At 42.8% G+C, this 57,671-nt stretch carries 47 protein-coding genes, 2 tRNA genes and 6 pseudogenes (2 of these 55 running past the window's edge); 7 read left to right on the forward strand and 48 right to left on the reverse strand.

What is annotated here, in order from left to right:
* The 3 genes from nspC to OF158_RS17215 all read left to right on the forward strand — a co-directional run.
* Positions 1 to 715, forward strand: partial view of a carboxynorspermidine decarboxylase gene (gene nspC / locus OF158_RS17205; RefSeq protein ID WP_014096653.1) — the 3' portion only. It extends 413 nt beyond the left edge of the window; the window shows 715 of its 1,128 coding nt (coding positions 414-1,128); the start codon falls outside the window, past its left edge; it ends in the stop codon at positions 713 to 715.
* Positions 716 to 990: 275 nt separating this feature from the next.
* On the forward strand, positions 991 to 2,067 hold the full coding sequence (locus tag OF158_RS17210) for an N-acetyltransferase DgcN family protein (RefSeq protein ID WP_014096652.1): 1,077 nt from the start codon (positions 991 to 993) through the stop codon (positions 2,065 to 2,067).
* Positions 2,067 to 3,227, forward strand: a complete 1,161-nt coding sequence (locus OF158_RS17215) for an alanine/ornithine racemase family PLP-dependent enzyme (RefSeq protein ID WP_014096651.1) — start codon at positions 2,067 to 2,069, stop codon at positions 3,225 to 3,227. The genes OF158_RS17210 and OF158_RS17215 overlap by 1 nt, the downstream gene beginning before the upstream one ends.
* 34 nt (positions 3,228 to 3,261) lie before the next feature.
* On the opposite strand, the gene OF158_RS17220 is transcribed toward OF158_RS17215, so the two are convergent.
* Genes OF158_RS17220 through OF158_RS17235 form a run of 4 tightly spaced genes read right to left on the reverse strand, consistent with a single transcriptional unit; the run spans position 3,262 to position 6,191 of the window.
* Complete coding sequence (locus OF158_RS17220; protein ID WP_014096650.1) at positions 3,262 to 4,104, reverse strand: transporter substrate-binding domain-containing protein; 843 nt, start codon at positions 4,102 to 4,104, stop codon at positions 3,262 to 3,264.
* 27 nt (positions 4,105 to 4,131) lie between these two features.
* Positions 4,132 to 4,869, reverse strand: coding sequence for an amino acid ABC transporter ATP-binding protein (locus OF158_RS17225; protein WP_014096649.1), 738 nt, complete (start codon positions 4,867 to 4,869; stop codon positions 4,132 to 4,134).
* Positions 4,862 to 5,551: an amino acid ABC transporter permease gene (locus OF158_RS17230; RefSeq protein ID WP_014096648.1), complete on the reverse strand. Its 690-nt coding sequence runs from the start codon at positions 5,549 to 5,551 to the stop codon at positions 4,862 to 4,864. The genes OF158_RS17225 and OF158_RS17230 overlap by 8 nt, the downstream gene beginning before the upstream one ends.
* On the reverse strand, positions 5,532 to 6,191 hold the full coding sequence (locus OF158_RS17235; protein ID WP_026683527.1) for an amino acid ABC transporter permease: 660 nt from the start codon (positions 6,189 to 6,191) through the stop codon (positions 5,532 to 5,534). Before OF158_RS17235 ends, OF158_RS17230 begins: the two co-directional genes overlap by 20 nt.
* 410 nt (positions 6,192 to 6,601) lie before the next feature.
* On the opposite strand from OF158_RS17235, the gene OF158_RS17240 reads away from it, so the two are divergent.
* Positions 6,602 to 7,825 (forward strand): IS110 family RNA-guided transposase, encoded by a 1,224-nt coding sequence (locus OF158_RS17240; protein ID WP_013858393.1) that lies wholly within the window; start codon positions 6,602 to 6,604, stop codon positions 7,823 to 7,825.
* Positions 7,826 to 8,570: 745 nt separating this feature from the next.
* On the opposite strand, the gene OF158_RS17245 is transcribed toward OF158_RS17240, so the two are convergent.
* From OF158_RS17245 to OF158_RS17280, 8 genes and pseudogenes are all read right to left on the reverse strand, one after another.
* A complete protein-coding gene (locus OF158_RS17245; protein ID WP_035183112.1) occupies positions 8,571 to 10,073 on the reverse strand; it encodes a malate:quinone oxidoreductase in 1,503 nt (500 codons plus the stop codon).
* A gap of 245 nt (positions 10,074 to 10,318) precedes the next feature.
* Positions 10,319 to 13,567, reverse strand: coding sequence for a type I restriction endonuclease subunit R (locus OF158_RS17250; protein ID WP_035183110.1), 3,249 nt, complete (start codon positions 13,565 to 13,567; stop codon positions 10,319 to 10,321).
* 40 nt (positions 13,568 to 13,607) lie between these two features.
* The gene (locus OF158_RS17255) at positions 13,608 to 14,918 is read right to left on the reverse strand and encodes a restriction endonuclease subunit S (RefSeq protein ID WP_035183109.1); all 1,311 of its coding nucleotides are present in this window, start codon (positions 14,916 to 14,918) and stop codon (positions 13,608 to 13,610) included.
* Positions 14,908 to 16,344 (reverse strand): annotated as a pseudogene (locus OF158_RS17260) (type I restriction-modification system subunit M); the annotation flags it as partial. The pseudogene OF158_RS17260 and the gene OF158_RS17255, both read right to left, overlap by 11 nt.
* 192 nt (positions 16,345 to 16,536) lie before the next feature.
* Positions 16,537 to 17,847 carry a transposase family protein gene (locus OF158_RS17265; protein ID WP_043052509.1) on the reverse strand — a complete coding sequence of 437 codons (1,311 nt, stop codon included), beginning with the start codon at positions 17,845 to 17,847 and terminating at the stop codon, positions 16,537 to 16,539.
* A gap of 172 nt (positions 17,848 to 18,019) precedes the next feature.
* Positions 18,020 to 18,142: an SAM-dependent DNA methyltransferase gene (locus tag OF158_RS17270; RefSeq protein WP_174719646.1), complete on the reverse strand. Its 123-nt coding sequence runs from the start codon at positions 18,140 to 18,142 to the stop codon at positions 18,020 to 18,022.
* Between the two features lie 19 nt (positions 18,143 to 18,161).
* Entirely contained in the window at positions 18,162 to 18,755 is a 594-nt protein-coding gene (locus OF158_RS17275) for a helix-turn-helix domain-containing protein (protein ID WP_035185248.1), read from the reverse strand.
* 649 nt (positions 18,756 to 19,404) lie between these two features.
* Complete coding sequence (locus OF158_RS17280; RefSeq protein ID WP_048339784.1) at positions 19,405 to 20,820, reverse strand: ISLre2 family transposase; 1,416 nt, start codon at positions 20,818 to 20,820, stop codon at positions 19,405 to 19,407.
* 46 nt (positions 20,821 to 20,866) lie between these two features.
* Here OF158_RS17280 and OF158_RS17285 point away from each other — a divergent pair, with 46 nt between their 5' ends.
* Positions 20,867 to 22,168, forward strand: coding sequence for an IS110 family RNA-guided transposase (locus OF158_RS17285; protein WP_048339789.1), 1,302 nt, complete (start codon positions 20,867 to 20,869; stop codon positions 22,166 to 22,168).
* Between the two features lie 618 nt (positions 22,169 to 22,786).
* Positions 22,787 to 23,646, forward strand: a pseudogene (locus tag OF158_RS17675) (transposase).
* A gap of 109 nt (positions 23,647 to 23,755) precedes the next feature.
* On the opposite strand, the gene OF158_RS17295 reads toward OF158_RS17675, so the two are convergent.
* The 10 genes and pseudogenes from OF158_RS17295 to OF158_RS17340 form a co-directional block, all read right to left on the reverse strand.
* The gene (locus OF158_RS17295) at positions 23,756 to 24,472 is read right to left on the reverse strand and encodes a DUF8548 family protein (RefSeq protein ID WP_035185135.1); all 717 of its coding nucleotides are present in this window, start codon (positions 24,470 to 24,472) and stop codon (positions 23,756 to 23,758) included.
* A 273-nt stretch (positions 24,473 to 24,745) separates the two neighbouring features.
* Positions 24,746 to 25,546, reverse strand: coding sequence for an ExeA family protein (locus tag OF158_RS17300; protein WP_014096192.1), 801 nt, complete (start codon positions 25,544 to 25,546; stop codon positions 24,746 to 24,748).
* Positions 25,539 to 26,891: a DDE-type integrase/transposase/recombinase gene (locus OF158_RS17305; protein ID WP_014096191.1), complete on the reverse strand. Its 1,353-nt coding sequence runs from the start codon at positions 26,889 to 26,891 to the stop codon at positions 25,539 to 25,541. The genes OF158_RS17300 and OF158_RS17305 overlap by 8 nt, the downstream gene beginning before the upstream one ends.
* A 42-nt stretch (positions 26,892 to 26,933) precedes the next feature.
* Complete coding sequence (locus OF158_RS17310) at positions 26,934 to 27,452, reverse strand: DUF6431 domain-containing protein (RefSeq protein ID WP_225620988.1); 519 nt, start codon at positions 27,450 to 27,452, stop codon at positions 26,934 to 26,936.
* 189 nt (positions 27,453 to 27,641) lie between these two features.
* Positions 27,642 to 28,665: pseudogene (locus tag OF158_RS17315) on the reverse strand (IS3 family transposase).
* 440 nt (positions 28,666 to 29,105) lie between these two features.
* A pseudogene (locus OF158_RS17320) lies at positions 29,106 to 29,815 on the reverse strand (SDR family NAD(P)-dependent oxidoreductase).
* Positions 29,816 to 29,817: 2 nt separating this feature from the next.
* Positions 29,818 to 29,952, reverse strand: coding sequence for a DUF1289 domain-containing protein (locus OF158_RS17325; RefSeq protein WP_142743398.1), 135 nt, complete (start codon positions 29,950 to 29,952; stop codon positions 29,818 to 29,820).
* Positions 29,953 to 30,248: 296 nt separating this feature from the next.
* Positions 30,249 to 30,959: a B3/B4 domain-containing protein gene (locus tag OF158_RS17330; RefSeq protein ID WP_035183104.1), complete on the reverse strand. Its 711-nt coding sequence runs from the start codon at positions 30,957 to 30,959 to the stop codon at positions 30,249 to 30,251.
* Between the two features lie 79 nt (positions 30,960 to 31,038).
* Positions 31,039 to 31,677: a LysE family translocator gene (locus OF158_RS17335; RefSeq protein ID WP_035183103.1), complete on the reverse strand. Its 639-nt coding sequence runs from the start codon at positions 31,675 to 31,677 to the stop codon at positions 31,039 to 31,041.
* Between the two features lie 54 nt (positions 31,678 to 31,731).
* Positions 31,732 to 32,349 carry an FMN-binding negative transcriptional regulator gene (locus tag OF158_RS17340; protein WP_035183102.1) on the reverse strand — a complete coding sequence of 206 codons (618 nt, stop codon included), beginning with the start codon at positions 32,347 to 32,349 and terminating at the stop codon, positions 31,732 to 31,734.
* Between the two features lie 121 nt (positions 32,350 to 32,470).
* Here OF158_RS17340 and OF158_RS17345 point away from each other — a divergent pair, with 121 nt between their 5' ends.
* The gene (locus tag OF158_RS17345; RefSeq protein WP_035183101.1) at positions 32,471 to 33,850 is read left to right on the forward strand and encodes a MocR-like pyridoxine biosynthesis transcription factor PdxR; all 1,380 of its coding nucleotides are present in this window, start codon (positions 32,471 to 32,473) and stop codon (positions 33,848 to 33,850) included.
* Between the two features lie 127 nt (positions 33,851 to 33,977).
* Here OF158_RS17345 and OF158_RS17575 read toward each other — a convergent pair whose 3' ends face one another.
* From OF158_RS17575 to ribD, 26 genes and pseudogenes are all read right to left on the reverse strand, one after another.
* Positions 33,978 to 34,328, reverse strand: a complete 351-nt coding sequence (locus OF158_RS17575) for an ATP-binding protein (protein ID WP_272501159.1) — start codon at positions 34,326 to 34,328, stop codon at positions 33,978 to 33,980.
* Positions 34,240 to 34,742: pseudogene (locus tag OF158_RS17680) on the reverse strand (ATP-binding protein). The gene OF158_RS17575 and the pseudogene OF158_RS17680 overlap by 89 nt, the downstream one beginning before the upstream one ends.
* Positions 34,739 to 36,000, reverse strand: a pseudogene (gene istA / locus OF158_RS17355) (IS21 family transposase). Before istA ends, OF158_RS17680 begins: the two co-directional pseudogenes overlap by 4 nt.
* Positions 36,001 to 36,153: 153 nt before the next feature.
* Positions 36,154 to 37,611, reverse strand: a complete 1,458-nt coding sequence (locus tag OF158_RS17360; protein ID WP_035183099.1) for a hypothetical protein — start codon at positions 37,609 to 37,611, stop codon at positions 36,154 to 36,156.
* Complete coding sequence (locus OF158_RS17365) at positions 37,608 to 37,922, reverse strand: nucleotidyltransferase domain-containing protein (protein ID WP_157660077.1); 315 nt, start codon at positions 37,920 to 37,922, stop codon at positions 37,608 to 37,610. The genes OF158_RS17360 and OF158_RS17365 overlap by 4 nt, the downstream gene beginning before the upstream one ends.
* Positions 37,923 to 37,937: 15 nt before the next feature.
* The gene (gene rlmH, locus OF158_RS17370; protein ID WP_035183097.1) at positions 37,938 to 38,417 is read right to left on the reverse strand and encodes a 23S rRNA (pseudouridine(1915)-N(3))-methyltransferase RlmH; all 480 of its coding nucleotides are present in this window, start codon (positions 38,415 to 38,417) and stop codon (positions 37,938 to 37,940) included.
* Between the two features lie 298 nt (positions 38,418 to 38,715).
* Positions 38,716 to 39,978 (reverse strand): S1C family serine protease, encoded by a 1,263-nt coding sequence (locus tag OF158_RS17375; RefSeq protein ID WP_026683520.1) that lies wholly within the window; start codon positions 39,976 to 39,978, stop codon positions 38,716 to 38,718.
* Between the two features lie 216 nt (positions 39,979 to 40,194).
* A complete protein-coding gene (locus tag OF158_RS17380) occupies positions 40,195 to 40,989 on the reverse strand; it encodes an MBL fold metallo-hydrolase (protein WP_026683519.1) in 795 nt (264 codons plus the stop codon).
* A gap of 16 nt (positions 40,990 to 41,005) precedes the next feature.
* Positions 41,006 to 41,788 (reverse strand): two-component system regulatory protein YycI, encoded by a 783-nt coding sequence (locus tag OF158_RS17385; RefSeq protein ID WP_035183096.1) that lies wholly within the window; start codon positions 41,786 to 41,788, stop codon positions 41,006 to 41,008.
* Positions 41,775 to 43,058, reverse strand: a complete 1,284-nt coding sequence (yycH, locus tag OF158_RS17390) for a YycH family regulatory protein (protein WP_035183094.1) — start codon at positions 43,056 to 43,058, stop codon at positions 41,775 to 41,777. Before yycH ends, OF158_RS17385 begins: the two co-directional genes overlap by 14 nt.
* Positions 43,055 to 44,875 carry a cell wall metabolism sensor histidine kinase WalK gene (walK, locus tag OF158_RS17395; protein WP_014096629.1) on the reverse strand — a complete coding sequence of 607 codons (1,821 nt, stop codon included), beginning with the start codon at positions 44,873 to 44,875 and terminating at the stop codon, positions 43,055 to 43,057. The genes yycH and walK overlap by 4 nt, the downstream gene beginning before the upstream one ends.
* 4 nt (positions 44,876 to 44,879) lie before the next feature.
* On the reverse strand, positions 44,880 to 45,590 hold the full coding sequence (yycF, locus tag OF158_RS17400) for a response regulator YycF (protein ID WP_014096628.1): 711 nt from the start codon (positions 45,588 to 45,590) through the stop codon (positions 44,880 to 44,882).
* Positions 45,591 to 46,039: 449 nt separating this feature from the next.
* Positions 46,040 to 46,112 (reverse strand) — tRNA-Phe (locus OF158_RS17405).
* Positions 46,113 to 46,143: 31 nt separating this feature from the next.
* Positions 46,144 to 46,219, reverse strand: a tRNA-Asp gene (locus tag OF158_RS17410).
* 349 nt (positions 46,220 to 46,568) lie between these two features.
* Positions 46,569 to 47,858 carry an adenylosuccinate synthase gene (locus tag OF158_RS17415; protein WP_014096627.1) on the reverse strand — a complete coding sequence of 430 codons (1,290 nt, stop codon included), beginning with the start codon at positions 47,856 to 47,858 and terminating at the stop codon, positions 46,569 to 46,571.
* A 174-nt stretch (positions 47,859 to 48,032) separates the two neighbouring features.
* Positions 48,033 to 49,388: a replicative DNA helicase gene (dnaB, locus tag OF158_RS17420; RefSeq protein WP_014096626.1), complete on the reverse strand. Its 1,356-nt coding sequence runs from the start codon at positions 49,386 to 49,388 to the stop codon at positions 48,033 to 48,035.
* 219 nt (positions 49,389 to 49,607) lie between these two features.
* Positions 49,608 to 50,051: a 50S ribosomal protein L9 gene (gene rplI / locus OF158_RS17425; protein ID WP_014096625.1), complete on the reverse strand. Its 444-nt coding sequence runs from the start codon at positions 50,049 to 50,051 to the stop codon at positions 49,608 to 49,610.
* Positions 50,048 to 52,021 (reverse strand): DHH family phosphoesterase, encoded by a 1,974-nt coding sequence (locus tag OF158_RS17430; RefSeq protein ID WP_035183090.1) that lies wholly within the window; start codon positions 52,019 to 52,021, stop codon positions 50,048 to 50,050. Before OF158_RS17430 ends, rplI begins: the two co-directional genes overlap by 4 nt.
* 35 nt (positions 52,022 to 52,056) lie before the next feature.
* A complete protein-coding gene (locus tag OF158_RS17435) occupies positions 52,057 to 52,998 on the reverse strand; it encodes a YybS family protein (RefSeq protein WP_142743397.1) in 942 nt (313 codons plus the stop codon).
* A gap of 157 nt (positions 52,999 to 53,155) precedes the next feature.
* Positions 53,156 to 53,395: a 30S ribosomal protein S18 gene (gene rpsR, locus OF158_RS17440; RefSeq protein ID WP_013860883.1), complete on the reverse strand. Its 240-nt coding sequence runs from the start codon at positions 53,393 to 53,395 to the stop codon at positions 53,156 to 53,158.
* Between the two features lie 44 nt (positions 53,396 to 53,439).
* Positions 53,440 to 53,934 carry a single-stranded DNA-binding protein gene (gene ssb, locus OF158_RS17445; RefSeq protein WP_014096622.1) on the reverse strand — a complete coding sequence of 165 codons (495 nt, stop codon included), beginning with the start codon at positions 53,932 to 53,934 and terminating at the stop codon, positions 53,440 to 53,442.
* Positions 53,935 to 53,995: 61 nt separating this feature from the next.
* Positions 53,996 to 54,283, reverse strand: a complete 288-nt coding sequence (gene rpsF, locus OF158_RS17450; protein ID WP_014096621.1) for a 30S ribosomal protein S6 — start codon at positions 54,281 to 54,283, stop codon at positions 53,996 to 53,998.
* Between the two features lie 253 nt (positions 54,284 to 54,536).
* Positions 54,537 to 55,007, reverse strand: coding sequence for a 6,7-dimethyl-8-ribityllumazine synthase (ribE, locus tag OF158_RS17455; RefSeq protein WP_014096620.1), 471 nt, complete (start codon positions 55,005 to 55,007; stop codon positions 54,537 to 54,539).
* 12 nt (positions 55,008 to 55,019) lie between these two features.
* The gene (locus OF158_RS17460; RefSeq protein WP_035183084.1) at positions 55,020 to 56,213 is read right to left on the reverse strand and encodes a bifunctional 3,4-dihydroxy-2-butanone-4-phosphate synthase/GTP cyclohydrolase II; all 1,194 of its coding nucleotides are present in this window, start codon (positions 56,211 to 56,213) and stop codon (positions 55,020 to 55,022) included.
* A gap of 17 nt (positions 56,214 to 56,230) precedes the next feature.
* Positions 56,231 to 56,878: a riboflavin synthase gene (locus tag OF158_RS17465; protein WP_035183081.1), complete on the reverse strand. Its 648-nt coding sequence runs from the start codon at positions 56,876 to 56,878 to the stop codon at positions 56,231 to 56,233.
* Positions 56,859 to 57,671, reverse strand: partial view of a bifunctional diaminohydroxyphosphoribosylaminopyrimidine deaminase/5-amino-6-(5-phosphoribosylamino)uracil reductase RibD gene (gene ribD, locus OF158_RS17470; RefSeq protein ID WP_142010213.1) — the 3' portion only. Its footprint extends 309 nt past the window's final position; the window shows 813 of its 1,122 coding nt (coding positions 310-1,122); its start codon lies beyond the right edge, outside the window; the stop codon is at positions 56,859 to 56,861. The genes OF158_RS17465 and ribD overlap by 20 nt, the downstream gene beginning before the upstream one ends.

Consider the following 57,671-nt stretch of genomic DNA (forward strand, 5'->3'; position numbering starts at 1 on the left):
TTATGACCCTTGTTCGCCAGGCTCGCGCTTCGGTGTGACGCAGGCACAGTTCCGCCCTGCGCTTCTGGACGGCGTCACCGGCCTCCATTTCCACACGCTCTGCCAGCAAAATGCGGACGATCTGGAGACAACGTTGGATGCCGTCGAAGAAAAGTTCGGGGAATGGCTGCCGCAAATGGAATGGATCAATTTCGGCGGCGGCCACCATATTACGAGGGAAGACTATGACATTCCGCTCCTCGAAAAATGCATCAAGCGGATGCAGGACAAATACGGTTTGGAAGTCTACCTTGAGCCGGGCGAAGCTGTTGCTTTAAATGCCGGCTATCTTGTCACAACAGTGCTTGACACGGTGAAAAACGGCATGGACATCGCGATCCTCGATACCTCCGCTTCGTGCCATATGCCGGATGTGCTGGAAATGCCGTACCGCCCGCCGCTCATCGGGGCTGGGGAGCCGGGCGAAAAACCGTATACGTACCGGCTTGGCGGCCAGACATGCCTCGCCGGCGATACGATCGGCGATTATTCCTTCGATAAGCCGCTTAAAGAAGGCGACCGCCTTGTATTTGACGATATGGCCATCTACACCATGGTGAAAAACACCACCTTTAATGGCATGCCGCTTCCGGCCATCGCGATCCAATACAAAAACGGCGATTGCACAATTGTCCGTGAGTTCGGTTATCACGACTTTAAAATGAGACTCGGGTGAATGCCGAATGCCCGCCGTTCCAAATGCAAGGGGCTTTTCCAAATGCCGGATTGGCAGCGGAATTGCCCCTTTTTTTGCTGTCCTGGTTGCATGCTTCCTGCTTCCCTTTTTACTCCGTCATTGTTATAATAATATTTGGAAGCTTCCAATAACCTCAGGTTTTCCGGCATGCCCATACGTAAACGCGGACAGCTAACTTCTTTAGTATTTTACTATTTGAAGCCATTAGGTGTTCTTTTTGTGTTGCCTGAATTTCAATAAATGGAGGGATGGCAATGAAAAAGCGGGCAATTGTATATTGCGAAAACCAATTTGGCACAACAGATGGCAAAACAGCAAACGGACTCATCCGTGAACCCGGGAATTACACCATTACGGCTGTCATTGACAGCAGCAAACACGGGCAGGATGCCGGCATGCTCCTCGACAACAAATGGAGCGGCATTCCGGTTTGCAAAGACCTGGAAGACGCACTCATCCACTCCGGCCCGAAAACGGATGACTTCATTTTCGGCATCGCGCCGGCGAACGCCTTTTTAAAACCGGAAGAAAGAAAAGTCATTCTGCAGGCAATGGAAGCCGGATTGAACATCATCAACCCGCTCCAGGAATTTTTAACAGAAGATGAAGAAATGGCGGCCCACGCACAGGCTTGCGGTGTCACGATCCGCGATATCCGCAAACCGCGGCCGAAAAAAGAATGGACTTTGTTTACCGGAGAAATTTTGAAAATGAACACCCCTGTCGTTGCCGTGCTCGGAACAGACGGGGCCTGCGGAAAACGGACAACTGCCAAATGCATTGAAGAGGCATTCATGGAAAAAGGCTACCGCCCGGCATTTATCGCAACCGGGCAGACAGGCTTGATCCAGGGCGCCAAGTACGGGTTTGCGATGGATGCTTTCCCACTCCAATATTTAATCGGTGAACTGGAGCGCGAAATTTTGCGGGCCAATAAAGAAGAACATCCGGATATGATCATCGTGGAAGGCCAGGGCGCGCTCAGCCATCCGGCATATGCAAGCTCAACCGGCATTTTAAAAGGGGCAAGGCCGCAAGCAGTCATTTTACAACACGCCCCGAAACGAAAATATTTATCCGATTTTCCATTTGCCGAAGTGCCGAAAGTGGAAGATGAAATCAGCCTGATTGAACATTTCGGAAAGACAAAAGTCATCGGCATTACGCTCAACCACGATGGGATGTCAGAGCGCGAACTGGAAGAAACCATCCGCCGCTATGAAGAAACTTACCATCTTCCGGTTACGGATGTGTTAAAAACCGGCACAGACAAAATTATAAACGCCTTGCTCGATTTCTTCCCTTCCCTGAAAAAGGCAGTGGTTTCCTGATGGCCGTTCTTCCACGGGTGGAAATCAATCTGGAGAAGATCCGGCACAATGCCAAAACGTTAAAACAATTATTTGGGAGGAAAGGAATCAGCATTACAGGCGTTGTGAAAGGCGTTACAGCCGATTTAAACATTGCCGGCGCCCTGGTGGAGGCAGGCATCACAAGCCTCGCAGACTCGAAGATTGCAAATATCGAAAAAATGAGAAAAGCGGGGATCAAAGCAGATTTGATTTTGCTTCGTTCCCCCGGGATCAGCGAAGTAGAAAAAACGGTCCGGTATGCGGATATCAGCATGAACACGGAGCTGGATACGATCCGTGCATTATCCGCTGAAGCGGTGCGGCAACAGAAAACCCATAAAATCATCCTGATGGTGGAAATGGGAGATTTGAGGGAAGGCATATTATTAAAAGATGCCCCTGCGATGATCAGAGAAATATTCACCTGCCCCGGGATTGAACTGGCCGGAATCGGGACGAACTTTGCCTGCTTTGGAGGCGTGCTCCCGACCGAACAGAAGATGCAGACGTTTTCCCGGTTTGTCCAAGCTATGCAGGAGCTGTTTTCCCTCAAACTTCCTTATGTTTCCGGCGGCAACTCCGCCAATTACAACTGGGCCGTGAAAACAAAAGATGCCGAGGCCGTAAACAATGTACGGCTCGGCGAGTCCATTTTGCTGGGCCGCGAAACATCAGGCGGGCATATCATTCCGTCATTATATCAGGATGCCTTTTGCTTTGTTGCCGAAGTCATCGAATCAAAAATCAAACCTTCCGTGCCATATGGGACAATTGGCAAAAATGCATTTGGGGAACAAGTCACCTTTATCGACAGGGGCAACAGACGGCGGACCATTATCAGTGCGGGCCGGCATGATGTGCTTGTTTCAGGCCTTACCCCTGTCCGGCCGTTCCATATCATTGGCTCAAGCAGCGACCATATCATTTTGGATACAAAGGATGCGGTTCTCGTGCCGGGCGATGAAGTAAGGTTTTATATGAACTACGGCGCGATGCTGAGAGCCATGACGTCCCCGTATGTTTATAAAACGTATGTCCATGGCGCGGCCACAACCGAGCCTTACAAACAACAGTTTCTGCTTTCGCGCGGAACAAGGCAAAACCGTCCCCCAGAAACCGAAAAAAACCCTGCAAATTAAAGAAAGACAGGCTGCGAGCACAGCCTGCCTTTTTTTACTTCGTTATAATAATATCTTCCGCGCGGATATCACTGCCAAAGTATGGCGCCAGATTGTTGTTGTAATCATTTTTGAAAAAGCCATTGTTGTTTAACTTCGTAATTTCTTTGTTCATCCAATTAAGGAGCGATTTGTTGCCTTTTTTCACAGCAGGGGCAATATATTGGTTCGGCCCGAGCGTTTTAATGCCGACCGTATAATCCGGATGGTTTTTCACCCAAGCATACAGATAGGAATTGTCGTCCGCCAGTGCAACGGCCCGCCCGTTTTTAAGCGCATTGAACTGTTCTGTTTTGGAATCGTACTTTTGCAATTTCACATCTTTTTGCTTGCTTGTAAAATAGTTTTCCGCAGTAGTGCCCTTGTTGACGATCAAAGACTTGCCCTTTAATTGGCTGACATTTGTGATCGGGTTTTTCTTCGGTGAAACGACACCGATGGAAACTTTCATGTATGGCTTGGCAAAATCAACAACTTGCTTCCGTTCCGGTGTGATTGTGAAATTTGCCAGAACAAGATCCACTTTATTCGATTTCAATGCATCCACACGGCTGTTGGCGTTCACTTGCACGAATTTCACTTTTACCCCAAGATCTTTGGCAACCTGTTTGGCGAGCGCAACATCATATCCTTGCCGTCCCCCGTTTTTATCGACCCATCCGTACGGCGGAAGATCTCCAAATACGGCAATTTTGATCGTGCCGTTTTTCTTAATTGCTGAAACACTGGACGGATTGCTGCTTGAAGAATTGCCGGAACTTTTGCCGCAGCCTGCAAGCGCCAGCGACAAAATCAATAAAAGTGCTGAAACCAAACCAAACAAACGATGCTTTTTCATAGTCTAACCCTCCAAAATATTTTTCTTTTAAAAATCCATGCTTTCCAAAAAGCTTTTCGCCCGCTCTGTCTGCGGTTTAGTGAAAAATTGGCGCCCCGGGGTTTCTTCGAGAATCTTCCCGTCTTCCAAAAACAAGATTTTATCCCCGATTTGCCGGGCAAAATTCATTTCATGCGTGACGACAATCATTGTCATCTTTTCTCTTGCCAACCGCAGGATGATCTCGAGCACGCCGCGCACCATTTCCGGGTCAAGCGAGGCGGTCACTTCATCAAACAGCATCAGCTTCGGGTTCAGCTCAAGCGCGCGGACAATCGCCACCCGCTGTTTCTGCCCGCCGGAAAGCTGGCGCGGGTAGGCATTGGCATACTGCTCCATGCCGACTTCCTTTAACAGGCTCATGGCCTGGCGCGCTGCTTCGTCTCTTTTCCGTTTCTGGACTTTCACTGCACCGAGCAGGATGTTCTCCAACACCGTCATATTCGGAAATAAATCATAGCTCTGGAAAACCATTCCGATCTGCTGCCTGAGCCTGCGCCAGTTTTTCGGCGACGGCCGTACGGTTTCCCCATTAAACATAATGGTGCCACCCTGGAAGGCTTCGAGACCGTTTAAGCAGCGGATCAATGTACTTTTTCCCGATCCGGACGGCCCGAGGAGAACAACGACACTGCCTTCCTCCACTTCGAAAGAGATATCCTCCAGCACCCGTTTTTCGCCGTACGACTTTTTTAAATGTTCGACTTTCAGTAAAGGTTCAGCCATTAGCCCCTGCCTTGCCCCTCCTTTCTAATCGCCTTGCCAGCCGGGAAAGCGGATAGCATAAAATGAAATACAGGATAAAGATAAAACCGTATACCCAAAACGCGCCGTCCTGATAACGGTGGCTGTTCGCTTCGATAATTTGCTGGCCGACATTGATGACATCCACGACGCTGATCAATAGCAAAAGGGAAGTCGTCTTAATTATTCTGGTCATCAGGTTAATGGTCGCCGGAATCATTAAGTGGACCGATTGCGGCACAAGCACGTACCGGTAAAGCTGGACCGTGCTTAAACCGATCGCTTTTCCAGATTCCACCTGATGCATCGGAACAGAAATCAGCGCGCCACGGACGATATCGCTCATTTCGGCAGCCATCCACAGGCTGAAAACAATGGTCCCGACCGTATCCGCCTTATAGTTGATGTTAAAGCTTTGCGGCAGAATATAGTAAAACAAAAATAACAGGACAATCGTCGGCACAATGCGAAAGAACTCCAGATACAGCCTAAGCAAAAGGCGGAGCAACGGATTGTGCAATGTCCTTAAAACCCCCAGCACGATGCCGAGGATACCGCCGAAAAAGATGGACAGAAAAGCAATTTTTGCCGATACATATAATCCGCCCAATAAACGTAAAAAATTGGCTCCTTCAAAAAAGATACTAATTCCCGAATGTCCCATAACGCACCTTCTTCTCCAGCCATGTCAGCAAGATGGACAATGGAATTAAAATGATGGCATAAGCCACAACGAGCATAAACAGATACTCATTCGTGTTGTAATACATCCCGATCAAGTCAAGTGCCGTGTTGGTTAGTTCCGGAATCGCCAGCACGGTAAAGATGGATGTTTCCTTGATTAAAAAAATAACATTTGCGGCGAATGCCGGGACACTGAGCATCAATCCCTGCGGAAAGATGACGTAGCGTGCCAGCTGGAACCGGCTCAGACCGATCGCAAGCCCGGACTCAATCTGCGTTTTGGAAACGCCCGCAAGCCCTCCGGAAAACCCTTCTGCCATATAACTGCCGCCAAGAAAAATAATCCCGATAATCCCGCAAACCTCGGCAGAAAATTTGATCCCGACTTGCGGAAGCCCGTAAAAAAGGAAAAATAACTGGATCAATAAAGGCGTATTGCGGGACAGTTCCACATAAGCCGTTACAAGTTTCCGTAAAACCGGCACCTTAAAATACTGGATAAAACTGCATATCAAGCCAAGAACACCTGCCCCGATAATGCCGAAAAAGGAAAGCCGCAAAGTGAGCCAGAATCCTTTTTCAAACATGGGCAGGCTGTTTTGCACAACGGTCCAGTCCATCTCACCCCTCCTCGTATAATAAGTTTAAATCCAAAGTGGATGTCAATTTCCAGTTCATTCTGCTGCTCATTGACAAGTGAATATAAGATTTTGTATTCCGGGCTCGCCCGGAATACAAGTTCGGACTTGGACGCTTCGCGATGTTCCCGGATAATGGTCTTAGGATCGTTTGGGTCAATGCTTCCCCTCCTTGTAGCCTGACTACTCGAAAAGTCTGCATCCCCAGGTTCTTGCTTGAACGTCTAACCCGTAGGCCGTTCCTCCGGATCTCCGTGCTGGAAATGAGCAGTTCCAGGCAGCCCACGGCCCGGATGAGTTCTCATACGCGAGGCTGACAGATCGGCAAGCCATCTGGGGATATCCCGAAGCGTCCGATTCCATCGATCCCAATACAGAGAGGAGGAAATCATATGCCCTTATTTGTCGGTATTGACGTGAGCTCCAAAAACCTCGATGCCTGCCTGATGGATGGAATGGGGGAAACGTTGGCCACCCAAACGGTGACAAACAATCTTCCCGGTGCCTCTGAGTTAAGAGACGCCATCCTCCAACATGCGGAGGCGGATGACACCATCCAGATCGCCATGGAGGCCACATCTGTGTATAGTTGGCACCCGGCAATGTTTTTCCATGAAGATCCCGAGCTGAAACAGCGTCGTACAAAGGTGTTTACCCTGAATCCGAAGCTGGTGAGAAATTTCAAAAAGGCTTATGCCGAGATGGACAAGACCGATCCCAAAGATGCCTGGGTAATTGCGGACCGCTTGCGTTTCGGGAGATTGCCGAAATCCGTGATTCAGTCAGAACAATACCTTGCCCTTCAACGGTTAACACGGATGCGCTATCACCTGATTCAAAGTTTAACCCGGGAACAACAGGTATTTTTGAATCATCTGTTTTTCAAATTCAGTGCCTTTAACCTTGAAGTGGATACACCGGTCTTCGGCCATGCCATAACGGAATTTTTGCTTGAGGCCTATAGCCTCGATGAAATTGCCCAAATGCCTCTAGAGGACTTAGCGATGTATCTCCAGACCAAAGGCCATGGCCGCTTTAGCGATCCCGAGGATTTGGCCGCATCCATCCAAAAAGCTGCCCGGTCCTCTTACCGGCTTTCTAAATGTGTGGAGGATTCGATTGACTTGGTCCTGGGCAGTTCTATTGAGATCATCCGGCATCTTAAACGCCAAATCAAGGATTTGGATAAGGCGATTGCCCGCGTTCTTGATGGAATCCCGAATACCCTCCAGACCATTCCGGGAATAGGCCCGGTGAGCTGTGCTGGGATTCTCGCTGAAATCGGCGACATTGAGCGCTTTGACGACCAAGCCGCGATCGCAAAATTTGCTGGATTGTTCTGGCCCCGCCACCAATCGGGTGATTTTGAGGCTGATGACAAAATGCTTGCGCGTACAGGCAATCGTTATCTCCGGTATTACCTGGTTGAGGCTGCCAATCTGGTCCGGCGACACGAACCTGAGTACCGCGCCTTTTACCAAAAGAAATATCGTGAGGTGCATAAGCACTCACACAAACGCGCCCTCGTCTTAACGGCAAGAAAACTGGTGCGCCTGATCGATGCGCTGCTCCGCAACGATCAAATTTATGCGCCGAAAAAGAAGGTGACGCGATGAGGTAACCAGGTAACCATCATCGATAGCCTGAACTTGAAAACTTCCAGATTATTCCAATTATCTGGAGGCTTAGTTCAGTATTGCCATTTTTACGACATAGAGCCAACAAAATTTCCAATTCACTTGTTTTTAACCCTTGACATCACACCGTAGGACTTTTTTGAAAAATTCTCTTCAATCCAGGCGGGCTTGCACCAGCCGCCCGATATGTATACGTTGCTGTCCCGATTCAGGACCCAGTGCATTTCAAAGGCCGGACGACAAAAAGCCGTTTCCTAAGAAAACGACTGCCCTTTTTCAGGTATTGCTGCGGTTTTCTTATCTTGATAGACGATCATGAACTGTAGCTATATAAAATGAACTTAAGTTTTTCGCGGCAAAATCCATGACGATCAGAATAGACATGGCATGAAAAAGGAATAGAGTTCAACTTATATATTAGGATGCCGGTTTCCAAAGAGAGCCCTTCTGCCGCCCGGGATAAGAAATATTCAGCATTTTAGCAACATCTTTATTTTACTGAACGCCGGGGCAAAAATCAATATATTCCTATCGACTTGATAGGGTTTTCTTTGGATGGCACCCAAAAAAGAAAACAGCATGCCGAAATTGTCCCTTCGCTTGCACCTGTGCTGTTTTCCGGCTGCCTGCAACAGGAGTGCTGATTGAGCCTGCGTTACAGCCAAAAAAAAGGCCTTCAATCCGCTTTAGGATCAAAGACCTTTCATTTTAGCGCTCAAGCGTGTTACCGGTAGGCCGGTTCTTTTTCCGTCAGGCCGAGCGTCTCTGCCGTTTCAGCGTGAATTTGATGCAGCAGTTCCGGATTTTCCGCGAGCCGCACGCCATAAGATGGGATCATTTCTTTTATTTTTGGTGCCCATGCATTTTTCCGGTCCGGGAAGCATTTTTCAATGACTTCGAGCATAACATGGACAGCAGTAGAAGCACCTGGCGAAGCGCCGAGCAATGCTGCGACTGAACCGTCAGCAGCCGTTACCACCTCCGTGCCGAACTGAAGCGTGCCTTTTCCGCCTGCTTCCGTATCTTTAATCACTTGGACCCGCTGCCCGGCTACGACAACATCCCAGTCTTCCAATCTCGCATCCGGAATGAATTCCTGCAGCGTCTCCAGCCGTTTTTCGTCTGACAAGAGAAGCTGCCCGATCAAGTATTTCACAAGCGGCACATTTTTTGCTCCGGACGCAAGCATGGTCACGACATTATTTGGCTTCACAGAACCAATCAGGTCTAAATTTGACCCTGTTTTTAAAAACTTCGGCGAGAAGCCGGCAAACGGGCCGAACAGCAAACATTTTTTATGGTCAATATATCTTGTGTCCAAATGCGGCACAGACATCGGCGGCGCACCGACTTTCGCTTTCCCGTACACTTTTGCATGGTGGCGGTTGATGACTTCAGGATTGTTGCACACCATAAATAACCCGCTTACCGGAAACCCTCCAATATGTTTGGACTCCGGAATACCGGTTTTTTGAAGCAACGGCAGGCTTCCACCACCGGCCCCGATAAAAATGAATTTCGCCGTATGGTATTCGATTCTGTTGTGCTCAATATCATGCACTTTCACTTCCCAGTTTCCTTCCGGGGTGCGTTGAATATCTTGAACAGCATGCTTGTAGTTTATTTCGACATCTTGGCGTTCCAAATGGTCAAACAGTATGCGGGTCAAGGCGCCGAAGTTCACGTCCGTCCCTGCATCGCTTTTCGTTGCTGCAATCGGTTCGTTAGACGTCCGGCCTTCCATCACAAGCGGAATCCATTCCTTTAATTGTTCAGGGTCGTCGGAAAACGTCATTCCTTCAAAAAGCGGATGGGCTGACAGCGCTTTAAATCGTTTTTTAAGAAAAGCAACGTTCGCCTCCCCTTCTACGAGGCTCATATGTGGGATCGGCCGGATAAAGTCCTGTGGATTGTGGATCAGCCCCTTGCTAACCAGGTAGGACCAGAACTGCCTTGAAAGCTGGAATTGTTCATTTACATTTACAGCTTTTGTAATGTCTATTGAGCCGTCCGGTTTTTCAGGCGTATAATTCAGCTCACATAATGCCGAATGCCCGGTCCCCGCATTGTTCCATTCATTTGAACTTTCTTCCCCCGGTTTTGCCAGCTTCTCGTATACGGTGATTTCCCAATCCGGGGCTAGTTCTTTCAACATGGTGCCCAGCGTTGCACTCATAATGCCGGCACCGATTAAGATGACGTCTGTTTTTCCCTGTTTGATGCTCATGATTACCTTCTCCTTATCCCTGTATTTATTCCTATTATTCCGGAAACAATGCCTCTTTTACAGAATGAGGAAGTCCCCGGGAAAACGCTTTACAAGTCTTAATATCATAATATCATATTTTATGATAATTCTTTAGAATAATGATACACAATTTGACAATGTAAATTTCAGGAAATCCTTTTATCTGCTGAATGATTCATCCTTCACTCCTATAATTTTTCTAGAAATGACTGACACTGATGCACTTAAACTTCATATTCACTTTTAGACTCCGCAGCCTGCAGCGTATTCCAATCTCTTACTTCAGTATGCTCCGCCATTAACTCTGCTTGACGCATAACTGTGTCTAAAGCTTTTTTCGCTTGTTCTGGAGGGTAATCGTACTTCTTCAATAGTCGCTTAATAATTCTCCTCATTCCAGCACGGGCGCTTTTTCGGACATGCCAGTCAATGGTCATGTTCCGTCTTATTGCTTGCGTTAGTTCATTGGCGATTTTGCGTAAGACTTCATCTTCCATTAATTCTTTGACTATAGATTCCGATGTTAATGCATCGTAAAAGGCGATTTCATCTTCATTTAATCCTAGATCTTTTTCTTCTTCTCGTTCTTTTTTCATGTCCTTCGCCATTTGTATTAATTCTTCCATGACTTCGGCATTCGTAATGAACTGGTTTTTATATTTGTTTAGCGATTGTTTTAGTTTTTCCGAGTATTTTTGGGATTTGACAAGGTTGCGTCTTTCCATTGTTTTGATGTTGCCTTCAAGTAATTTTTTTAGCATTTCAACCGCTAAATTTTTATATTCATATGAACGTACTTCTTCGAGAAATTCTTCTGACAATATGGAAACATCCGGATGTTTTAATCCCATCACTTCAAAGACATCCACTACTTCTTCTGAAATAATGGACCGTTCGAGTAATTGGTTAACGCGTGCCTCGATTTCTTTTTTCGTCTTTCGCTTCGGTTGTTTTTCTTGAAGTTTATTAAGGCTAGCCTTTACCGCTTTAAAATAACTAACTTCAAGGGCTGCTGCTTTTCCTTCATCTGTCGCTGCACAAAGTGAATGCGCCTTTGCTAGCTCAGTTGCAGTCTTTTTGAATTCTTTTTGTTCTTTTTCACTCTTTCCAAAAATGACATTCATTCCGCCGGTGATTGCACGAATACGACCCGCTTGGGATGAACCCATATAAGCTGAGTAATCAAACCCATGCATCATGTCTTGTAAAATTTCAAGTTTCTCTTTCATCACAGCGACAGCGGCCGAAGTATCAATACCCGTTGTCTTCTTATCACTTTCGGTATACTGATTTAGAGCTTTCTTTAAGCTTTCTAATATTCCAATATAATCGACAACTACTCCACCTGATTTATCCTTAAACACGCGGTTCACCCGTGCGATTGCCTGCATAAGGTTATGGCCCTTCATCGGTTTATCAATGTACATCGTATGCATCGAAGGTACGTCAAATCCGGTCAGCCACATATCACGTACAATCACGATTTTTAGTTCATCATTATTATCTTTCATTCTTTTTGCTAATAAATCCCGCCGTTTTTTTCCACCAATATGTGGCTGTAAGAAATCATCATCCCCAGCACTCCCTGTCATGACGACTTTAATTTTACCTTTATCGTCATCATCGGAATGCCAATCTGGACGTAATTTGACAATTTCGTTATAAAGTGCGACACAAATACGACGGCTCATGCAAACAATCATTGCTTTACCATCAATGGTTTTTGCTTTTTCTTCATAGTGACTGACGATATCATTTGCTAATTGTTTAATACGGTTAGGTGAACCAACGATCGCTTCGAGCCTTGACCATTTTGACTTGTATTTTTCACGTACTGATTCTTCCTGATCTTCAGTAATCTCTTCAAATTCCTCATCGATCTTCACTAATTCTTCTTCATTAGCTTCCAAGCGGATAATACGGTTTTCATAATAAATTTTAACCGTTGCTTTGTCTTCAACTGCTCTTGTCATATCATAAATATCAATATAATTACCAAAAACGGCAGGCGTTGACTTATCTTCCAGCTCAATCGGTGTTCCTGTAAAACCGATAAAGGAAGCATTCGGAAGTGCATCGCGAAGATATTTTGCATATCCATATTTCACTTTGCCTGTTTTCGTATCTGTCTTTGCAGAAAAACCATATTGACTGCGATGAGCTTCATCCGCAATAACAATCACATTTTTACGATCGGTTAAAACCGGCATTTCGCCATCTTCCGGTTTAAACTTTTGAATCGTTGTAAAAATAATACCGCCTGATTCCCGGTCATTTAGAAGATCATATAATCCGTTTATCTCTTTGGATTTTTCGTTGGCTTGTTGTTTTTTCTGTTCCTCACTCAATTTGCGGACATCTGCTTGTTTCGGTGTTTGTCTTAAAATATCCTTTGATTTAGAAAATGTCGAAAATAACTGGTCATCTAGATCGTTGCGGTCAGTAATTACTACAATAGTTGGATTATTTAGCTGCTTGACAAGCTGTGCTGTATAAAAAACCATCGAAAAACTTTTACCCGAACCTTGTGTATGCCATATAACACCGATTTTACGGTCTCCATTCTCACTGGTCGCTATTTTTGTCTTTTCCACCGCTTTTTTTACCGCAAAATATTGGTGATAGGCAGCGAGAATTTTGGCAATCGTTTTTCTTTCACCGATTTTCTTCCCATTTTCATCTCGTTCTTCTTCTTTGGATTCCTGAAAGAGAATAAAGTTTTCAATAATATCAATAAGCCGGTCTTTTGCCAGCATCCCTCTTAACAACACTTCATATTGCGGCACTTCAAGTGGCTCAATGTTTTCTCCATCCACCGTCCGCCAATTCATAAAACGTTCTTGACTTGCGGTAATCGTTCCCGCTTTCGCATTAATTCCATCGGATAAAATACAAAACGCATTATAATAAAATAAAGATGGAATATCACGTTTATACGTTTGAATTTGTGCATAGGCATTATCGATACTCACATTTTCATCAGATGCTGATTTTAATTCGATAACGACGAATGGGATGCCATTTATAAAAATAACTAAATCCGGGCGGCGTTCTTCTTTTTCAACGACCGTAAACTGATTCACTACCAAAAAATCATTATTAGCCGGTTCTTCAAAATCAATTAAGAATGCCTTCATCGAACGGCTATGACCATCTTGATGAAACGACACATCAATGCCTTCAGTGATTAATTTGTGAAAATGACGGTTGTTTTCTTCTAAGCTTGGACTATTAAAAGCTATAATTTGCCGAAACGCTTCTTCTATTGCTTCCTGTGGCAAATGGCGATTATGTTTAAACAAAGCATCTTTTACACGGTCTTCTAAAATTACGGTACGATAATCTTTGCGTTCCGGTCTTTCTCCGTCACAACTAATGTCCGGACCAAAGACATAGTCATAGCCAAGTTCCTGAAGAATCTCTATAGCTGCTTCTTCCAGTTTATCTTCTGTAAAATTTTCTAAAAAACTCATTCTCCTCTCCCCTTTCGCTATCGGGATTTCCCACTATTCTTTAACTCTGTACTTCCAAAACTTCATCTTCCAGCTGAACACGAATTTCACCGGACATAAGTTTTGGAAGAAGAGTGTCTCGAATAAGTGTTAGCTTCTGATTTTCATCTTCAACTTGAAAGGACTTTTCAAACATTCTTTCAGTTATTTCATTAAATAAACTGTGAACTTTTTGATCAGGAAGACAAATTAATGAATCTTTTATTTCCTTTGTTGATAGATTTACTTGAACACCACTATTAGCTCTACTTCTTAAATTATTTATAAAATCTTCACTGTTGGTCAAAATGTATAAATAAGGGTAGTTTATAACTTTAGAATCTTTCGTTCTTATTAAACCTACACGTTGATTAAGAATATATTCATTATCTCTGTCCATTAATGCTGTATGACCTAATAACGCAACATTACTTTTCATATCTGTCATACACATTAATAAATCTCCTTTTTTTATAATGTAATTTGATAAATTCTGGCACTTATCACGTTCTATATAACTTTTTGTACCAGAATGATTAATACCTCCACCTTTTTTAATATTTCCCATTTTAAAAACCCTAAATGTCGAATCAGATTCTACATCTAATAGGTCTTTACTTTTAAATGCATAACCGTTTTGAAAATCAATTACATCACCTAATTTTACGATTTTCCAACCTTTAGGTATCATACCCAATTCACTTTCAACCATTTCGCCGCCACTTGATTTATATGGCTTGCCATTTTCATTCGGAAATTCAAAGTCAACAAACCAATGTTTAAACAATGCTTGTGCCATTTCTTCAAGCTTTTCGTTGATTTGATTGTTGGTTTCAATTTTTTCGTCTAAGGTTGAAAGAATATTTGCGATTGCCTTTTGTTCTTCTAACTTTGGTAAATCTATTTCTAATCCTCCAATTACGCTTGGTTTAATTGAAGGGTATGCTGATGTACTTGTCTCAGCAATTGATTGTAAATAATTTACTATTGAGTCCTGAGTTAAATACCAATATAAATATTCTGGATTCACTTTCTTTAAATTAGGTGATAATACTGCGAATCCTGTAGAAACTATTAAATTTTCTATCTCTTTTCTAATAATTCCATAATGTCTTTGATTAGGTCTAACAGTAGAAATCAAAATATCATTTACCTTAACTTTTCTCTTAGCTCGACTAGGGAGCTTGTCTTTTCCGACAATTAATTTTTGTATTTCATTAATTGTACCTCTTGTTAAATTAGAAGTATCAAGGTAATAAATATATTTTATATCATCACTTTTTGATATATTTTCTGAGTTTATTTCACACAATTCTTCAATTTTATACTTCATACCCAATCCCCCCTAGATTTTTTCTAATCTCTTCCTCCAATCGGTGGGATTTTTCAAATAGTTCTCTTAATTCACTGGTGAGGGTTTCCATTTTTTCTTCAAATGGTATACCATCATCCTCTACATCACTTATTCCAACATAGCGTCCGGGCGTTAATACATAGTCATTTTGACGGACATCTTCTAAAGTCGCTGATTTACAGAATCCCTTGATGTCTTCATATTCCCCATCTGGTTTACGCCAGTTTCGGTATGTTCCTGCAATTTTTTGAATATCTTCTTCCGTTAATTCACGAAGGCGGCGGTCAACCATTTGACCCATGTTTCGAGCATCGATAAATAGAATTTCATGTTCACGGCTTCGGTATTTTGGATGATTTTTTTTATTACGGTTTAAAATCCATAAGCTCACTGGTATTCCTGTTGAATAGAATAATTTGTCAGGCAAAGCAACAATGGCATCGACTAAATCCGCTTCAAGTATGTTTTTACGGATTTCCCCTTCATTCGATGTATTGGAACTTAACGAACCATTTGCTAATACAATACCAGCTGCGCCATTTGGTGAAAGGTGATAAATCATATGCTGTAACCATGCATAGTTGGCATTGCTCGCTGGCGGTGTACCGAATTTCCAACGAACATCATCCACTAATTCATTTCCGCCCCAGTCACTCACGTTAAATGGAGGATTGGCAAGGATGAAATCTGCTTTCAGCGTTTTATGTAAATCATTATGGAACGTATCCGCATGATGTTCGCCGATATTCCCCTCTATTCCACGTATAGCAAGATTCATTTTACAAAGCTTCCAAGTCGTTGAATTGAGTTCCTGACCATAAATAGAGAGATTATCAATTTTTCCTTGATGGCGTTCAACAAACTTTTCACTTTGAACAAACATGCCGCCGCTGCCACAGCATGGGTCATAAATCCGCCCTTCATAAGGTTCAATCATTTCAACCAATGTTTTAACAACGCTTTGTGGTGTATAGAACTCACCACCGCCTTTTCCTTCTGCACTGGCAAACTTACCTAAAAAATATTCGTAAACACGACCAAGTAAGTCTTTTTCTTGCTTGCTGTGCAATTTAATCGTTGAAATGAGGTCTATCAGTTCTCCTAAACGGCGTTTATCAATTTCAGGACGGGCATAACGTTTATCTAACACACCTCTGAGTGACGGGTTTTCTTTTTCAATTTCGATCATCGCTTCGTCAATGTATTGACCGATTTTCGGGTCTTTCGCACGGTCTTTAATGAAGCTCCAACGTGACTGTTTCGGTACCCAGAAAATATTCTCTGCTGTATATTCATCGCGGTCTTCTTCAAAACCTTCTCCCTCTTCAACTAACTCGTTATACTTCATTTCAAACTTATCAGAAATGTATTTTAAGAAAATCAATCCTAAGACTACGTGTTCAGTTCTGAAGAGTAAATTCATCAATTTTTAGATGTTTTATGATAAAATGACTTATCCACATTTAGAAAATTTTTCCATCTATTTTTTCTGCTTTCAAAGTCAAAAAGAGCCGAATTTGCAAATTTCTTTTTTAAAATTGTGGATAACTTCAAAAAAACCTTTTTTTACATCACATCCTTTGCTATAATATAACCATTAAGTAAACCTTACTTGTATTGGCTTACTTAAATGGGTGAAATCCTCGTCTGTTAAAATGCGTGTCCGAAACGATTCCAACAGATTTGAGGATTTTTCTTTTGCCGTTTTTTTGAGTGCTTTTAAGATTGACGAACCTTTTTCAAACAGCTGTCTAATAATATCTGTTATTTGAACTAATAAATAATGATTTTTCATGGCTGTGTAGTTTTGGCTATTGGCATGTTCTATATTGTAACGATTATTTTTTTGTTCGTTAAATCCTTGATTTTCAATCTTCCAGCGGCTTCTTCCTGCAGCGATGAGTCGTTCCACGTTCTTTTTCGTGATTTTAATATCCGTTATAAATACATACTCTTTCGATTTCCCATCCTCTGTTTTCATTGTGGCCTCCATCAGATTGACCGTTCTGTCTTTGTAGGCAATATCATTCACCCAAACTAATGAATTCTGATCCTTACTTTGTTCCAGCTCTTTTATTGCCTTAAACTCCGTCGAGATACTTTTAATTCTCCCTTCCTTAAATCTGCATATATATTTCCATTTGTGCGCCCTGCACAGATTAAATACCGTTTCACATGCATAGAGACTATCTCCCAAGATACAAATCGGTAGTCTTTTAAATATTTTTTTTATTTTCTTTGCCAGCCTGTCGAAGGCTTTTAATTCACAATCTTGCTTAGAAACATTTTCTGATTCATTTTCGATAAATTCGGAGGCAATACTGAAGACCATATCCCCCACGACAAGCTTGGCTTCAAGTACATGGTGCATATAAAGTACGTTCGTTTCTCCTGTTTCTTTATTTGTATATGCCCGTCTCAGGCAGTGTTTACAATGTTTCTTATGAAAGGTGTGTAATCCAGTTCCATCAATGATGACACCCCAGTACTTTCCTTCAATTCGATAAGACTCGAGAGACCTTTTTTTCAATAATTCTTTAATCATATACGTTCTAATTTTTTCTAATTCATTTACATCTAAGCCAGATAAAAAGTCGTTAATTGTATCATAATGTGGAAGTTCTTCAAGAGAATCTAAGCCTAACACCTTCCCTACATTTTTAATACATTCTTCTTTATTAAAACGCTCACTCATGTTTCTCATGGATTTTAGGCCGGTCATATTTTTCAACATCATCGTAAATAAAAGGACCTCTGGACCATAAGTGATATAGCTTTGATGTCGGTGGTCTGCTACCTTTTTTAGGTTATTCATCAGGTCTTTGAAAAAATGCTTCTGAATTTTAAGGAACTCGAAAAAATAATTTGCTTCTTTTTCACGATTTCTTTTTTCTTTTCTAGTAACCAAAATAAAAACCCCCTCAAAACAGCCAAGTTTAATTAGGGCTTGCTGAACGAATCAAATTTTAGCTTGTATTCGACTTGTCACTAAGCCATGCCAAAATATTCGTCCAGCAAGCTCTAATTATTTAAATTATTACATATTTAGCCGCATTTTTGGGGGGGGAATAGTTAAATTATCACGAAAAATTTTTACTCCTCAGAGCTGCTACGTGTTTATATTCGGATGCATCCATGCTTCCACGTAATTTGTCAGCAGATTTCCAAAGTGTTTCTTCGAATCCAATCTTTGCTGTTTCCATCATGAAGTCTCCTTTAATTCTAGTAATTAAAATCATCTAATACTTCGAATAATTCGCTTTCAAATTCATCTTGTTCTGGGCCTGTTGACACCCAATCTGGTAACACTTCTAAATAATGCGCTAAAGCTTCTATTGTTTTATGGAAAACCGGTTCATGCTGTGCCTTATCTAAAAGTTCAAGAACCAATTTAAATGTGTCGAGATAAGGTTGATGTTCAGCACGATTAAGCATGTTCCGAAATTTTTCGATTAGTTTGGCTTTTTCAATATCGTGTTCTATTTGATTCAATTCCTCTTTGTCATAAACTGGCACTTCAACAAGATCATTTTCTTCCCCAATGAGGAACTGTTCTTCATATTTCGTGATAATAGGCTGTAAATCCCGTTTTAATTTTTCTTTTTGAATCTCCAGTTTATCCAAATTAGTTAATTCTTTAGAAAAGTATTTAGCGTCTATGCCAAAAATTTGTTCCAACGTAGGTAAATGTTTTTTGGAGATCTTTTGCTTTCTTTTAATCCAAAGATTAATATTTTGCTTTTTAATTCCAAGCTTTTCGGCCAGTTCAATTTGCTGCATACCATAAAGTTCAAGGATGTATTCTAAACCTATCAATTGATCACCTGCCAAAATATTGTCTGGGTCAATATAGTTATATTGTAATAGGTAAATAGCTTCCAGTCAATCAAACATTTACTATTATAGGTTGAGTCCGTAAAATTGTGTAAAAAGGAAATATAAAAAGAGCCACGTTGCTTTCCCTTTGATAGAATGAACATTGACCAAAACAAAAACAAAAAGGAGCATTCCTGTTAGAAGGACTTTCGGGGACTTGAACAAAAAGAGCCCTCCTGGTATGATGCGGGGTGTCATCTCTTAACGAATGACCCCTAATTTGTAACCAAGGAGGACTCCATAATGGATTTTAAACAAAATCAGAAAATTAATCAAGTCACTGAACAAACACGTATGTGTCAAGTTTTTCTCGACAAGGTTTAAATATCGGGTATTCCAAGACACTCTTTTTGTACACTTTCGGCTACCGTGCTTTACTTGCTCGGTGTAATTTTCGGAAAAGATGTAGTATTTTCGTATAAAGATGGATAACGGGGATGTTGAGGCGCGCGAAATTCACTCGCTTTCCGCGGGCGGCCGGCGAGCCTCCTCGCTCGTACCTCGCTGCGGGGTCTCTCCTGGCTCGCTTTTCCCGCAGGAGTCTCGTAAATTTCGCGCGCCTCAACGATCAGTCCCCACTGAGCCAGGCTTAAAACGAAAGCTCTAATATTTTGCTTAAATGTCCCATTGCCGATGAACTGCTTGAATGCAGGGCAACTGATCCGTGCTTTACGCCCACTGACGGGCGTACAGGCTGCTTGAGTAGTTGAGACATCCTGATGGATTGTTTCAAGTTCCGTTGCTTTCTCTCGCTTCTTGAACGGTGTTTCAGATAGGCTTCTCTCAATGTCCCATTGAGTATGCCTTGTTTGATTTTCACCATGGCTTCTGCGCCAAGTTCACTCCAATGCATGCCCCTTTTTTTCATCCTGAAGGAGATATGCCTTTGATTCGATTCCATCGCTCCTAGGCCTCTCGCACCTTCCGGCACGTTTTTCACCCTGTCTCTCCAGTCAAAAATGCGGTCCCAGTTTTTCAAGATATACGAACGGAATTCCTTGATTTTCTTGAGGGCCTTTTTATCCGTCAAGGTGCTTTCGTGCGTATCCAAATATAACGTGAATTGGTCCAGGTCATGCGTTCTAATCGCTTTTCTAATTTGCTCCTTGATCTCGCTCTTTCCGCCCCCAAATGTCCTTATGATGGCTTGTGCAACGTGGTAGGTATCCAGCTGGTTGAGCACCGGAAATTCCGACTGTGAGAATGCTGTTTGAAACCGTTCAGCTGTGTACCCAGCACCTCCATCACTGTTTGTAATGACATGCGCTTTTTCGAGGGAATAGGTGTTGGCAGCTGTGGCTTGGACTTCATCCCAAAATGTCTGAATGTCTTCCGTCGTCATGATGACTGTGGGCTGACGCAGGGAGACCCTTTTTCCATTGGTTTCCCATCCCTCATAGAGAATGGCGTGGTGGACTTCCATACTCTGTTTCTTTTTTAGTCCCCGAACGAATACACCATCTGCTTCAGAAAACAGGTAGTCTACCTTCTTCCCCTCAGGCAGGGAAACAGCTATTTCTAGCTCTTCTACAAGTGCCTTATCGGCTTCCGCCTGAGTTTTCCCTACGTGTTTTACCATGTTCCCTACAGTTGTGTGACTAAGACTCACTGCTGTCCACTCTTTTAAAATATCAGCTACTTCCCGATAGGTGTTCTCACTTGCCAACTCTGCCACCTTTAATTCCACTAACGGGCTGTATCGTTGGTGTGGTACCAGCCCTAACCATTCATCCAGAGGATAATGTGAGTTCCCTCTCTTATCACGCATTAGTGAACGTTTAAAAGTCACACTTCCAAATAGAAACTGAACGCTTCTGTTATCACTCCGGCAGTACACCCAGCCCTCCTCTAACTTCTCCTGTTTAATTGTTTTATCTAACTCTTCAAATATTTCCCCAACCCATTGTGTAAAAGCCTTCTGCATCAGAAGTTTAAGCTGTTCTTCAAATTCGATAAGACTCTTTGTATCCTTTAATAATCCAGCAATTATTGATATAATATCCATGGGAAGACCTCTCTCTCTAGATGTTCATCTTGAAGTGTACAATTAGATGATAGAGCGTCTTCCCATTTTTTTCCACTCATCTGCCCCGTCGAGTAAAATTTTACACATACAACAAACACTTGTAGTGGGAATTGATATTGCCAAGCGTACGCACTACGCTTGCATTGTAGATGACCGTGGGCGAGTGCTCCAAAAATCATTTTCTGTGCCCCAAGCAGGAAATGGATTTGAACTGTTCTATCAGCGCGTTTTAGCCGCAATGAAAGAACACGAGAAATCGGAAGTCATTGTGGGAATTGAACCCACAGGGCATTACTGGCTCAATTTGGCCTACTTTCTTGAGGAAAGGGGTATCCCCTTGGTCATGGTAAACCCTATGCATGTAAAGCGATCAAAGGAGTTGGACGACAATTTGCCAACCAAGCATGACCGCAAAGATGCATTGGTTATTGCCCGTTTAGTTAAGGATGGACGTTTCAGTTACCCACGTATCTTAAAAGGCATGGAAGCCGAACTTCGCGTTGGGTCGACGTTCAGGAGTAAATTGACAGAGGAATTAGGGGCTGTCAAAAACATGATTATTCGTTGGTTAGATCGCTATTTCCCAGAGTTTGTACAGGTGTTTCCGTCTTTTGGGAAGATGGCTTTAGCTGCACTTGAATGCACACCATTTCCAAGTGATCTTTACCAGAAACAGCCCGATGAAGTTCTATCCCTTTTTCGTAAGGTTGAGGGGCTAAAATCCCCTCAAAGACCAAAAACAGTCCGTCTTATTGAAGTCGCGGCTGGCTCTATCGGAGTAACAGAAGGACTTGAGATGGCCCGTATTGAAATTGCCACACTTGTCCGCCGTTACCATCAGCTAGAACAAGATATCGAAAGTATTACAGGGCAGTTAATTGAACTTGTAAAAACATCTGCAGAGTACGAATGGCTATCAACGGTACCAGGGCTTGGAGATACAACGATTGTCGACTTATTAGCTGAAATCGGAAGCTTTTCACATTATCAAGATCCACGCCAATTAATTAAACTCGCGGGATTAACGTTACGTGAAAACTCCTCCGGTCTGCACAAAGGGCAAAAACGCATCTCCAAAAGAGGCAGAAGAAAACTGCGTGCCCTCCTTTTCCGGGTAATGATGCCGATGATTCGCCATAATGAAGCCTTTAGAAAGCTACATGAATACTACACAAACCGTCAGGTTAATCCGTTACGCAAGAAACAATCCATTGTGGTTCTATGCGGTAATCTATTAAAAGTGTTACACGGAATTAGCACGAAGCACAAACCGTTCGACGCACAGCGAATGATGAGGGATATTCCTGGTCTCGCAGAGGCTGAATAAGGCCTCACATCCTTAGTAAGACCTAGACAACAGGATGACACGGAGAAGCTGGCACTATTTTTTCCATTCGACCTCGAGTCCCTAAAGGAGCTTCGCTAGCCTCTGCCTTATGACTAGACCGAACGAAGGAATGTAGGCACACAGATGCCCAGAGACATGGGAGGGTACGTCATCATAAGTTACGCAGAGATCCATTGTGCATCGTATAATTTCCTATCACTACTTCCCATTATTATCCAGTAGTGACCGCGTAGCGTACCCGTATGTTGGAATAGTTTCACATAATATAAAAATTTTGTTAGGAAGCGTGTCAAAAAATATTTTTTTGACACCCCACCAACGGCTTAAACCGTTGATACATCAACATTTTTAGAGGGAGGTAAGCAACTATGGCTCAATACAATATATTACTATAAGCGATGAAATTCTGCATGGGTTCCTGTCGCAAGATCAACGACTGGCCAAACTATTGGAACAGGTCTTGAATCAAATCCTTGAAGCTCAGTTAACGGATCAACTTGGCGCCGGCCGTTATGAGCGCACAGAGGAGTGAAAAGGCTATCGAAAGGGTCTTATCCCCGCCAATTGACGACTCGGGTAGGACGGTTGACCTTGCGCGTGCCGCAGACAAGGGATGGGGAATTTTCCACCGAACTCTTTCAACGCGATCAACGGGCGAACAAGCTCTGGTACTTGCCCTCATGGAAATGGTCGTAAACGGAGTGTCTACCCGCAAGATCGCCCAAATCACAGAAGAATTGTGCGGGACTTCGTTTTCCAAGTCCACGGTCTCCTCGTTGTGCAAAGGACTGGATCCGATGATCCAAAATTGGAATCAACGTTTCCTTCATGAACACGTGTATCCGTTTGTATTGGTCGATGCAAATTCAAGTTCTGCTAGTTCTCTAAACAAACTGAATAAAGAACTAGAACAGATTGAAAACCGCTTGTTGGAAATCCAGCAATTGCAAGACAAATATATGGAAGCTTTTGAAAAGAATACACTCCCGATAGATATCCTACAAGAAAGATTACAAAAGGTTTCCAATGAAAAAAGAGAATTAGAACAGAAGAAAAATGAGATTACATTACATTTGAGTTCTTCTGACTCAAAAGTTATTCAACCGGAACTCATTGAATTGTTACTTGAAAAGTTTCTATTCGTTTATAAGCAGACATCAAGAGAAAATCAAAAACAATTACTTCAGTTATTGATCGATAAAATTACAATTAAACAAACAGGAAAATCAAGAACCATTAAAAACATTGAACTTGAATTCGATTTTACAGAAGTCAACATATCTAAAACCTTTATACTTATCCACATGTTGTATCGTGAAGCGGATAATGAAACTGATTATCCACAGCCAATACCCGCTTCCGACAATAAAATTCCACCTTATCTTCAACAATTTTTGCCTCTATTTATGGTACGGTTCTCCGTATCATATCTAAATGAGGTTATTATATTTCTATAATAATAACTTGTAAAGACAATAAATCTTTGCCATATAATCGGTACCTATTGAAATAATTACAATATCATTCCCTCTTTACTGAGATATGCAAAAATTCCTCTAACAAACACTATAGATTATTATTTCTTACATAATTCCAAATTTGATAGTCCAATAAACGGGGAGTCATGTTTGGGTATTTTTCCGCAAGTATCTTAGAGGTTGCCTGTAAAAGAGTTTGTGCTTCATCCATCTTTACCTTTCTTTGGAGCACTCTTTCAAGAAAACGAATTATCATTCTGTCAGGTTTAATCCAATTATCCTCTCCTGCTAGCATGTAAAAGTAAATAAGCGAAATACCGCTTTTTTGACCAGGTATTGATTTTATCTCTTCCTCGAATTGCTCATTGCCATATAGTTTTTTAACATCCTGTAAATAATTTACACCGTACTTATTGAGTACCTTACAAAACCTATGAACCGCTTCAGTTTTTAGTATTCCGTTTCTAGTGGATGTTCTTTGTCTGTTTTTAAACACTGTATGGACAAATTCCTCTAATCCTAATTCATCAAAAGAACGTAAAAAATGCTCCACTGACTGTTGCTCTGAGGGGGTTGGATAATCGGGCTCTAATCGGTATGGATGTAATCCAAAGTATTCACAATATCTCTTTACGGTATTTTTGACCCCTTCATATCTAACTCCTATTGAAAAAACTGATTCAATTACACACAAAGGTACACTTGTATAATAATATTCATCAGGAAGCTTTGCTTTTTCCAAGTCTAATACTTCCTGACAAAATTCAGCTATTTCCACTTCGTCTTTGTTCAGTAAATCTCTCATCTATTCTCATACTTTCTTACACATTTAATTAAGTATGAATTGGTATGTCAACACTAAACTAGACACTTTTTTTAAGGTGTTTCTCTTTATACTCCATCGGGCTTAAATACCCTAGTGTTCCATGGTGTTACTGGCGCCCCAAAATGGCAGGAAATTGACGGTGTTATTTGTCCAGAAATTGACGGAATTGTTGTCAATTAAGGGGGAAGCCAGTTTGCGCTTTATTGTGGCTTCCCCTATGAGTTTAATACTTAAATTTAAATCATTGTCATTTCACGAAAGTTCCCCTTCAATCACACGTTTTACCATATGATCGTCAATGATTCGATGCCTGTTTTGTGCTCCGTAAAGTAGACAGTGGGTACAAATCTTGTTGATGATCCTTGCGGCTCCCCCGGAAAAACGATGGATTTCATCTAAAGCTACATCTGTGAAAATTTGCTCAGTTACTCCTGAATATTGTAAATGCATGGCAATATATTCTGCAGATTGAGCTCTGTCGTAATGCCCCAGTTTGAATTGAATATCAATCCTTTGGCGGATTGCTGTGAAGGATTGGAGGCGCAGGCGGTCCCATAATTCACTTTGTCCGACAAGAATCAGGCTCATAGGGCTTTGGGCATCCATTTTGAAGTTCAGCAGGAATCTGACTTCCTCCAACATTTCCCGATCAAGAAGATGGGCCTCGTCCACGACCACTACCGGCTGAACACCATGAATTCCTCTCATAAGCTCAATTTCCCGATGAAGCTGCCGTTTTGCATCGCCTCTATAAAATTTAGACTCGCACCCGAGTTGTTCCAACAACCCTTTGTAAAAATGCCGAGGCGTTAATTTGGAATCAGACAAGTACAGTACTTTATATTGTCCATCATCAAGCCGGTCAACAAATTTACGGATAGTCGTCGTTTTCCCAGTCCCACAATCGCCTGTTAAAACCGCGAATAACTGCCTTTCAGCCGTATATTTTAACCGCCCCAGTATTTCCTGCATCATAGGAGAATCATAAAGCTTTTCAGTCGGAATATCCCGTGAAAAAGGCGTATGAGTCATACCGTAGAAGGCTTCAAACATTCTCACCGTCCTCCTTCCATACAGCCCGGAAGGAGACGGCTGGTGTTTGTTCCATCTGTCGTTCCTGATACTTTTGTTCCGCAGCTTTTAATAATCTTGATGAATCGGCTTCCTGTGGCTGAAGATGATCAGGAAGGGGTGGCCTTTTCCCTGACCTTTCACCAATTTCAAGTTTATGAGCTTTCCATGGCGAATACCCTTCAAACTCAATGGTGAGTTCCTCCAGATCCGCAGGATCATAGATAACTTCGACTTTCTGCCCAATAAATGCCAGGCCTACTTCGTATTTTTGATCCATGAAACTGATACAGCCGGATTTATCTACCTTGCGTGTTTCGCAATGCAGGAATGCATCCGCCAACGTATCTGGCTCAATGAAACGAAGTGCTTTTCTGTCACTCCTAAATGCCGATCTTGGGCTTATCTTTTCCCCAAGCGCAGAATGCGGCTTCTCCTGATAACACTCTGTCAGCCAGACTTGAAACAGTTCATTTAACCGTTCTAATGTCTTCGGCTTTTCTAGTGAGACTTCCCCCAGAAAAGAATCAATGAGCCGGTTGAATTTTTCAACCTTGCCTTTGCTTTCTGGCGAAAATGGCTTCGCGTAAACCAGCCGGGTTCCAAGTTTTGAACAGGTTCTCCCCATCCATTTCGTCCTGTATTGTTTGCCATTATCAAAGTAAACGGCTTCGGGAGCACCATATTTTTGCACTGCTTGTCGAAAAGCATCCTCCACAATCCGGGAATCAAGTGTCGGATAAAATTCACCGTGTAAAACATACCTCGTCGCATCATCAATAATGGCGACCAAGTATACCTGCTTCTTGGCACCATTTGGGCCAATCGGTAAATACGGGCCATATTTGATATCAGACTGCCAAAGCTGATTCCGATGTCTTTTTTGAAACCTTCTGGCTGCCACTCCTGATTGCGAATAAAGCCTCATCTGCCTGGAACTGTATCCTCTCTCTGATAGCTTTTCCTGAAGGGTTGAACGTTTGATTTGCCCGGGTTCTGCAAGACCTTCCCATTCAAGTATCTGTATGATTTGTGAAACACTTCGGCTGGGGGCCTCTCTTCTAAGTAGAATGGCCTGTTCTATGATATGTGGCGGGACTGCCTCAGGCTTGGTTTGGGACTGCTTTCCTTTGGGCTTCAATCCTGAAAATCCTTCTTTTCGAAACTGCGTTAAATAACGCCTGATAGTCCTTTCAGAAAGGCCGGAGGCCTTACAAATTTGTTCCTTTAATTCCTTCGCTTTTCCGGCATCCAATCCATCCGCCAATAATGGAGAAATGAGTTGAAACCTTTGGGCTGCCATTTCATCTGCTTTCTTGTGATCCATTCATGATAGACTCCTTTCCTATTTATCTACCATGAGTGTAAATCAACCCCCGCCGGACAAGAATGCAGAACGGGTATGTACCCATAAATAAAAATTTACAACGGGTCGGACAACACGCGCCAGCCATCCGGAGGCATTGCCCACCAATCGCCCTAATCTTTGGAGTGCGGTCCCCGAAGTTTCGGGCAAAACTTTCAGGTCGTCCCCATCTTGTTTGGTCTGATGTTTAATGGAAACAAGGCAATGGATCCAGTATTCTACATAAAAATAAAACCAGTCTATCCAACGATAAAGTGTTGATTCATCTGCCGGAATATCATGATTGGAACGATTAGTCAAAACCGTTTCAATACATTCCGATTTATATCTTTTATAAGGCACCAGAAATTCTGGAAGTTCGTGATGAATCTTTCCGCATTGTTCACATTGTAAACGTCTGATATTATAAATATGCTTCTTTCCAGATCTATCAATGGCTTTTCGATCTCTTGTCCCAATAACCTTCATATGTTTACCACAACAAGGGGAAGGTACTTTTTCCGCACCCCTAACCAAAAACACCAAGTTGAGTATTTTCAATTAGCTTATAATCTGATACAATAACCATAATCGTTATTTTTGGTGGGACATTCCCCGTATAGCTGATGGTACAGTTATACATCATGGGGGATGTCCTTTTCCTTTCTCAAGAATAAATACGAGGACATTATACTCGTCAAATTCCGGACAGGCAATACCGTCAACTTTCGGTTATTTTTGGATGTCAGAAACACCATGGATTCTTGTATGATTAAACCAATGAACATAATCATCTAATTCCATTTTTAATTGTTCTAAACTTTCGAAGTATTTCCCTTTTACAAATTCAGTTTTGTTGCTTCAGCGACTGCGTTGTCATAGGGGCAACCCTTCATACTTAACGATCGTTTAATGTTGAATATATCTAGCACTTCATCCATTGTCTTGTTCTTGAATTCCGCCTCTGTCCGTGTGGAATAATTGAATTTTCCTCAAATCTGCTTTCACTGTCGATAATGCTTGATAAACTAGCTGGGTATCTTTGTTTGGACCTGCACTATGACCAATAATTTCTCGATTGTAGAGATCGACAAATAAACAGATGTAATGCCAGCTTTTTTCCACTCTAACGTATGTTAAGTCACTGACCACAACTGTTCATTCTTTTTGTTGATCAAATTCTCTTTTTAACACATTTTCAACCTTTGATTCATTACATGTGCCCACATGGGGTTTAAACTGGGTCAACCGGATAGCTTGAAACCAGTCCATTTTCTTTCATAATTGTTCCAATTCTTCGCCTTGAGGCGGTGATACCTAGTTTCTTTAATTCATATTTAATTTTACGTGTACCATAGTTTTGCCGGCTTTTCTTGAAATATCTCCAGAATGGCGGCTGTCAGTTCATCTTCTTTATTCACTTGCTCTTTTGCTTCGTAGTAATAGGTGCTTCTTGAAAGTTGTAGGACATCGCACATTGCTGATATCGAGTATTTGTGACGGTTATTTTTGATCACATTTACTTTTGTCCTAGTATCAGCGCGGCTTGCTTTAAAATATCATTCTCCATCAGTAAACGCTTGTTTTCTTTTCGAAGCTGGATCAACTCATTTTCTTCTGGGGAACGATTGTCCTTTTCCTTAAATGAACCAGGTGTTTGGCTTTATTTTATCCATTTGTCCAACGCTGAAGGCGTTAAATCATATTCACTAATAATATCTTTTCTGGGCTTTCCGCTTTCATAAAGCTTGACCATTTGAGCCTTAAATTCTGTGGTGAATGTTCGTCTTTTTCATTGCTAAATCTCTCCTTAACTGGGGAATGTAGACGTAGACCACAAAGATAGTTGGTTTGCGACGAAACTTGACATGGAGCCTCTGCGGCCATGCTTTCTAAGTTAGTGAGCCAGCTGTTCAACACACCTAGCTTGCCTGAAAGGCTAGCATACCCGCCTCTCCACATAAAGTTTCTAGAACGGATCTCTTATGCTTGTTAAGCAGTATACCCAGTTTGGGTGGTTAGTCTACTTGCCCTTAATTTTATTGTCCAGTTAAGTGTAGCCGATTCAAAATAATATCTTGCTTTGCCGGATCACTTAAGGCGTTAAATAACGGTATACATGCCCTGAATACATCAATAGCTTGTTGTGCCATAACTCGTTTATCCCTCTCCTTTCAAAACCAAGATCAGGAAAAATTACTTTTCTCCCGCGACATACTTGGCGATTTTAGCGGCCAGACTTCTCGGCACGAATTTAGCCCCAAGTGCACCTGCCTTATTCAACACTCCGGTAACAATTACACGTTTCCCTCTCATCATTGCCTTATACCCTTTTTTAGCAACGATATCGGCGGCCATCGCCCGGCTGAACATTTTCGTATCCTCAACACTGGCAACAGAACCGAAATTGGTTTTCGTTGGACCAGGACAGAGGGTTGTAACCGTGACGAAGCTATCAGACAACTCTTCAACAAGTGCTTCTGAAAACGAGAGCACATAAGCTTTCGTCGCATAATATACACTCATCAATGGACCAGGCTGGAATTCCGCGGTGCTTGCTACATTTAAATTTTGCCACTGTCCCTTCGCTTCATTTGTTGCAGAAAATAAAAATAATAGGTCAATTCAGTTAGGGCAGCTATGTTTAATTGAATCATATCTAATTGTTTCTGTATATCCAGCTCATCAAACTTACCCAATAATCCAAATCCAGCATTATTAACCAAGACATCGATGGAAATTCCCTTTTTTTCTACTTCCTCAAATACTTCTTTAGCCGCGCCAGGGACGCTTAAATTTTTGAAAATGGCGGTAACTTCTACATTTGTGAAGGATTGCTTGATTTCTTCCAGTTTTTGTCCGCTTCTTGCGACAAGAACAAGATTGTAGCCATCTTGGGCAAACAGTTTTACAACTCTTCAATCAACGAGTCAAAATCCGTACTTTTTAACATGGGTAGTTCTTCAAGTTTCTGTAAAAATTGCTGTCTTTTCTCCTCATTCATCTCTTTCCAATTATCAAGAAAGCGACCGTTTTGCTCCACCATTTCTCCCTCCAATGTAAGCTAAGGTTATATGCCGACTGTGTATTCTGTATTTTCCGCCGTAGAGTTGAAAGCATTTCGTGTAAGCTTGCTTATGTAGTAACTGTCTAGTACAATCTCATGTTTAATATTGTTTACCATCACTTGTGGTAAGGTTCTCCGAGTTTTGAAAATCTGTTAAAAAAACCCCGCCGCAGCGAGAGTCTTATAGAGTCCTAATATGCATTTATTATGGACGAAACCGTATTTTTGTCCATATCGACTCACAGGGAATCATTTTTTAACGCAATTTGATCTTAACCAAAGATTGTAATTTCCTTATTATTAATATCTAACACTTCAATCCTCACCATACCACCCAGATTCTGTGCCACTAAATCAGACAATTCTTTAAGCGCCCTATGAAATTCATCGCTTCTTGTTTCGTCTATTAATTCAATACAAAGGAATGCATTTTTCGTATTTTCTGTTAGCATCGTCCTTTGAGCTTCACGCCAATTCCAACATCTACATATTACACCGATATCATCTTTATAAACAATCTCCCCATCATATGGCGAAGCATTTTCATCACTTCCCAATGGGATAAATGGTTCGTTGCCATTTGCTTGCGTCAGCCGAATATCGCCTACAAAAGTGTCAATATCTTCCCCACCACAAGGAAGTCCATAACGCAATGAAATGGAATTATAGATATCAACAAGCGGGTTTATTGTTTTAATGTGATTGCCATTTTTTACTCTTTTTAATAAAGCTTCAATGGAACACCTTGCCCCTTTCTTTGTCTTGAATTTCTGAAAAGCTTCTCGCCAAACAGCTATGACGGGATTACGACTGAATTCCTCCAGACGGAGAAATTTATGTGCTTCTTTCTCTGCTTCCCGCAACAGCTTCTCATACCTTTCAACATCCCTTATTGAATTATCAATCCCTTGACAAATAACGGTGCCTATTTTCGCCTGAGGGAATAACGACCAAAAATCATCTTCAATGATAAATCTAGCCATAACCTATCTCTCCATTTCATTTTGTTTATTGCCTTGGTAAAATGGTAATTCGTTGTATCACAACATGAGGACACCACTCTTATGTTTTAGAAGGGCTCGCAAAGGCAGAGAATACCCCTAGGACAATATATAAATAACCAGTTATCCGGTTCATTAACTTCGAGTTTCCTTTCCTACCTACTATCCACTTTCGAATACTTGCTGCAAGAATGGCATATAAACTATCGTTAATAAAAGCTAGGATAATAAATATCGTTCCTAAAAGCAAAAATTGTACTGTGACCGAGCCAGCAGAAGGTGCTATGAATTGCGGAAAGAAAGCTAGAAAAAAGAGTGCTGTCTTAGGATTCATCACTTCTACGAGCGCTGATTCGTAAAAAATCTTCAATAATTTTTTATGGTTCGTTTTTGGACTTTCTGAATGATTTCCATTAGATGTGGAAAATAAAGTCTTACACCCTAGATAGATAAGATAAATAGCACCCAAATATTTAACGATAGTAAAAGCTGTTGCTGATGTCATAAGGATCGCAGACACTCCAATTGCTCCTGCTAAAACATGAACAGCACCACCAAGAAAAACACCAAGAACCGATACGAGACCCGCTTTCTTCCCTTGGTCTATACTTCTTGCCATAATATAGATCACAGCTGGTCCGGGCATGATTAACAATGCAGCCGTAGCAATGACAAATAGCCAAATAGTCGAAGGCTCCATCATATGCAACTCCTTTTTTAGTGATTGGACTCCTCTTCATCGATGAAAATAAAGCTACATTTTATTTTTCAAGTTCGCTTTCATCAAAGAGGCGATTTGTTGCTCGTTTGGAAAAGGGATTTGTTCCAATTGTTTTATAATGAGCTCTTGTCTATGTAAAAAATGGTTTTGACTTAACTTTGCTTTCCCTTCCATCTTATTGATTTTTATTTTGAATCCTTGAATTCCTTTCGTCATACCGCGAAGAAGTTCAACATCTACATCCTGCAATCTGTAAGAGTTATCAGGGGCTTCATACTCCAATACCATATCATTTAAAGAGCTCATTAACTCGTGTTCATCCTCGATTAACTCAACCTCTCCATACACATGAAGGGTCACATAATTCCACGTTGGCACTGCTTGATTCGTTTCATACCAAGAGGGAGAAATATAACAATGTGGGCCGTGGAAAATGGATAAAACCGTTTGATTTTGAATATCTTTCCATTGTGTATTGGAACGAGCAAAATGACCATACAAATACGTTTTCTCCTTATTTAACAGCAAAGGTAAATGTGTAGCGAAAGGCTTTCCTTTGTGAACGGAGAACAATGTTGCAAAACTGTTCTCCTGTATCACCTTGTAGGCAACAGTTGTTTCTGTCATCGCAAAATGCTCCGGGATATACACGGAAACTCTCCTCCATCCTATTTTTTTGATATAAACTAAATATCTACAAAGTATGATATAATTTAAACTGACATTCAAAAAGGTACAATAATAAGAAAATTAACATGTCAGGATGATAAAAATGAAAAATACAATTTTTACCTTCAACGATCACTCTCCTAAATACAAACAAATCTACGAAAAATTCAAATCTTTTATTGAGCAAGGCGACATAAAGCCGAATGAGCCATTGCCATCTATTCGTCAACTTGCAGATTCTTTACACGTAAGCCGTAATACAACATTAATGGCATATGAGCAACTTGTTGCTGAAGGGTATATTCGTGGTGAGAGCCGAAAAGGTTATTTTGTAAATGAGTTAGAGCCCCTTTTCGTTCAAGAAGTTCGCATCGCTTCTAATCCTAAGCAAACAGAGCCCGAGTCATCTGTTTGTGTTGATTTCCGTGCAGATGCGGTCGATCAATCGCATTTTCCTTTCAAAACGTGGAGGAAAATCTCTAATCAAGTATTGACAGTAAAGGACAGCTTTCGGTATGGAGAGCCTTTTGGAGAATTATGCCTCCGCGAACAAATCGCAGCCTATCTTCTTCAATCCCGTGGGGTGAGAACAGATCCAAATGCAATTATTATCGGAAGCAGTACCCAGCAAATGCTTGTATACCTTGGGCATATACTGAAGGATGAGTTCCAAAGTATTATCGTTGAAGACCCTGGTTACGACGGTGCTAGGGAAGCTTTTCAATTTCATCGTTTTACGTTTGAAACGTTACCAGTGTATGAAACGGGCGCAGATCTTTCCAAACTAGAACAAATGCAATCGCGATTAATTTACGTAACCCCTTCTCATCAAAGTCCAATGGGAGTAAGCATGTCTATTCAACAACGGCAAATGCTTATTCATTGGGTTAACAAGATGCGTGGATATATTATTGAAGACGATTATGATAGTGAATTTCGCTATACACAAAAACCGTTTCCTGCTCTTGCCTCCATTGATTCAGCAAGAGTCATTTATCTAGGGAATTTCTCAAAATCTTTTCTTCCAGGAATTCGTTTAAGTTACATGGTGTTGCCGCAGCCCCTTTTAGATCGTTATCAACATCAATTTCGTCATTTCGAAAGCACCACGTCCATTCTTAGCCAACTCGCTATGGCGAAGTTTATGGAAGAAGGAGAATGGAGTCGCCACATTAAACGTATGCGTCTTGTTTATAAGCGAAAAATGCAACACTTAGTATCATTATTAAGAAAAGAATTTGAGGATACTATATCGATTATTGGTGAACAGTCTGGTTTATACTTATTAGTCAAAGTACACTTGAACCGTTCAGAAGAATGGCTAATGGAGCGGGCTTTCTCTTATGGTGTAAAAGTGTATCCTACTTCATGCTACTTTGTTAAAAACAATCCTGACAAACCAATGATTAAACTTGGGTTTAGTAATCTTTCTTTTGATGAAATTCAGCTTGGAGTGAAGCTCTTGAAAAAGGCATGGTTATAAAATACATCACACGTCTGCCACTTAAGAACGCCTTCCTATTGGTAGATCGGCTTCAAAAACTGCGCGGTGTCAACACCGATTGAAAATTCCCCAATTTCAACGAAATGAAATTCCCCATTTTGAACGATTAATTCGATAACTGGGCAGGATAAAGACCTGCTTTTTTCTTTTCTCGTAGGCGGTAAGAATCTCCTTTAATGTTAAAGGTAATGGCAGGATGTAAAAGACGATCTAAAATGGCTGTAGCTAATACATCATCGCCGAATACTTTTCCCCATTCGAGATAGGATTTATTCGATGTAAGAATCATCGCTCCTTGTTCATATCGTTTCGATATGACTTTAAAAAACACATTCGCCGTTAGTTCATCAAAAGGAAAATATCCTACCTCATCTATAATGAGTACGTCTGGTCGACTCCAACGATTGACTAAACGTTGGAGAGTCCCTTTTTCGTTTGCCTTTCGGCATTCTGCCACCAAATCGCCTGCGGTTAGCAAATAAAGCGGTATATCCTTGAGTAATAGCTTCTGTCGCAAAAGAAATGGCTAAATGTGTTTTCCCAACACCCGGTGGACCTAGTAAAATTCGATTTTCCCCATTGGCAATAAACCGACAGGTAAGCGTTTCTTTTACTCTCTTTTCACTGATACTCGGTTGAAAGAAAAGTCAAAATCATGAATCGTTTTGATATAAGGTAGTTTTGCTCGTTTCATTCGCTTTTCTAGTTGCTGAGACTCTTGATATTCCATCTCTTGTAAAACAATAGTGTTTAGAAATTCAGAATATGATACATTATCTCTAGAAGCGTCTTCTAATAAATGATCCAGTTGGTGGGCTGTGTGATGCCAACCGAGTTTTTGTAATCGTTCGATTAACATGTCCTTCATCATACAGTTTCACCTTCTTCCAATGCTGCGTAAGCAGCGAGAGGACGTTGTTCTACTTTTGGAGATGGGGCAGAAGATGAAAGGTCGTTGGTCGCCAAACCTTGAACGCCTTTTATTTTCTGTCCTTTTTCGTTTGAATAGATCCCTTCACAATGTTCCATTTGGATCTGTGCGGATGCCTGCCCAATCCATATCGGATGTCTCGCGATACATTCCTGTTCATCATAAATCTCAATATGATGGTTAAGCGTTTCTTTTATTTTGACCGTTTGTCCTGTGTAGCGATAGGGAACAGAATATTTTTTTCCTCTGTATGAAATAAAACAATCTCGACTTACCTCTCGTGTTTCCCAACGATTCGTAGGGAATAACGGTTTGACTCCCCATGATTGAAGGAACTTCTGTTCCTTCTCAAAACGTTGAATCGGCGGTTCTTTCGTTGTTTGATTCGGTTTTCGATTGGCCACTTGATCCAGCCAAGTTCGAATGTCTTCGTTTAAGGCTTGAAGAGTAGATTCATGCTTTCGTTGAAAAAAATTCTCTTTTAAATACTTGACTACTCTTTCTACTTTTCCCTTTGTTTGGGGACGTTTCGGTCGACATGCTTTTGGAATCATACCGTAGTAGGCTAGAAAATCCTCAAACTTTCGGTTAAATCGAATTTCCACTGGAGTATGTTTGAGAACAACGGTTTTCATGGGTCATAGAGAATTTGTTCAGGAATACCGTTAAAATAAGCAAATGCGTTCATATGGCATTTCATTAAGGTTTCCATATTCATATTGGTGGTAAACTCCACATATTTCATCCGAGAATAACCAAGTACCATAACGAACGCATAAATATCTTGGTATTGATTGTCCACCATATACTTTCCTACGTAGGCCCAGTCCATTTGGGCTTGTTTACCTGGTGGTGTTTCATACCGTAAGGTAGCTTGTTTCTTTGGCTGTTCTCGATAAGGTCGAACAAAATCTCTTAATATCGTGATCTTGCCGGTGAATCCCATCGCTTGTATTTCCTCTAAAAGAACGACACAATTTGTGGTCCCTTCTTGTATTCGTTAAAGAAGATAGTTTTTATAAGGATCGAGTTTACTTTCTTTCTTTTTCTTATTGACTTTGCGCTCTGGAAGCTTGTCCTCCTTGAGATACTTATGGATGGTTTTCCGATCAAACCCTGTTTCTTTAGCAATCGCTGTTTGTGTCCAGCCTTTCTGATACAACTCTCGAATCATAAAAAACTCCCCAATCTTCAGCATCGTTTCTCCACTCCATCTAAGACGTTGTTTCGAAACGATTATCTGTTATTATTGGGGAATTTTAAACCGTTGTTATTGGGGATTTTATCACCGTTGATTACATAGTGTATATAAATGTAGTTTTTGCAAAATAGGTTTAGCAGTATAATTGTCTTAGATTAGAGAATTATATTTTAATAATTTTATTAATGTATCTCCAATTATTGTATGGACTTCCCAATTTAAATTAGCTTTTGCTCTTTTAATTGAATTATAAAAAGGCTCTGTTGCTTCTTTAACAGAGATAAAAACTACAATTGCTCTTTCTCCAAAATAAGTATATGGTCTAAAAACTTGATAGGTTAAATCTTCTTTTACTTTTCCCTTAATTTCTTTTCCTGATTTAAAAGGCATACATAAATAATAAGTATTGTAGTTGTCCTTATTTTTTATAGGTAATTCCATGTCAGCAATTTCATAAACTCCGTGAGGTTTGGAGCATTCTTTAGCTATAATATTAGGATCAATATTAATTATTGTTTTTCCAACTTTTTTTCTTAACTCATTGTCATCCCAAGATTCAATTTTTTTCCTGTCCTCATCAGTAACAAGTATACTGTTTATTTGTTCGTATCCGTTAAAGTAATCAGATAATTTAAACCAGTTATTACTATTAAACTTTTCAAAAACCGGGATGTTTAACTTATCAATTTTATTATCTTTTATCCAAAAAAAGAAATTAACACAGTTTCTTAACAGGATAATCTGTTCTATATCCTTTAATTTATCTAGTTGATTCTCATACATATTTCTAAAATCAATTTCAAATTGATTGCAGAATTCTTCGCTATTAATATTATACAAACTTAAAAAAGCCCAATTCTTTTTACTTATATTTTTATAAACTTTAAATCCCTTAATATTAATTCTTTTATAATCGTAATTTTCTTTTTTCCATATTTTATATCTTTTTACTTCATTTTCTAAAAATAATTTTAATTGGTAATCTATTTCAATTCTATTTTTAATTGAACTTTTTTTAAAGAACAAATTAATTATACTATTTATTTCTTCAATAATTTTTTCTGCTTCCATTTCATATGTTTTATTATCACTTTCTAAATATTCCATTATTGCTTGATGATAATTTAATAGTGTATAAAAAGCAGGAATAAATATTTCATTTTCATCTTTTCCATAGGTTACTAAATTTTTCATTGCCCTTAATAGATCATTTTTCCCTCTACTAAAAAAGTATTCATCTTCTGAACTACCAGTAACACTGCCACTCTTAATTTGTAATCTCATAATATTTATATCGATATTAACTTTAAAAGTAGCTTTTGAAATTTCTTCTGGTTTTCCATCAAAGAACTTACTAGGTAAGTAATGAAAACTTGAATAGTAAAATATCCTTGCTTTTGAGTAAAGTAAATTATTGTATTTTACCAAGAGCCTTTCTAGTAGTACTTTATCATATGATGAAAATTCAAGTTTAGATATAATATCTAATAGTAAAAATGAGAATTCACTAAGTATTTTTATATCATTTTGAGATAATCTATCTCTTTTCAAATATGGGATATATTTATGTAAAATATTTTGAAAAGACTCAATAAAAAATTGTTTCATATTATCACCTCAATTAAAACTTCTTTTAATAATAAATTTCTCTTCTGAGCAATAATTTGGTTATACTCAGCCTCAGTTAAACAAATACAATCTATAATATTATCCATTGAACTATCAAATACTTTCTTAACTATTTCTTTTCGTTTCTTTATAGCCATACCATTGAAGTCATTAGAGACTATTAGTAAGTCCATATCTGATTTTATTGTATTCTCTCCTCTTGCAAAAGAACCTCTAATAAAAGCCCTCCTACACTCAAAATATAAATTTTCTTTCAAAACATTTTTAATAATAGATGTATTTAAATTCATTTTTAAACACCTCATTTACTTATGATACGGTTCCCCCCTAATAATCCGAAATGCGCGGTAAATTTGTTCGACTAAGATGAGCCGCATGAGCTGGTGGGGGAAGGTCATTTTTGAAAAAGAGAGGCTTTCGTTGCCGCGCTGCAGAACCGCTTGGCTTAAGCCGAGACTGCCGCCGATCACAAAGGCTATTTTGCTTTTGCCGTATGTCGCAAGGCGGTCGAGTGAATCGGCCAGTTCCTCTGACGACTTCATTTTCCCATCGATCGCCAGGGTGATGACATAGGTGTCCGGGCTGATTTTTGCAAGAATCCGCTCGCCTTCCTTCTGCTTTACCAGCTCCATTTCCGCTGCACTCAGCATTTCGGACGCTTTTTCATCCGCTACTTCGATGATTTCAACTTTTGCATAAGCGGAAAGACGTTTTAAATATTCCTGAATGCCTTGTTTCAAATATTTTTCTTTTAATTTTCCCACTGTAACGATAGAGATATTCACAACTTACACCCACCTTACCCACAAGCTACTGACAAGGGTTATCCACATATCCACAGAAACTATCCACATTTTGTGTGGGAATAACCGTTCCATACAAGATATATTTCACCATTTTTCGCTATTCACAGCCTGTTTATAACCTTTTTTTCGAGCAATTTCCACAAATATCCGCCCGTACAGGAACCTTTTCCAACAAAATGTTCATTCTGGATGCTATCCGCAGCACGCTTTGACCTGTTGATAACTGAATGCCGCAAAAAAAGGAAGGAAAAGCTTTCCGCCTTTCCTCCGCAGTTTGTTAATTGCTTCCCGAAGCGGTCCCGAGTGTTAATGTGAATGTTTTCGGCTGGCCGTTCCGGTATACCGACACTTTCACCTTATCGCCGGGCTGTTTATGCTCATACAGATATTTCCTTAATTCCACGGTGTTGTTAATTTTTTGATCGTCCAGTTTGTAAATGACGTCAAATTCTTTCAAACCGGCTTTACCGGCAGGGGACCCGTTTTCAATAGAGCCAATCACAACGCCGGTCGTCACATTGGTAGGCAATTTTAACGTTTCCTGCTGCTGGTAAGCCGAGATATCCGAGACGTTTACAATCCCGACACCCATTGCCGGGCGGGTAATTTTCCCTTTTGTTTCCAACTGGTGAATGACCGGTTTTGCTGAATTAATTGGAATCGAAAATCCGATGCCTTCAACCGACTCATTTGAAATTTTCATGGAGTTGATCCCGACAACCTGGCCGGAAATATTGATTAAAGCACCACCGCTGTTGCCAGGGTTGATCGCAGCATCGGTTTGAATGACTTCTTCCTGCCAATCTTCCGTTCCATCTTCGTCGATATCCACCGGAACAGTCCGATTCAACCCGGAAACAATCCCTTCTGTAACAGATCCGGCAAATTCTTCACCAAGCGGGTTACCGATCGCAATAACAGATTCTCCAAGTTTTAATGCATCCGAATCACCGAATTGAGCAACCGTTGTCACATTGCTGCCGTCTATTTGTAGAACGGCCAGATCCGTATATTTATCGCCGCCGACAAGTTTGGCAGAAAGCTTTTTCCCGTTCGATAAGGTCACCTCCAGCGCATTTGCCCCTTCAATCACATGGTAATTGGTGACGACATAAGCTTTATCACCGGCTTTTTTGTAAATAATCCCGGAACCGGATCCGGCTTCCTGAGAAGAAGAGGAAGAAGATTTTGAGTCCTGCCCAAACATATCATCAGACCAAATACTTTGTTTTTGAATGTTTGAGACGCCGACAACCGCTTTCTCCGTCTTTTCCACTGCTTTTGTAATATCGGTTGTCACCTTTAACGAGACGGTTTTCGTTGTTTTTGCCGTTGACGTGCTGGTATTTGCCACAGAATTTGAATCTACCGCAGAAGAGTCTGAGTTCGTTTTTCCAAAAATATTTGGAAAAAGAAGGGCTACCACAAGCGCCCCCACAATCACGCCAATCAGCCCGGAAAGAAAATAACCAAATTTTCCGCCGCTCCGCCTGTTTTCTTTTCCACGCCGTTGGCCGTCCTGATCATCATAATATCCCATTGCGCACCACCCTTTCTGTACTGATGAGGAAAATAGAAGTTAGATGAAGGAGCTCTTTTTTGCCCGTTCTGATTCCATTATAATGGCTGATAATTAAAAATTACTAAAAATCAAGCGCCAAAATAAAAAAAATATGGCCCGCCTGCCGATTAAACGCTGCCCCGGTTGTTGGCGGCGGGCCCCACAGCGACAGATTCTGCCACCGGATTGCTCTGGTTAAACAGCTGTTAAGGCCGTTGGAATTTTCGGATCCGTATCATATAATGAAAACGTTTCGCCGACCGCCAGGCCCTGTTCCTGAAGCGTTTGGGAAACCGCCATCCGCGCGAGGTCTTTCATATTGTTATCTTTGCTTAAATGGGCAAGGTATATTCGTTTTGTCCGGTCCCCGATCACTTCGCTCATCGCAAGTGCGGCATCTTCATTCGACACATGCCCGACATCGCTCAAAATGCGCTGTTTTACACTCCACGGGTACCTTCCCATCCGGAGCATTTCCACATCGTGGTTGCTTTCAAAAACAAAAATGTCCGCATTGGAAATCGTCCCTTTCATCCGATCGCTGACATAACCTGTATCCGTAATGATGACCAATTTTTTGCTGCCTTCATGAAAAATATAAAACATCGGCTGGACGGCATCGTGGGAAACGCCGAATGACTCAATCTCAAGGCTTCCGAACGATTGGACAGATTCCATCCCGAATGAAAACTTCAAATCTGTTGGAATCTCTCCAATCATGCCTTCCATCGCCGACCATGTTTTGTCATTGGCATAAATCGGGAGCTTGTATTTCCGTGCCAGCACCCCGATTCCTTTAATATGGTCACTGTGTTCATGCGTAACAAGGATTCCGCTTAAATCGGCAATATTGCGGCCAATCTGCCCGAAAAGCTGTTCCATTTGCCTTCCGCTTAAACCGGCATCCACTAAAAAAGCATGCTGCTCTGTCTCCACATAGATCGCATTTCCCGTGCTTCCGCTTGCAAGTACACTAAATTGCATCCCCATCGTATCCTCTCCAAAATTATTGTGCATTTTCCATTTCGTTGACCTGACCTTCAAATGCATTGATAAATAATTGTTCTGTTTCATTCCCGTGTTTTACTGTAAAATGCCATGTCGGCACAAGCACCTGGAGTTCCGGCACCCTCGTATAGTAACCGAGTTCCGCCTTCGTCACTTTGCTGTTCGGTTTCAGCGTTCCTTTCTTATATAAGGCTTCCACCGCCTTTACCGCCGACAATGTCTCTTCTTCTTCTCGGTAGATTTTAATATTGGTCAAATACGTCTGGTCATAGGAAATGATTTCATTCTGGTCATTTAAATACACGGTCAATTTCGCGTTCTTATTATTAAAAATCATTTTTCCGTTATATGTCTCATAAAAGACGGCCTGATTCAAGTCTTTATCATAGTTCCACAGTTTATAGCGGCTGCCGTAAAGCATATTTTCTTGAATAACCGCCTCCAGCTGGTCCATTTTGATTTTTGTTCCCAATTTCACCGGCTTATCAAAAGCGGAACTGAGTTGATACCCGTTCACGATTTCCGCCTGCTGGTTTTTCAATTTTTTCAAGTCTTTTGCGGTAAATACTTTTTCTTCCGCGCTGATATACGGCCGTTTTGCCTTTCCTTTCGGCAGGTTCACGAACGTAATGTTTGCAGCCTTTAAGCTTTGTTCCGCTGTCGGGCTGCCAATGACTTCATACTGATTTTTGACATGTTTGAAATACAACTGGCAGGAAAGGTAAATATCAAGCACCAAGAAAACAAGAATAAAGATTGTTTTTGTTTTACTCCAGTCCATCTTCATCCCCCCCTGCCATTTTCCAAATTCCGTCTTCGCAATAATACCAGGCCGGCTGCAGCGAAAGGATATCGTCACTGTCTTTTTGTAAACGGTACCCGACTGCAATATCTCTCACCTTGTTCATTTGAACGGAAGGGTTTGTCTGCAAGCCGGCGATTACATCCTGAGCCGGCGGGAGTTTAACAGCAGCCGGTTTTAACGGCAGGTTGAGCGACAGGTTGAAATACGGGCGGACATACTTGTAAATTTCCGATTTGCCCAAGTATTCCCGGATCTCCGCCATGCCGTCATCGTTAAAAACAGGATAGCCGTCTTTAAAAAGCCGGAACGTGACTTCATTTTCCCGCTCATTGATTTCGAAATACTGGTACTGGTCCGTCCAGCCGCTGTGCTGGTTAATAAAATCAATGGCCCGCGTCAGCAGATGGTTTGGATCGGAGCTGTACCCGATGTCTTCCCCTGGATTCACGAAGGTTAAGACTTTATTGGATTCATCTGTCCGCAACAGGCTGATACCGTTTGTATATTCCCCCGCCACTTTCTTTACAAAGTTTGGATCAGCAAACAGCGCTTTTTTAAATTTATCAATTTCAATATCAGTTGTCGCATATTTGTACTGGTTCACCACTGGATTTCCGGCAGGCAGGTAGATTCTTCTCGGGCCGGAAAGGGCAAAGGCAGTATACGGCTTGTACAAAGATTTGTTGTCGTTCAGTTTTGAGATGAACACCTGAATGGATTTTTGATCTGTGCTTGCCTCATATACTTTATTGGACGCCGTTGAAATAAAGTAAACATGGTTTAAGTTTTTGGTTCCCTTGTTTAATTCGATAACAATATGGTCAAAATCGGCATCCGGCACTTTTTTATTGGCAAAGTTCAGGACCGATTGATAGACACTGAACGGGACAGGGGCCGGAAAGTCCAATTCAATTCTGTTTTTTCCGTACATTAAATTATACAGGTCTTTTTTTTGCAACAGGCGGGAGCTGCTCATATCAAATGTCCATGTTCGAAGCAGATTCATCACCCGTGAAATTTCCCCGTCATGAACCGTGCCGGTTGTCCCGTCATTCTCATGGTAAAGTATTTTGTCAGGGAGGATGATGCCGGGCACCTTTTTTTCCTTCGCAATCGCGATATTGTCCAGATCTTTTAAGTTGAGCAAGTCATAATTCGGCTGGTTGTTCCAAATCAGCCACGTTAACAACAAGCTCAGAAGCACGAGCAACGTCAATATGATGGTTTTTGCTTTTTCAAGACTCATAGCCACTCATCCTCTTGTGCCGGTTCGTAGGGAAGGGTAAAGTAAATGGTCGTTCCTTTTCCTTCTTTACTGCTTGCCCAAATGCTTCCGCCGTGCATTTCCACCATTTCTTTTGCAATTGCAAGGCCGAGCCCTGTTCCGCCGAGTTTGCGGCTGCGCGCTTTATCAACACGGTAAAAGCGCTCGAAAATTTTCTTTACGTTTTCTTTCGGGATGCCTACACCCTGGTCAGAAATGCTGACTTCAATTTTTTCGTTCAGTTCCCTCAGCTTAAACGTAATCTGGCCACCTTCAGGGGAGTACTTCAACGCATTGGATATAATGTTGTACAACACCTGGGTCATTTTATCTTCATCGATTTCCACAAAAATTTCCGTATTCGGCAGCTTACGTTTGAACGTGACATTTTGCTGCTTTGCCATTTCAAACCGGTCAATGACATGGTGGAAAAACTCCACAAAATTGACCCACTCTTTATTTAAATGTTCGTCTTTGCTGTCCATTTTTGAAAGCTTCAGCAAATCATTCACCAGCCGGATCATTCGTTCCGTTTCATTTTGCGTCACGCCTAAAAACTGCGGTGCAATTTTCTCATCTTTCCATGCCCCGTCTGTTAAAGCTTCCAAATAGCTTCTCATCGTGGTCAGCGGCGTTCTCAATTCATGGGACACATTGGCCACAAATTCGCGGCGTTCCATATCAATTTTCTCCTGCTCGGTGACATCATGCAAAACCGTAATCAGGCCGCTGACAAAACCGGCTTCATTTTGAATCACCGAAAAATTCGCCCGTAAAATATACGGTTCTTCCTCCGTACTGAAGTCAAGGATAACGGAATCCTGCTCTGTCAATAAATCATCAAACTTATGTTCATTCTCAATTTTTAAAACCGATATAAGCGGCTGGGAAAGCACTGTTTCACGTGAAACATCCAGCATCTCGGCAGCCGGCTCGTTAATTAAAATAATCCTTCCTCTCCGGTCGGTCGCAATTACACCGTCTGTCATATGGGTCAGGATGGAGTCGAGTTTTCTTCTCTCGCCTTCCGTGCTGGCCTGCGCCTCCTGCAGCTTTTTTGTCATATGGTTAAACGAATAAGCGAGCTGTCCGATCTCATCATTCCCGATCACTTTGACTTTCCGGGCAAAATTGCCGCGTGCCATCGCCATCGCCTGCTTGCGGATCTCACTGAGCGGCTTTGAAATCGTGCGTGCGGTAATGATGCCAAGCAGGGCTGTAACCAGTACGGCAATAACCGTCCCCGTCATAAAAATCTGGTTAATCGCCTGCACCTGGCGGTAAACCGTTTCAATTTTGGAGACAAGGTAAATGATTCCGATCAGCTCACCATTTGCTTTAATCGGGGAAGCCAGCACCCACATTCGGTCGCCAGTCTGCTTGTCCAAATAAATCTGGTCTTCCGGCTGGCCGGTTACACGGACGCTTTTGACAATATCTTCGGTTGTTTTTTGGCCGACAATGCTCTGGTCATTGGAAGAAGTACCCAAAATAACGCCGCTGTGCGCGTCGATCAGCCGGATTTCAGATACATCCGTGCTTTTAAAATCGCCCAGTACTTTCCTCACTTTTAACGTAATATCCGCCGCCTGGTTCTGCTTTTTCGTCAACAGGTCTTCAATACTGTATTCAAGCACATTGACCTGGTCGTATATCGATTTTTTAAAATTCGTCTCGAGCTGGTTTTCCAGCTTATTGATAAAATACACCCCAATAATCTCCATCGCGACGACGATCAGCAGAATATAAATCAGGACAAACTTAAAGTGAATAGACTGGAAGAATTTCACCTTATTCATTTGGCTACTCCTGTTCAGGGTTGCGCAAATAATAACCGACACCGCGCCTTGTCACAATCCACTCGGGGTGGCTCGGGTTATCTTCCACTTTTTCGCGGAGCCGTCTGACCGTTACGTCCACTGTCCGGACATCGCCGTAATAGTCATAACCCCACACGGTTTCAAGCAAGTGCTCACGCGTCATCACTTGCCCGATATGCTTCGCCAGATAGTGGAGCAGCTCAAATTCGCGGTGCGTCAGTTCAATTGTCTCGCCGCGTTTTGAGACGACATAAGCATCCGGATGAATGACAAGTGAACCGATCGCAATTTCATTGGATTCCTCTTCCTCACCCGGAGCCGCGGGCGTCTGCTGGTGCCGCCGCAAATTCGCTTTGACACGGGCAATCAGTTCACGGGTGCTGAAAGGTTTTGTGACATAATCATCGGCACCGAGCTCAAGGCCGAGCACTTTATCAATTTCCGAATCTTTTGCCGTTACCATAATGATCGGCATATTGTATTTTTTCCGCACTTCGCGGCAAACTTCCATGCCATCCCGCTTCGGCAGCATAATATCAAGGACAATTAAATCCGGCTGCACCTCTTCCACCTTTTCCAATGCTTCCTCACCGTCATAAGCGCAATACACCGTATAGCCCTCTTTTGTTAAATTAAACTGCAAAATATCGGCAATCGGTTTTTCATCATCCACGACCAAAATTTTTTTATCCATCGTCCATACTCCTTCATTTAAAATGCGCCATTTTCATTGATTGACATCTATCTACAATTTTCTATCATCTTTAGTCTTTATGTTCCTAAAAAATCTCATTTTCCCCGAATCATGGCGAACAGCAATGCCCCTGGAAATCCAGAAGCATTGCTGCTCTGTATCAAAGGATTCACAGGCAGCTTCCAGCAGCCATACTATTACAATTTTAACTTACTTGCATAAAAATTGTCCAATTCTACTGAAACCATGCCCCCTGGTAATATCTATCAAGAGTGCCGGGGGATACGGCTTGCATCCTGTTTTCCATTCTGGCGGGTTAGAAGAGCCATATAATAAAAAAGCACTCGATGGGCTACATAGCTTGAACAGGCACGAAATCGGGGGTTAGGTGAACCATATAATAAAAAAGCACTACGAGAGTCTAAGTCATCGCAGTGCTTTTTAGTAAATGGCCCGGGACGGAATCGAACCGCCGACACAAGGATTTTCAGTCCTTTGCTCTACCGACTGAGCTACCGGGCCCGAACCGAAAACAAATATGTATAATTAAAAATGGCGGTCCCGACGGGAATCGAACCCGCGATCTCCTGCGTGACAGGCAGGCGTGATAACCGCTACACCACGGGACCATTGTGCATTTTGTAACAACAGAAGTAATGTTATCATATCTATCATCCATTTTGCAACACATTTCTACAAATTTTTTAAGTGAATGGCAATCGAAATTTCAGCAAATGTTCATTTTCAAGCATGGCCGCCGTAAAAGATGGAAAATCATGACCCACTTTAAAACAATATAAAAACGGCGAGAAACCCCTTTTATGGGATCTCGCCGTTTTTTCCGTTCTAGTGGACATTCTGGGATGAAAATCGCTTTTAGCAACCTCACCCGATGATGCTTTTTCATCGGTTTTCTTTTCGACGTGGTTCCACTACCGTTTTTCCGGCAGCCCAAATCCGATTCGTCCGGGTTTTCCGTCACACCCGCCAGACACTTTGCACCACAATCGTCTGCAGGCGGTCCGGACCGACGGAAAACATGGAAAGGGGAACCCCGGTCAGTTGGGAAATGCGCTCTAGGTAATGGCGGGCATTGTCCGGAAGCTCATCAAGGGAACGGCAGCCGGTAATATCTTCCGTCCAGCCCGGCAGTTCTTCGTAAACCGGTTCGCATTCAGCCAGCACTTTTAAGCTGGCCGGGAACGCTTCAAGCACTTTCCCTTTATAGCGGTAGGCGACACAAATTTTCAACGTTTCAATGCCGGTCAGTACATCGAGCAGGTTTACGGACAAGTCTGTCAGGCCGCTCACCCGGCGCGCATGGCGGACGACAACACTGTCAAACCAGCCGACACGGCGCGCTCTTCCTGTCGTTGTGCCGTATTCATGTCCGGTTTCGCGGATCCGGTCGCCGGTTTCATCCAAAAGCTCTGTCGGGAACGGGCCATCGCCAACACGTGTCGTATAAGCCTTGGCAATGCCGACAACATGGTTGATTTTCGACGGGCCGACACCGGAACCGATTGTGACGCCGCCGGCAATCGGGTTGGATGATGTGACAAACGGATAAGTTCCCTGGTCAATATCGAGCATGACCCCTTGCGCCCCTTCAAAAAGGACGCGTTTGCCCGCATCAAGCGCGTCGTTTAAAACAACCGACGTATCGCAGACATATTGTTTAAAGCGCTGGCCGTATTCGTAATAAGGCTCCAAAATTTCTTCCAGCGTAAAGCCTTCCGTTTCGTATATTTTTTCAAACAGACGGTTTTTTTCCTCAAGATTGCGCGTCAGTTTTTCTTTGAATTCTTCGTAATCAAGCAGATCAGCAATCCGGATACCGGTCCTTGCTGCTTTATCCATATACGCCGGGCCGATCCCTTTTTTCGTCGTGCCGATTTTATTGCTGCCTTTCCGTTCCTCTTCTGCACCGTCCAGTTTAATATGGTAAGGCAGAATGACGTGCGCACGGTTGGAGATGCGCAAGTTTTCCGTTGAAATACCCCGTCCGTTCAGATAATCCAGTTCCTCGACGAGCGCCTTTGGATCGACGACGACACCGTTTCCGATAACACAAATTTTGTCTTTATAAAAAATCCCCGACGGAATCAAATGTAATTTATACGTTTCCCCATTAAAACGGATGGTATGGCCCGCGTTATTCCCGCCCTGATAGCGGGACACCACTTCCGCATTTTCAGAGAGGAAGTCGGTAATTTTTCCCTTTCCTTCGTCCCCCCATTGTGTACCTACCACGACAACTGACGACATTGAGTGCACCTCCGCATATTTTACAAATCATGATTTCCATCCATCATTTTACCAGCTTAAACCGCCAACAGTCAATGTAAATCCGAACATTTATATATTTTTTCAGCGTTTTTATTCGTAAAACGCACAAAAAAAGCCTTTCCCCGAAAAGGAAAAGCTTCATATCGATACTTGCTATGCCGGAACAGGCGCATCGTCAAACCGCCGTTCCAGGTTCACAAATTTATTGTACTCTTTTATAAAAGCGAGCTGGACGGTGCCGACCGGGCCGTTCCGCTGCTTCGCAATAATGATTTCAATGATGTTTTTATTCTCCGTGTCCTGTTCATAATAGTCTTCCCTGTACAGAAAAGCCACGATATCAGCATCTTGTTCAATGCTTCCCGATTCACGAATATCGCTCATCATCGGGCGCTTATCCTGCCGTTGTTCGACGCCCCGGGAAAGCTGGGAAAGGGCAATGACCGGCACTTCAAGTTCACGCGCCAGCGCCTTCAGCGATCTTGAAATCTCAGAAACTTCCTGCTGCCGGTTTTCCCGGGAACGGGCGCTTCCTTGAATCAGCTGCAAATAGTCGATGACCACCATGCCAAGCCCGTGCTCTTGTTTCAGGCGCCGGCATTTCGAGCGGATTTCCGTTACCCTTACTCCAGGGGTATCATCAATATAAATGCCGGAATTAGAGAGGCTTCCCATTGCCATCGTCAGTTTCCGCCAGTCTTCGTCTGTCAGCGCCCCGGTCCGGAGCCGCTGGGCATCGATATTGCCTTCCGCGCACAGCATCCGCATGACAAGTTGTTCAGCGCCCATTTCAAGGCTAAAGATCGCCACATTTTCCTCTGTCTTCGTGCCGACGTTTTGCGCGATATTGAGGGCAAATGCCGTTTTCCCGACAGACGGGCGCGCCGCCACAATAATCAAATCATTGCGCTGGAAACCGGCTGTCATCCGGTCAAGCTCGTAAAACCCTGTCGGTATCCCGGTGACGTCGCCTTTCCGGTTATGGAGCATTTCGATGTTATCATATGTGCTGACAAGGACATCTTTGATATGTTTAAAATCGCCGGCATTTTTGCGCTGGGCCACTTCCATAATGCTGCGTTCGGCTTCATCAAGCAGTTCATCGACATCGTCTTCCCGCGTATAGCCTTCCTGGGCAATATGGGTGGCAGTCCGAATCAGGCGCCTGAGCAAAGCTTTCTCAGCTACAATTCCGGCATAGTAAGCGATATTGGCCGCTGTCGGAACGCTTGCGGCCAGTTCGCTCAAATAAGAGAGGCCGCCTGCATCTTCAAGCTGCCGGGTGGCTGATAATTCTTCCGCCACTGTTACAAGATCGACTGCCTTGCCGGCATCATTCAGCTTCGCAAACACCTGGAAAATTTTTTGATGGGCATTCCGGTAAAAATCCTCTGCCGTCAAAATTTCCGAAGCTGTTATAAATGCAGAAGGCTCCAAAAAAATGGCACCAAGCACTGCCTGTTCCGCCTCAATATTTTGGGGGGGAATGCGGTCTTGCAATTCATTCATTTTGAATCCTCCATTTTATCCTAAATCATCCAGTTCCGGCACCAAACATAAGCATGCCGGGGAGAATGGCAGTTTAACCGGTAACCCGTTTGCCGTAAGAGAACCGCACACTTATTCCAAATAGAAAAAATGTGATCACGATAAAATGGATCACATTTTTCTGCACGTACTATTATTTTAACACGCGGAAAACAAAAAGAAAGCTGGTAAAATACGTTTCTATTCGGAAACGTGGACATTGAGCACTGCCGTTACGTTATGATGTAATCTGACCGGCACTTTCGTGTAACCCAAAGTGCGGATCGCATCCGGCAGCTCTATTTTTCTTTTATCCACCTGAATCTGGAAGCTTTTTTTCAGTTGTTCAGAGATTTGTTTGCTTGTAACCGAGCCGAACAGTCGCCCGTCCTGGCCCGATTTGGCTTTGATTTCAACCGTTATGTTCTCAAGTTTCTCTTTTAATTTTTTGGCTTCTTCCAGTTCTTCCTGCGCCAGTTTTTCTTCTTTCCGTTTTTGGGCTTCCATGCTTTTCAGATTGGCAGGCGTCGCTTCTATTGCCGCCCCGTTTTTGAACAAATAATTGTGGGCATAACCATCCGCCACATTTTTAATGTCTCCTTTTTTTCCTTTGCCTTTTACGTCTTTCAGGAATATGACCTTCATGATTGCTGACTCCCTTCCATATACTCTTCTATCACTTGAATGAGCTTTTCTTCTGCCTCATCAACCGTTATATTTTTCATCTGGGTGGCTGCATTGGAAAGGTGCCCGCCGCCATCCAGCGTTTCCATAATGATTTGCACATTGACGCTTCCAAGCGACCTTGCGCTGATCCCCACTTCATTCTCGCTGCGCCGTCCGATGACAAAAGAAGCATCGACGCCGTTCATCATTAAAATCGTATCGGCAGCCTGCGCCATTAAAACAGGGGAATAAATGGTTTCATTTTTCCCTTTTGCCACCGCGATGCCGTTTAGCGGAAATTTAACGGTTTCCACAAGCTTGGCGCGCTGGATATACGAACGCAAATCTTCTTTTAAAAATTTTTGTACAAGCACCGTATCGGCACCCTGGGCACGAAGATAGGATGCTGCATCAAACGTCCGTGAGCCTGTCCGCAATGTAAAACTTTTTGTATCCACTATTATACCAGCAAGCAGGGCAGTTGCTTCAAGCATATTGATTTTGCCGTTTTTCGGTTGGTATTCCATCAATTCGGTTACAAGTTCGGATGTCGAAGAGGCGTACGGTTCCATATAGACAAGCAGCGGGTTTTTAATAAAGTCTTCCCCGCGGCGGTGATGGTCAATGACAACGACATTTTCAATCCGCCTGACGATTCGTTCATCGATGACAAAGGAAGGCTTGTGCGTATCAACGACAACAAGCAATGTGTCATCCGTCGCCATTTCAAGCGCCTCATCCGGTGTAATGAAGCGGGCATACAAATCCGGATACTGTTTTATTTCCCCAAGCAGCCGCTTGACACTTGTGTCCGTTTCACTCGGATTTAAAATAATATAGCCGTCTTTTTGGTTGATTTCCGCCACTTTCCGGATGCCGACAGCCGCTCCGATGGCATCCATATCCGGAAATTTGTGGCCCATGATCATCACTTTGTCTCTTTCCATCATGAGTTCCCGCAGCGCATGGGAAATCACGCGGGCCCGGACCCTTGTCCGCTTTTCAACCGGATTTGTTTTGCCACCGTAAAATTTCACTTTTCCGTTCGCCTGCCGGATGGCAACCTGGTCACCACCGCGCCCGAGGGCAATGTCGAGACTCGATTGGGCAAGCTCCCCAAGTTCGGGGAGGGACGGGACACCTGCGCCAACCCCGATGCTCAAAGTCAGCGCCACGTTTTGCTTCGCTGTGGCCTCCCTGACTTCATCAAGAATCGAGAATTTATTGTCTTCCAATTCATGCAAAATCCGTTCATTAAATACCGCAATAAATTTATCAGACGAAATTCGTTTAAAAAACAGGCCGAACTCCATTGTCCATTTGTTTAAAATCGAGGTCACGAGACTGTTCAGGCTGCTGACAGACTGGTCGTCCATGCCTTGTGTCACTTCATCATAGTTGTCCAAATAAATAATGGCGATCACGGTCCGTTCATCTTCATACAACTGCTCGACTTCGGCCTGTTCCGTAATGTCGAAAAAATAAAGCAGCCGCTCTTCCAGTTTCAGGACAACCCTGTACTTCCTTTCATTCAGACTAATCGTCTCGGAATGCATTTCCTGCTTAATCAGCGGTACGAGCACTTCCGCTACATCATAAAGGGAACGCCCGACAAGTGTATCTTCATTAAAGCAGGAGGCCATAAACGGATTTGTCCATTCAATGATGTAATCTTCATTGTACAGCATGATCCCGATCGGCATTTCCATCAGCGCTTCTTCACCGACGCGTTTGACCCGGTAGGAAAGATTGGAGATATAGCGTTCGATTTCTTCGCTCGACCGTTGTTCCACGTAAAATGCGCAGTAGGATAACGCCCCGAGCACAACAATGCCGGCTGCCGTTATCCACCAGTGGTAAAAGAAAATAATACCGAGCAGGATGAGAGACACTGCAATTAAGCCGTATAACGGATAGCGCATGAACCGTTTATTGTAGTAAGAAGGCATACCTTCAGCTCCTATATTGAGAAACTAAGAAAGGGTCACTTTTGAATCATCCGCCTGAAATCAAATCCTAAATCCATTATACCGAATATCATAACAAGATAAAGCAGCGGGCTGAATATGATTGATAAAATGACGGCGAAAGCCAGTAACCCTTTTGGCCATTTTTTCTCGTGGCTGACAAAGCTTATAAAAGCGTACCCCTGCAGCAAAATGAGAATTTGGAAAATCAGCATCAGATTCAGAACCGCTTTTGCAAAGAAGCTGCCCGTGTCCCCGTGCATCAGCAGGTTGGCCACCATTGCCAGAATGAAATACCATAAGATATTTCCCGGCAGCCGCATTTCGCGGAAAGGTTGAAAGGACGGAACCGGGACACCGAAACGTTTGGCGATTGGAAAGTTCACAGAAATGAGCACAAAAACGGCGATAAAGGCAGAAAGCAATAACAAGCTCGGCAAATAGACAGAGTACATCTGGCTTGCGGCATCGGCCATTTGCGCAAACCTGTCCTCATAGGCCTGTGATTCCCCCAGACTGTTGACAAGCGCTTTTGACTGTTCAATTGACTGCTGCATGATTTTTAAGTTTTCCGCGATGATATTCAAGTGGAAAAACTTCAGGGTGGCAAACAGCCCGATGATCGTGATGGCTAAAAAGGTCAGGCTGGTTGCTATGTATATAAATAATTTAGATTTTTTTCGCTGAATAGCGTATCCCATAACAAATCCAATACAAACGAAAAAAACGGCCATTGGGATTGCCATGACTGTTCCCATAATGGCAGACACAAGCAAACAAACCAGACAGAAGACAAGAATTGAACGCAAAGAATATTTGGCACAAAACAGGATAAAAGGCAGCGGAAGAAAAACCAGAACAATTATCCGGATCACCGGGACATGCAATGCAACAAGCAGCATGACGCCGAAAACCGCTGCAAGCATTGCCCCTTCTGTCAGCATTCTTGTTTTTTTCACACGCATGCTCCCTTCAAAAAAACCATCATTTCCCCTCATTTTACCATAACCCATCCATGAAGCAAAAATATAATGAAATGAAAAAAGACAACCTGAAAACAGGGTGTCTTTTTTCGTTCATATATTGAAGGAAAAATCCGGGTGATTTTTCCGCTGCTTATTTGTCTTCTGCAACATAAGGAAGCAACGCCATTTGACGTGCGCGTTTGATTGCAGTTGTCAATTTACGTTGGTATTTTGCACTTGTACCCGTTACACGACGAGGAAGAATTTTTCCTCTTTCAGAAATGAACTTTTTCAGCAAGTCCACATCTTTATAGTCGATATGGGTAATATGGTTCGCTGTAAAGTAGCATACTTTCCGGCGTTTCCGTCCGCCTCTGCGTCCACCTGCCATTTTTTCACCCTCCTTTTTATCACAACTTTACGGGTCTTCCCGCATTAAAACGGAAGATCATCATCAGAGATGTCAATCGGTTGTCCATCATTTGAGAACGGATCTTCATCAGGCTTTGAATCATTACGCTGATACTGATTTTGATTCTGATTGTACCCCGGGAAAGCACTCCCTTGGTTGTTCCCGTAATTCTGGCTGCTGCCGCGTTCCTGATTCGCACTTCTCGGTTCAAGAAACTGGACGCTGTCTGCCACGACCTCTGTGACATACACGCGCCGGCCGTCCTGAGCTTCGTAGTTGCGTGTCTGAATCCGGCCGTCTACGCCTGCCAGACTTCCTTTTTTTAAGTAGTTGGCCACATTTTCAGCCTGCTTTCTCCAAACAACACAATTGATGAAATCCGCTTCCCTTTCCCCCTGCTGGTTTGTAAACGTACGGTTTACAGCCAGGGTAAAAGTAGCAACCGCTACTCCGCTCGGCGTATAGCGCAAATCGGGATCTTTTGTCAGCCTGCCTACGAGAACAACACGGTTCAACATCAGAATCAACCCCTCTCATGATTCAAAATCCGTTTCACGTGAAACGTTTTATCGTTAAAAATTATTCTTCTTCTCTTACAACAATGTGGCGGATAATATCACCGTTAATCTTCGCCAGACGGTCAAATTCCTGGACTGCAACCGGTTCAGCATTCACGTTGATGATATGGTAGTAACCATCACGGAAGTCCTGAATCTCGTATGCAAGACGGCGTTTTCCCCACTCTTTCGATTCGATGATTTCCGCACCCTGGTTGTTGAGGACATTGTCAAAACGCTCAACAAGCGCTTTTTTTGCCTCATCCTCAATATTTGGGCGGATAATGTACATAATTTCGTACTTTCTCATCTGTTTGTCACCTCCTTATGGACTATGCGGCCCTTTTATTCAAAAGGGCAAGGAGCAATGGTTCAAGCATTCATTACTCACAAGTCGTAAGTATACCATATCCCGCAGGCAAAATCAATTGTCTTAAGACTCCATCCCGCTTTTTGCTATCGCTGACATCCCTATTTTATCAAACATACGTTCCTTTCGCAAGGGCTTTTTTATAAAACGGACTTAAGTTTTTACATCAAAAGCAATAACACCCTTTTCAAATTTATGCTTCTATTTTCCGGATGACATTCGCCATTTCGATCGCGCTCACTGCCGCATCCCAGCCTTTATTGCCTGCTTTCGTCCCGGCTCGCTCAATCGCCTGTTCAATCGTGTCGGTTGTCAGAATCCCGAAAATGACAGGTGTTTCTGTAGAAAGGCTTGCATGGGCGACTCCTTTTGCCGCTTCTGCACTTACATATTCAAAATGCGGGGTCGCGCCGCGGATCACCGCGCCAAGTGCCAATACGGCATCATATTTGTCCGTTTCTGCCATTTTTTTTGCCGCCAGCGGGATTTCAAACGCGCCCGGTACCCAGGCAAGATCAATTGCTTCTTCTTTAACGCCATGCCTTAATAATGCATCCTTTGCCCCGCTTACAAGCCTTGTTGTAATGAATTCATTAAAGCGGGCAGCAACCATGCCGATTTTTAAGCCGGTTCCAACCAGATTGCCTTCAAATATTTGTCCCATTTTGATCTCCTCCTATATATGCAGCAAATGCCCCATTTTTTCCGCTTTCGTACGCAAATATCCTTCATTTTCACGGACAGGCGCGATTTCAACCGGCACTCTTTCCGCAATTCGGATACCGTAACGCGTTAATGCCTCCACTTTATCAGGATTGTTTGTTAAAAGCCGGACTTGTGTTGCCCCGAGATCTTTTAAAATTTGCGCAGCGATGCAGTAGTCGCGCATATCTGCCGGAAATCCAAGCCGGCGGTTGGCCTCCACTGTATCCAATCCTTTTTCCTGCAGCCGGTAAGCTTTCAATTTATTCAGAAGCCCGATCCCCCGGCCTTCCTGACGCATATAAACGAGGACACCGCGCCCTTCTTTTTCAATTCGCGCAAGGCTCCGGGCAAGCTGCGGGCCGCAGTCGCAACGGAGGGAACCGAAACAATCACCGGTCAGGCATTCGGAATGGATCCTTGCCAGCACCGGCTCTTCACTGCTTACTTCCCCTTTTATAAGGGCAACATGTTCTCCCCCTGACAGCAAATCTTTGTAACCGGCAGCCCGGAACGTGCCGTAACGCGTCGGCAGCGTGATTTCCGCTTCTTTTTGAATCAGTTTCTCATGTTTTTTTCTGTACTCGATTAACGATTGGATCGTCACCAGTTTTATGCCGGAATTTTTGGCGATTTCCTCCAGCTGGGGAAGGCGGGCCATCGTGCCGTCTTCATTCATGATTTCGCATATTACGCCTGCCGGATTTGCGCCTGCCAGTTTTGCCAGGTCAACGGCTGCTTCCGTATGGCCAGACCGTTCCAGGACGCCGCCTGCTTTGGCCACTAACGGGAAAATATGCCCCGGCCGGTGAAAGTCTTCGGCTTTTACCGCGTCTTCTGCCAGGTGCCGGACCGTTTTGGCACGTTCAAATGCGCTGATGCCGGTCCGGGTGGCAGCATGGTCAATGCTCACGGTGAAGGCCGTTTCATGGCTGTCGGTATTTTGCCGTGCCATCGGGTAAAGATCGAGCTGCCGTGCTTTTTCCGCCGTAATCGGTGCACAGATGAGCCCGCGTCCTGCTTTGGCCATCAAATTGATCATTTCCGGTGTCGCTTTTTCCGCAAGGCCGATAAAATCACCTTCGTTTTCCCTATTTTCATCATCGACGGCAATCACGACTTTTCCGGCCTTTAAGTCTTCTACTGCTTCTTCAATGGTATGAAACAAGTTTTTCACCCCTTTGTTTACATAAAACCTTGGTCTTTTAAGAGCGCCATCATGCCGCTCTCTTTTTCCGCCCGTTCTCCGTTCCTGAACAGCCCTGCCATATACTTGGCCAAAATATCGCATTCAATATTCACGGCATCGCCAATCTTTTTTTCCGGCAATATCGTATGCTGCTGCGTATGCGGCACCAATGAAACGGTTAATTGCCCGTCCGCAGCCCCGAACACAGTCAGGGAGGTGCCGTCGAGTGCAACCGAGCCTTTTGGGATCAGAAAGGCGGACAGGGAGGAGGGAACAGAAATCGTGATATAAACGGCATTTTCCATCCTTTGTTTCAAACAGACCGTGCCCGTGCCATCAACATGCCCTGTGACAAAATGCCCGCCGAACCGCCCGCCTGCAGCCATTGCTCGTTCAAGGTTGACTTTGCTGCCGATGTTCAGCCCGGCCAATGCCGTGCTGAAAAATGTTTCAGGCATGACATCAGCCGTAAATGCATTTGGCGTATAGGAAGTGACGGTTAAGCAAACACCGTTCACTGCAATGCTGTCGCCAGGCCGTACATCTTGGAGAACCGTCCTGGCCTGTACGGCAAGCTTAAGGGAGCGGGGGCCTCTTTCCACACGTTTCAATATGCCAATTTCTTCAATAATCCCTGTAAACATGCGCCGGCACCTCCTTTTGGACGGCAGCCGTAATTTTTAAATCCGGTCCGATCTGTTCCACTTTTTCAAACCGGAGCGGCAAAGCATCGGCCACCTTGCCAAACCCGTGTCCGCCGAAAGGGGACGGCGCGTTTTTCCCGCCGATCACTTTCGGGGCAATGTAAAAAATATACTGTTGCACTGCGCCTTCTTTTAAAAATGAGCCGTTTACTGCCGCGCCGCCTTCGACGAGTAAAGTCATGATGCCTTTTTCCCCGAGCGCTGCTAACACGTCACGGATCAAGAGGCGGGCATGCGGCATGCGGACCACTTCGACATCAAGCTGCTTCAGACATTGTTCTTTTTCTTTTGGTGCATCGCTTCCGCAAAAAATAATGGTTGGCGCATCGCCGCTTAGCACTTTCGCTTCCGGCGGGATGCGCAAATGGGTGTCTAATACAATGCGAATAGGATTTTTCCTGGAATGGGGCAAACGTGTGGTGAGAAGGGGGTTATCATGGAGAACGGTTTGTATGCCGACAAGTATTGCATCATGCCTGCTTCTTAACCGGCGGGCATCACGCCTTGCTTCTTCACTTGTGATCCATTTGCTGTCACGGGTTTCAGATGCAATTTTTCCGTCTGCCGTCATGGCGGTTTTGACAGTGACAAACGGTGTTTTCGTTTGAATAAAGTGGAAAAAAGGGCGGTACAACTTTTCCGCTTGTTCCTTCAATATCCCGGTTTCCACTTTTACTCCGGCTTGCCTGAGCTTTTCTATTCCTTTGCCTGCGACAAGCGGATTGGGGTCCAA

It is taken from the genome of Weizmannia sp. WK01, from assembly GCF_025905465.1.
GTDB classification, from domain to species: Bacteria; Bacillota; Bacilli; order Bacillales; family Bacillaceae_C; genus Weizmannia; species Weizmannia faecalis.

Coding starts and splice junctions, on each gene's coding strand:
- rpsR (WP_013860883.1), bottom strand. CDS start 53,395: ATGGCAGGTGGACGCAGAGGCGGACGGAAACGCCGGAAAGTATGCTAC.
- OF158_RS17385 (WP_035183096.1), bottom strand. CDS start 41,788: ATGGACTGGAGTAAAACAAAAACAATCTTTATTCTTGTTTTCTTGGTG.
- OF158_RS17305 (WP_014096191.1), bottom strand. CDS start 26,891: ATGGATCACAAGAAAGCAGATGAAATGGCAGCCCAAAGGTTTCAACTC.
- rpsF (WP_014096621.1), bottom strand. CDS start 54,283: ATGAGAAAGTACGAAATTATGTACATTATCCGCCCAAATATTGAGGAT.
- OF158_RS17295 (WP_035185135.1), bottom strand. CDS start 24,472: ATGAGAGATTTACTGAACAAAGACGAAGTGGAAATAGCTGAATTTTGT.
- OF158_RS17215 (WP_014096651.1), top strand. CDS start 2,067: ATGGCCGTTCTTCCACGGGTGGAAATCAATCTGGAGAAGATCCGGCAC.
- OF158_RS17285 (WP_048339789.1), top strand. CDS start 20,867: ATGATAGAGCGTCTTCCCATTTTTTTCCACTCATCTGCCCCGTCGAGT.
- OF158_RS17210 (WP_014096652.1), top strand. CDS start 991: ATGAAAAAGCGGGCAATTGTATATTGCGAAAACCAATTTGGCACAACA.
- OF158_RS17380 (WP_026683519.1), bottom strand. CDS start 40,989: ATGGGGATGCAATTTAGTGTACTTGCAAGCGGAAGCACGGGAAATGCG.
- ribE (WP_014096620.1), bottom strand. CDS start 55,007: ATGGGACAAATATTTGAAGGCAATCTGGTTGGAACCGGCTTAAAAATC.
- OF158_RS17245 (WP_035183112.1), bottom strand. CDS start 10,073: ATGAGCATCAAACAGGGAAAAACAGACGTCATCTTAATCGGTGCCGGC.
- yycF (WP_014096628.1), bottom strand. CDS start 45,590: ATGGATAAAAAAATTTTGGTCGTGGATGATGAAAAACCGATTGCCGAT.
- OF158_RS17360 (WP_035183099.1), bottom strand. CDS start 37,611: ATGAAACAATTTTTTATTGAGTCTTTTCAAAATATTTTACATAAATAT.
- OF158_RS17270 (WP_174719646.1), bottom strand. CDS start 18,142: ATGGAAACAGCAAAGATTGGATTCGAAGAAACACTTTGGAAATCTGCT.
- OF158_RS17335 (WP_035183103.1), bottom strand. CDS start 31,677: ATGGAGCCTTCGACTATTTGGCTATTTGTCATTGCTACGGCTGCATTG.
- OF158_RS17465 (WP_035183081.1), bottom strand. CDS start 56,878: ATGTTTACAGGGATTATTGAAGAAATTGGCATATTGAAACGTGTGGAA.
- OF158_RS17300 (WP_014096192.1), bottom strand. CDS start 25,546: ATGTTTGAAGCCTTCTACGGTATGACTCATACGCCTTTTTCACGGGAT.
- rplI (WP_014096625.1), bottom strand. CDS start 50,051: ATGAAGGTCATATTCCTGAAAGACGTAAAAGGCAAAGGAAAAAAAGGA.
- OF158_RS17415 (WP_014096627.1), bottom strand. CDS start 47,858: ATGTCGTCAGTTGTCGTGGTAGGTACACAATGGGGGGACGAAGGAAAG.
- OF158_RS17365 (WP_157660077.1), bottom strand. CDS start 37,922: ATGAATTTAAATACATCTATTATTAAAAATGTTTTGAAAGAAAATTTA.
- OF158_RS17430 (WP_035183090.1), bottom strand. CDS start 52,021: ATGCCTTCTTACTACAATAAACGGTTCATGCGCTATCCGTTATACGGC.
- OF158_RS17330 (WP_035183104.1), bottom strand. CDS start 30,959: ATGGCTAGATTTATCATTGAAGATGATTTTTGGTCGTTATTCCCTCAG.
- OF158_RS17280 (WP_048339784.1), bottom strand. CDS start 20,820: ATGGATATTATATCAATAATTGCTGGATTATTAAAGGATACAAAGAGT.
- dnaB (WP_014096626.1), bottom strand. CDS start 49,388: ATGAATGAATTGCAAGACCGCATTCCCCCCCAAAATATTGAGGCGGAA.
- OF158_RS17250 (WP_035183110.1), bottom strand. CDS start 13,567: ATGAGTTTTTTAGAAAATTTTACAGAAGATAAACTGGAAGAAGCAGCT.
- OF158_RS17240 (WP_013858393.1), top strand. CDS start 6,602: ATGCCCTTATTTGTCGGTATTGACGTGAGCTCCAAAAACCTCGATGCC.
- OF158_RS17230 (WP_014096648.1), bottom strand. CDS start 5,551: ATGGGACATTCGGGAATTAGTATCTTTTTTGAAGGAGCCAATTTTTTA.
- OF158_RS17235 (WP_026683527.1), bottom strand. CDS start 6,191: ATGGACTGGACCGTTGTGCAAAACAGCCTGCCCATGTTTGAAAAAGGA.
- OF158_RS17255 (WP_035183109.1), bottom strand. CDS start 14,918: ATGAAGTATAAAATTGAAGAATTGTGTGAAATAAACTCAGAAAATATA.
- OF158_RS17375 (WP_026683520.1), bottom strand. CDS start 39,978: ATGGGATATTATGATGATCAGGACGGCCAACGGCGTGGAAAAGAAAAC.
- ssb (WP_014096622.1), bottom strand. CDS start 53,934: ATGTTGAACCGTGTTGTTCTCGTAGGCAGGCTGACAAAAGATCCCGAT.
- OF158_RS17225 (WP_014096649.1), bottom strand. CDS start 4,869: ATGGCTGAACCTTTACTGAAAGTCGAACATTTAAAAAAGTCGTACGGC.
- walK (WP_014096629.1), bottom strand. CDS start 44,875: ATGAATAAGGTGAAATTCTTCCAGTCTATTCACTTTAAGTTTGTCCTG.
- OF158_RS17220 (WP_014096650.1), bottom strand. CDS start 4,104: ATGAAAAAGCATCGTTTGTTTGGTTTGGTTTCAGCACTTTTATTGATT.
- yycH (WP_035183094.1), bottom strand. CDS start 43,058: ATGAGTCTTGAAAAAGCAAAAACCATCATATTGACGTTGCTCGTGCTT.
- OF158_RS17345 (WP_035183101.1), top strand. CDS start 32,471: ATGAAAAATACAATTTTTACCTTCAACGATCACTCTCCTAAATACAAA.